Here is a 57,671-nt window from a genome sequence, read left to right as displayed (position 1 = left end):
AAGTCTCAGGACTTGCGCTCGCCTCCGGGGACCCACAGGACGTCGCCGCCGGAGGACAGGTTGGCGACGCGGCCGAGGATGAACAGCAGGTCGGAGAGACGGTTCAGGTACTGCAGGGCGAGCAGGTTGACCGACGGTCCGTGGGCTTGGACCGCGACCCAACCGGCGCGTTCGGCCCGGCGGACCACAGTGCGGGCGACGTTCAGGTACGCGGCGCCCGGCGTACCTCCGGGGAGGATGAACGAGCGGAGCTTGGTGAGGCGGTTGTTGTACTCGTCACACCAGCCTTCCAGGCGGTCGACGTACTCCTGGGTGATCCGCAGCGGCGGGTACTCCGGGTTCGGCGTGATCGGGTTGCACAGGTCGGCGCCGACGTCGAACAGGTCGTTCTGGACTCTGGTCAGCAACACGACCAGCGTGCTGTTCAGGTGACCGGCCGCGATGGCCACGCCGATGGCGGAGTTCGCCTCGTCCACCTCGCCGTACGCCGCCAGCCGCGGATCGGTCTTCGAGGTCGTCGAGTTGTCGCCCAGGCGGGTCTCACCGGCATCACCGGTCCGGGTGTAGATCCGCGTCAAGTTCACAGCCATGGAAGGACTCTACGCATGTCCGGGGACACCGGTTCGCTACAGTCGGCGGGTGGAACGGTTTCGGATCGCGGGTGAGGCACGGCTCGAGGGAGCCGTGCAGGTCGCTGGAGCGAAGAACAGTGTGCTCAAGCTGATGGCGGCCGCCCTGCTGGCAGAAGGTACGACGACGCTGCGGCAGGTACCGGGCATCCTGGACGTGGCCTTCATGGCCCAGTTGCTGGAGACGCTCGGCTGCGAGGTCACGGTCGACGCGGACGCGCAGCTGGCGACGATCGCCGTACCGCATGAGGTCCGGTACCAGTGCGACTACGAGCTGGTGCGCAAGCTGCGGGCGTCGATCTCGGTCCTCGGACCGCTGCTGGCCCGCTGCGGCAAGGCGGAGGTGGCGCTGCCGGGTGGCGACAACATCGGTTCGCGCGGACTGAACATGCACGTCGCCGGCCTGGAGGCGATGGGCGCGAAGGTGCACATCGAGCACGGTTTCGTGATCGCCGAAGCACCGCAGGGCCTGCACGGCACCGAGGTCTGGCTGGACTTCCCCAGCGTCGGCGCGACCGAGACGATCATGATGGCCGCGGTGCTGGCCAAGGGCACCACGGTGATCGAGAACGCGGCCCGCGAGCCGGAGATCCAGGACATCGCCGCGATGCTGGTCGCGATGGGGGCCCAGATCGACGGCGCCGGCACACCGCGGATCGAGGTGAGCGGCGTGGCCGGTCCGCTCAACCCGGTCGACCACACCGTCGTCGCGGACCGGATTGTGTCGGGGAGCTGGGCGTTCGCGGCCGCGATCACCAAGGGTGACGTGACGATCACCAATGGACACGCCCACCATCTCGAACTGCCGCTGGACAAGCTCCACAAGGCCGGCGCCGAGATCACAGTGCTGAACCCGGGCTTCCGGGTCCGGATGGACGACCGGCCGAAGCCGGTGGACGTGGTGACGCTGCCGTACCCGGGCTTCGCGACCGATCTGCAGGCCTTCGTGATCGCGCTCAACGCGCTGAGTGACGGCGCGGCGATGGTGACGGAGAACCTGTTCGAGGGCCGGTTCACCTTCGCGCAGGAGCTGACCCGCCTGGGTGCGCAGATCCAGACCGACGGGCACCACGCCGTGGTCCGCGGCGTACCGCGGCTGTCGGGGGCTCCCGTCGTGGCGAGCGACATCCGGGCCGGCGCCGCGCTCGTGCTGGCCGGGCTCGCGGCCGAGGGCGAGACGCTCGTCTCCGCCGCTCACCACGTTCACCGCGGCTACACGGACTTCGCCGGCAACCTCCGCCGCCTCGGCGCCGACGTCACAGTCGAGCCCGACGACGCGGAACTGTACTGGAACTGAACCGGACTTTCCTGCGCACTCTTGTGGCACTCTGCTCCGTCGACGCTCTGGGCCGGGTTAGGGTCCTGGCATGAGTGAGCGCGTGATCAAGCCCCTGGGCCGTGGATTCCTCTTCCTGGACTCGCATCCGGCCGGCTGTGCCCAGGTCGTCCGGGACCTGGCCGGCCAAGTCGAGCGCCGTGCACCAGAGCGCCGTACCGCGCTCGTCATCGGCTCCAGTTCCGGCTACGGTCTGGCCGCGACCATCGCGGGCCTCGCACGCTATGGGATCGACGGGATCGGTGTGTCCTTCGAGAAGGCACCGACGGCTCGGCGTACGGCGACCGCGGGTTGGTACCGCACAGCCGAGACGGCTGTGCTCGCGGCCGAGTTCGGTCGAGACTTCCGCTTCATCAACGCCGACGCGTTCGCGGACACCACCAAGGACGAGGTGCTCGGGCTGATCGCCGAGCGGTTCGGCGGGGTCGACCACCTGATCTACAGCGTCGCCGCGCCGCGGCGGGTCGATCCGCGGACCGAGGAGACGTTCCAGTCGGCGATCAAGGCGATCGGCGCACCGCACACCACCAAGAGCCTGGCCTACGAGGACGGGCAGCCGGTTCTGCAGGAGGTCGGGATCGAGGTCGCGACCGAGGACGAGATCGCCCAGACGGTGAAGGTGATGGGCGGCGAGGACTGGGCTCGCTGGATCTCGGCGCTCGACGAGCGTGGGCTGCTGAAGCCCGGCTTCACCACGGTCGCGCTCACCTACATCGGGTCCGAGCTGACCGGGCCGATCTACCGGCAGGGTTCGATCGGCGCCGCAAAGGCCGACCTGGAGCAGACCGCGGTCACACTCGCCAAGGACGGCGTGAAGGCGATGACGTCGGTGAACGGTGCCGCCGTGACCCAGGCGTCGTCGGCGATCCCGGGCATTGGTCTGTACGTCAGCCTGCTGCACAAGGTGCTTGGCAAGGAACTGCAGACTCCCGTGCAGCAGTCGGTCGCCCTGTGGGATCAGCTGACCGGCGAGACACCGCTCGATCTCGACGACGAGGGCCGCATTCGACTCGACCGCTGGGAGCTGGCCGACGACGTGCAGGCGGCCGTTCGCGCGCAGTGGGAGTCCGCGACGCAGGACAACATCGCGGACGTTGCCGACACCACCTGGTTCCTCGCGGAGGTACGGCGCCTGTACGGCTTCGACGTACCGGGGTCCGACTACGAGGCCCCCACCGAGGTCGACGTCACCTGGCCCTAGCCTGGCCTCTCGGGAAGGCTAAGCCTGAATCCGTGGACAACCGCAGTTCGTTGCCGAGGGCACCGGTAGCGCGATTCGTACCTGCTGCCGGATGACAGTGGCCGTTGTGCCGCCACCCCCGGGCGCGGCGGCAGGTGGCTGGGATTCTGACCGGGCCCACTCCCCTGGGGTGCCGTTCGGGGAGGGTACCTACCCCGATCCGGACCGTTCGGCTCCCCAGATGGAGATGTTGATGGATTGGGGAGGCTGCCGGGCGTGCTGGGGAGCCGTCGTCTGCTGATCCGGGAAGCCCGCGTCTGATGACCCACTGGCGGGTTATGTCATCGCTGGCGGCATACGAGTGCGCTACCGGCGACATAACCGGGCAGTGGGAGCGCATCACTGCCTGTTCGCTCGGCGTGTCGGCGGCTCCGTCCAGGTCACCGGGGAGCCCGCCGAGTGCCGCGCAGTAGGTGTCGGACTGGGAGACACGCCCTAATCCAGGACGACGACGTTGAGCGGTCCGCGGATCCGGGTCTCAGGAACGGGCGCGGTAGGTGCGCATCTTGTTGCGGGAGCCGCAGAGGGACATCGTGCACCAGCGGCTGCGACCGGCCGGGCTGCGGTCGTAGTACACCCAGCGGCAGGTGTCGGCGGCGCACGCCTTGAGCCGCGGCCAGTTGCCGACAGCAACCGAGGTGGCGATGTCCGCCGCGAGACGGGAGACCAGCGCCTGAACGCCGGTCAGGCCGTCTGCCGGACGGACCGTCGCGCCTCCGTCGGCTGACAGCGCCAGCGTCAGCGGTGCGTCGGCGAGCAGCCGATCGAGCACGGTGAGGGATTCCGCCGGTACGTCGATGCCGGCGTGCGCCTGGCAGACATCCCGCACCGCCTCACGCAGGATCAGCACTTCCGCGAGGTCAGCCCGATCGAACCGGAGACTGGGCAGGCCGTGGTCGGCGCAGAACGCGCTCAGGTCCGCGGGTTTCGTCAGCGCGTCCTGCTCCATCTCCAGGTCGACGGTGTTCACCAGGTCCTGCACAAGCGTCAGCGGCTCAGGGGCAGGGGTGCGCTCGCCGGGCTGAATCACAGTTGCCACGTTACCGGCCATGGGGCATGATCCGGTAACGAAGTTACTGGATGAGGCGGAGGTACTGGTAACGGTGGACGGCGACTTCAAGCGTTTCTGGGCGGGACAGACGGTCTCCGCGGTCGGCACCCACGTGACCGCGGTCGCGCTTCCGCTGACCGCTGCGCTGACCCTCGACGCGGGAGCGGCAGGCGTGAGCGCCATCGCGACGGCGACCTACCTGCCCAGCGCGGCGCTGCCACTGCTCACCGGGCACTGGCTCGAAGGGCGGCGCAAGCGCGGAGTGATGATCGCCGTCGACATCATCCGCGCCGCGGCGCTGATGGTGATCCCGCTCGCCTGGGCGATGGACCAGCTCAGCCTGCTGCTGCTGGTCGCGGTCGCCTTCCTGGTCGGGGCGGCGAGTGTGGTGTTCGACATCGCGTCGTTCGCCTATCTCCCGGACTTCGTCGCCGAGGCCGACCTACCGTCCGCCAACCGCGCACTCCAGGGCTCGTCCACCGCCGCACAGGTCGGCGGCCCGGGCCTGTCCGGAATCCTGGTCCAGGTGCTCGGACCAGCCGTCGCCCTCCTCGTCGACGCCGTCTCCTACCTGGCCAGCGCCGTGGGCGTCGGATCGGCGCGACGACCGGAGGCCACACCGCACGCCACTGACGATCGACCAGGTCTGTGGGAAGGCGTTCGACAGATCAAGGTCAGCCCGTTCCTGCGCTCGCTGACCGCCCACGCCGCGCTCTACAACGCGTCCGCGCAGATCCTGGTCGTCAACCTCGTCGTCCTCGCGGTCAAGGAGCGCGGCCTGTCCGCGGGCGGGTACGGCATCGCCCTCAGTGCCGGCGGGGCCGGCGCCTTCGTCGGCGCCATGCTCGGTCTCCGTCTGGCCAAACGCCTCGGCTACGGCCGAGCCTTCGGTGCCTCACTCGTCCTGTCGACCGGTCTGCCGCTCCTGCTGGCGTTCCTCCCGGGCCGAGGCATCCAGTACGGCGTCCTCCTCGGCGTACTGCAGTTCCTGTCCGGCATCGGCCTCGGCAGCGCCAACGTCCTGTCCGTGACGATCCGCCAACTGCTCATCCCCCGCACCGCACTGGCCCGCAGCAACGGCGCGTACCGCACCTTCACCTTCGGCGTCCTCCCGATCGGCGCTGCGCTCGGCGGCGTACTCGGCAGCACCTTCGGCACCACCGCGGCCGTCGCCGTCGGATCCATCGGCATCGCCCTGTCCGCCCTCCCGATGTTCGTCCGCGAAGTCCGAACCCTAGAGACCCCGGTGACTACAGCGGCTTGAACGACGCCATTTCCAGGACCAGGTCCTGGGCCTCGTCGGAGGCGGCGAGGTCGACGCTGGCGGTGATGCGCCAGTCGTGGTGGCCCTCGGGGTCGTCGATGATCTGCTGGACCTCCCAGTAGCCCGGGTGCTCCTCGATCATGAACAGCGCAGGACCACGGGCCGCCGGGCCGGTGCCCACCACCTCGTGCTCCGCGTAGTACGCCGTACCTGCTTCGGCCCAGCGGCCGGCGTCCCAGCCCGACTCGGAGTCGAGCTGGCCGAGCTCGGCCCAGCGGTGCAGGGCGACCAGCTCGACGCGGCGGAACATGGCGTTGCGGACCAGGACCCGGAAAGCCCTGGTGTTCAAGGTGATCCGGCGCGGTCCGGCGGGGACCACCTCCGTCACCTCCTCGGTGGTCGGGTTGGTCAGCTCCTCCCACTCGTCGAGCAGGCTGGAGTCGGTCTGCCGGACCACTTCGCCGAGCCACTCGATCAGGTCGGTGAGGTCCTCGTTCACCTTGTCCGGCGGCACCGTCTGCCGCAGCGCCTTGTACGCGTCGCTCAGATACCGCAGGACGACGCCCTCCGACCGCGCCAGCCCGTAGAACCCGATGAACTCGCCGAACGTCATCGCCCGCTCGAACATGTCCCGGACCACCGACTTCGGCGACAGGCCGGAGTCCGCGATCCACGGGTGCGTCTGCCGGTACATCTCGAACGTTGCCTCGAGCAACTCGTTGAGCGGCTTCGGCCAGGTCACGTCCTCGAGCAGTTCCATCCGCTCGTCGTAGTCGATGCCCTCGGCCTTCATCGCGTTCACGGCCTCGCCGCGGGCGTGGTGCTCCTGCGCCCAGAGCACCGCCCGCGGGTCCTCCAGCGTCGCCTCGACCACCGACACCACGTCCAGCGCGTACGACGGATCCTCCGGGTCGAGCAGATCCAGCGCGGCCAGTGCGAAGGTCGACAGCGGCTGGTTCAGGCTGAAGTCCTTCTGCAGGTCCACGGTCAGGCGCAGCGTGCGGCCGTTCTCGTCGGGTTCGTCCAGCCGCTCGACCACACCGGCGGTGAGCAGCGTGCGGTAGATCTGGATCGCGCGGCGGATCAGCCGGACCTGGATCTTCGAGTCCTCGTGGTTGTCGCGAAGCAGGTGCCGCATGCTCTCGAACGCGTTGCCGTCGCGGGCGATCACGTTCAGCAGCATCGCGTGGCTGACCCGCATCCGGGACTGCAGCGCCTCGGGCTCGGCCGCAACCAGGCGGTCGAAGGTGTCCTCTCCCCAGGTGACGAAACCCTCCGGCGGCTTCTTGCGCTGCACCTTGCGCTGCTTCTTCGGGTCGTCGCCGGCCTTGGCCAGCGCCTTCACGTTCTCCACCACGTGATCCGGCGCCTGGACGACGACTGTGCCCGACGTGTCGTAGCCGGCCCGGCCGGCGCGACCCGCGATCTGGTGGAACTCGCGCGCCTTCAGGATCCGCTGCCGGCGTCCGTCGTACTTGCTCAGGGCGGTGAGTACGACGGTCCGGATCGGGACGTTGATGCCGACGCCGAGGGTGTCGGTGCCGCAGATGACCTTGAGCAGACCGGCCTGGGCGAGCTGCTCGACCAGACGGCGGTACTTCGGCAGCATGCCGGCGTGGTGGACGCCGATGCCGTGCTTGACCAGACGCTGCAGAGTCCGGCCGAAGCCCTTGCTGAACCGGAAGTTCCCGATCAGCTCGTTGATCTTCTCCTTCTCCTCCTTCGAGGAGACGTTGATGCTCATCAGCGCCTGGGCGCGCTCCAGCGCGGCGGCCTGGGTGAAGTGGACGACGTACACCGGCGCCTGGTGGGTGGTGAGGAGTTCCTCGAGCGTCTCGTGCAACGCGGTGGTGACGTACTTGTAGATCAGCGGGACCGGACGCTCGGCCGAGGACACGATCGCGGTCGGGCGGCCGGTACGGCGGGACAGGTCGATCTTGAACCGCTCGACGTCGCCGAGGGTCGCCGACATCAGGATGAACTGGGCGTCGGGCAGTTCCAGCAGCGGCACCTGCCAGGCCCAGCCGCGGTCCGGCTCGGAGTAGAAGTGGAACTCGTCCATCACCACCTGGCCGACGTCCGCGGCCGAGCCCTCGCGCAGCGAGACGTTCGCCAGCACCTCGGCGGTACAGCAGATGATCGGCGCCCCGGCGTTCACCGACGCGTCGCCGGTCAGCATGCCGACCTTGTCGGCGCCGAACACGTCGCAGAGCGCGAAGAACTTCTCCGACACCAGAGCCTTGATCGGCGCCGTGTAGAAGGTCCGCCGACCGTCCGCCAGCGCCGCGAAGTGCGCGCCCGTGGCGACCAGGCTCTTGCCCGACCCGGTCGGCGTCGACAGGATCACGTTCGACCCCGTCATCACCTCGATCAACGCCTCTTCCTGCGCCGGGTACAACGAGATCCCCTGCTCCCCCACCCACCGCGCGAACGCGTCGTACAGGTCGTCAGGCTCGGTCGTCCCCGGCAGTTGCTCAGTCAGCGTCATCACCACCCATTGTCCCTGACGACCGGAACCGTTCGGCCGCCGGTTGCGACCGTCCGGCGCTCGTCGCCACGCAAACGATTGCACGGCATGTCTATTCAGGCTTGACTCGGGAGATGACTTCTCTTTCGTGGCGCCGGATGGGCGCGAGTTTGCTGGTGACGGCGGTGGGTGCGGCGGGTCTGGTGGCGGCCGCGATTCCTGACGATGGCCCGGGCCCGGTTGGGACGGAGGTGGTGACGACATGGGGTGCGAGTGACGACATCGCCGGTGGGACGCTGAACGACGTCACGGTGCGGAACATCGTGCGGACGAGCGTCGGCGGGAAGGATCTGCGGATCCGGGTGTCGAACGCGAACGGCGATCAGCCGTTGGTGACGGACTCGGTGTATGTCGGGCGGCAGGAGGCCGGGGCGAGCGTCGTACCGGGGTCGAGCCGGCGGTTGACGTTCGGCGGGAAGACATCGGTGACGATTCCGCCGGGGGCGATGGCGATCAGTGATCCGCTGGCGGGACCGGTGCCGGCGCGGACGAGTCTGACCGTCAGTCTGCATGTGGTCGGTACGACGGGTGTGATCACGGCGCACAACCGGGCCATGCAGCACAGCTACAAGTCGACCTCCGGTGATCACGCGGCGGACGAGTCGGCGACGACGTACCAGACCGAGTCGTCGGCGTGGTACTTCGTCAACGCGGCGATCGTGACGGCGCCGCAGCAGGTGGAGACGGTGGCGACGCTGGGCGATTCGATCACGTCGTCGGTCGGTACGACGATCGACACGAACCGCCGGTGGCCGGACGTGCTGGCGGATCGGTACGGGCAACTGCCGGAGCACCGGCGGCTGGGGATCTCCAACGAGGGCATCTCGGGGAACCGCGTGCTCGGTGGGATCGCGAAGGCGGGCAGTGCCGGGGCGAGTGCGTTGGCGCGGCTCGACAAGGACGTGCTGACGAAGCCCGGCGTACGCACGGTGTTGTTGCTGGAAGGGATCAACGACATCTATGCGGGTGCGACTGGTGACGAGTTGATCGATGGGTATCGGCAGCTGATCGCGCGGGTTCACGCCAGTGGGCGGTGCATCGTCGGTGGGACGCTCACGCCCGTTGGCGGTTCGTTCGTGTACTCGCCTGAGAAGGAGGCTGCGCGGCAGGCTGTGAACACCTTCATCCGTACGAGCGGCGAGTTCGACGGCGTGGTCGACTTCGACGCCGCCACCCGGGATCCCGCCGATCCCAGTCGCCTCCAAGCCGCGTACGACGGCGGCGACGGCCTCCACCCCAACGACGCCGGCAACCACGCGATGGGTCAGGCACCCGACCTGGACACCCTCCGCTGTCAGTGAGAGAGGGCCGCACGCACCGCCCCGTGGGCGGTGCGTGCGGCTGGTCGTTACTTTCGGCCCTGGATGGACATTGCTTGTTCGTACTCGTGGCGGATCGCGTCGCCGCTTGACTTGCGCCAGTTGGCGACGGCCTTGTCCCAGTCCGAGAGATCGGAGCGGCCGAGCTGGATCTCCTTGGTGAGCGCCTCGAAGTCCTTGTCGGCGACCTTGCCCTTGGTCGAGTCGGTCGGTGAGTAGAGCCCGTACGTCGGCTGCAGGATCGCGGTGGGCAGGATCGTTTTGAGGTGGCTGTAGGCAACATCGACCGCCTCGGGGTGGCCCGGGAAGTAGACCGGATATCCACCGTCGGCCAGGTACTGGATCGGGAACTCGCCCAGGCAGACCTCGCTGCCGCCGGCCTCGGTCAGAACCGGGTCGGTGCCCTTCAGCGTGTAGTGCCGCCCGGGCAGGCCGAACTTGCGGAACAGATACTCCTCGGTCCCGAACGGCGCGGCCATCCAGTTCAGCACCCGCAACAGCATCTTGGTCCGCTCCGGCGAGCTGGGCCGCATCGCCGCGATCGAGTTGTTCGGCGACCCCAGCAGGAACCGCCCGACCTTCCCGGCGCTGTCACGCACGACCGGCAGCGCGATGGCGAAGTTCTTCGCCACGGCGCGGCGGTAGAAGCTCTGGATGGACGAGTAGGTGTCCTGCGTCATCACCGCCGAGCCCTGACTGAACCAGACCTTCTGGTTGTTCTTCGCCACCCCGTCGGGATGGATCAGCCCGTCGGCCTGCATCTTCGTGGAGATCGCGAGCATTTCCTTCTGCTCCGGGAGCTCCCGGCTGTGCACCAGGCGGCCGTCGCGAACCTCCCAGCCGTTCGGCAGCCCCAGCATCGCGCTCAGCGCCGCCGCGGGTGGGACCGCGAACGCCCAGCGGTTCTTCTTCCCGTCCGTCACCGCCTTGGCGACCTTGTTCAACTCGTCCACGGTGGGCGAGCCGAGCTCGACACCGAACTGGTCGAGCAGGTCCTGGCGGGCCAGCAGCAGGTTGGACGACATCACGCCGCGCTGGATCGGGACCGCCCGGATGCCGCCCGAGAACACGCATCCACGCCACGAGTCGGCCGACAGGTTGGCCAGGAACGGGTACTCCAGGATCGCGTCACCGGACAGGTACTCGGTCAGGTCCTGGGCCCGAGCCTCGAGGAACTGTGGCAGGTAGGAGAACTTGCCGTCGACGTTGAACAGATCACCCAGCGTGTCTCCTGCCACGGAGGTCGCGAACTTGTTGGTGTAGTCGGAGCCGGTGGCCGAAGTGATGGTCAGGTCCAGCGGTGAACCGATCCTGCGGTTCAGCTCCTGCCAGTACGGATTGCGATCGGCGGTCGGCGGAATCGGGTTCGACGTCGGGACGCTTCCGGAGATGCCTTCGCCGTCCGCGGGCGCGCCCTCGGTGACCCGGGTCGGATCGGCCGGGAACTGGTAGAAGCAGTCCGGCATCAACGGATGGCTCCGCGGCAGGTCCGGCTTCGGTCCGTCGAACGGCTTGTACGTCGGCAACGCGACCGGCCTGTTCAAGGCCGCGATGTCGGTCGATCGCGTCACCGTGGCACAACCGCTCAGGCCTCCGGCAGTGGCCGCCGCGGCCAGCGATCCACCGAGCAGCGTTCGTCTGCTGATCCGTTTGCTGCTCATGGTCATCCCTTCACCGCCCCGGTCAGCATGCCCTTGGTGAAGTGCCGCTGGAGGAACGGATAGACGATCAGGATCGGAACCAGGGAGACCACCAGGATCGCCATCTGGATCGACTCCTGTGGCGGAAGCTGGTCGGCCGACGCTCCACCGAGATCGCCACTGCTGAGCTCGGTGTTGTTGATGACGTAGGTCCGCAGTACCAGCTGCAGCGGCCACTTGGCCGTGTCGTTGATGTAGAGCATCGCGTTGAAGAACGCGTTCCAGTACCCGACCGCGTAGAACAGGCCGATCACCGCGAGGACTGCCCGCGACAGCGGGAGGACGATCGACCAGAAGATCCGGAAGTCGCCGGCACCGTCGACCCGGGCCGAGTCGATCACCGACGCCGGGATACTCATGAAGAACGAGCGGAGCACGATCACGTTGAAGCCGTTGATCGCGGTCGGCAGGACCAGCGCCAGCAGCGAGTCGAGCAGGCCGAACTCCTTCACCACCAGGTAGTTGGGGATCATCCCCGGGCTGAACAGGATGCTGAACAGCACGATCATCAGGATCGGCCGCTGCCCGAACGAGCCGGGCCGGCTCAGCGCGTACGCCAGCATGGTGGATCCGGCCAGACTGACCAGGGTGCCGCCGAGGGTGATCACGAAGCTGACCAGCAGTGCCCGTTGCACCACACCGCCGTTGAAGATCGCCCGGTAGGAGCCCCAGTTGATGCCGTCCGGCCAGAGCACGAAGCCGCCGGAGTTGGTGACATGCGCCTGGCTGGCGATGCTGGTCGAGATCACTCCGATGAAGGGGATGATCACCACCGCGCAGCACAGCACCAGCACGATGCCTTTGAGTGCCCGAGTCGGGATCGTCGGCACCTCGTCGATCGTCGACCGCCGGGTACCGGGCGGCCGGATGAGATTCGTCTGGGTACTCATGCTTTCTGGTACACCCCCGCCTCGCCGAAGATGTGTGCGACCTTGTTGGCGCCGATCACCAGGGCGACGCCGAACAGACCCTTGACCAGACCCACCGCGGCCGAGACTCCCCATTGGCCGGCCAGTACGCCGTTGTTGTAGACGTAGGTGTCCAGGACTTCGCTGGCCGGTCTGCCGACCAGGTTCTGCTGCAGGATGATCTGCTCGAAACCGACGGTGAGCGAGTCACCGAGCCGCAGGATCAGCAGCAGGATGATCAACCCGCGGATCCCGGGCACGGTGATGTGCCACAACTGCCGCAAGCGCGACGCTCCGTCGACCCGGGCCGCCTCGTACAGCCCCTGATCGATCTGCGTCAGCGCGGCCAGGAACAAGATCGTCCCCCACCCCGAGTCCTTCCAGATCACCTGGCTGGTGAGCAGCGCGATGAAGCTGTCGGGATTGCCGAGGAAGTCGATCGTGTCGATGCCTCGGGCCCGCAACGTGTTGTTGATCAGGCCGCTGCCGCCGAGGATCTGCTGGAAGATCGCGATCACGATCACCCAGGACAGGAAGTGCGGCAGGTACAGCACCGACTGCACGACGCGCTTGATCCGCTCCGACAGCAGGCTGTTCAGCAACAGGGCCAGCGCGATCGGCGCCGGAAAGACGAAGATCACCTGGACCAGCGTGATCAGCAGCGTGTTCTTCAAGGCGTTCAGGAACTCTGCGTCACCGTTGAAGATCACCGCGAAGTTGTCCAGCCCGACCCAGGCGCTGCGTCCGAACGGAACGAACGGCAGGTACTCCTGGAACGCGATCAGGTTGCCGAGCAACGGCAGATAGTGGAAGGCGAGCATCAAGGCCAGACCGGGGATCGCCATCAGCAGCAGGACCTTGTCCCGGCGAGCTCGCGCCCACCAGGACAGCTGCTGGCCGCCGGCGGGCGGTGCGGATCTCCCGGCAGTCGAGGTGCCCGGGGGTCCCGAGTCGGTCGGCCGCGCTTGATCGATCACCATGGTTTGTTTCGTTTCGGGGCTGAGGATTTCGTCGGCTCGAGCCACGCGACACTCCCTGCGTCGTCGGTGAACATCGCTCTCCCAGTGGGAGAGCGCTTTCCGTTCCCCCCTGTTCGATGCTGTCGTGTTTTGGGGAGTGGCGCAGCTCCAGCCGGAGAGTCATCCGCGAATCGGTTCGACCCGATGCGAATCGGCAGCGCGTCAGCGGCTCAGAAATGAGCGGCGGTTCAGGGCCGGTGGTGCCAGCGGGGTTCGACGTCGCCCTGCCGGGCCAGGTGTTCCAGGTGTGCGCGGGCCATCCGGACCGTCTGGAGGTTGATGCCTCCGTAATTGCCCAGGTCGGTGCCGATGACCGTGGCCAGTTCACGGACCGTGAGCGAACCCTTCGTCCGCAGGAGTTTCACCGTCAGCGCTTCGACCTCAGCCACCCACTCCAGGCTCTCGGTGATGCGTTTGCGACCGGCAACCGAGTCCAGCACGTCGCCATGCGACGGAACGAGGGCGTCGAAGTCCAACTCCAGCAGGCGATTCAGTCCGCCGACGTACCGATCGACGTCGGTGTAGAGCGGAGCCAACCAGGTGGAGCTGTCCAGGTAAGGCTGACCGCGGCCTTGCACATCGTCGAAGGTGAACAGGGTTCGGGACGACTCGTCCAGTACGGCGATATGGCCAGGACTGTGGCCGCTCGTCGTCATGACGCGGAGTGAGCGATCGAGCGGAAGGTAATCGCCGTCGCGGAGCAGTACGTCGACCCGAACGCGCTCGTCGAGCATCTCGAGCAGCTCCGAGCGTTCGGCCGACGACAGGTCCATGGCGGCCGGATCCGAGCCCCACAGCTCGGTCAGCAACAGCTCGTTGTCCTCCAGCCAGCCCACCTCCGCCGCCGGAGCGGCTACCCGCGCACCACTCGCCCTCTTCAGTACGGCGTTCCCACCCATGTGATCCGGATGCGCATGACTGTTGACGACGAGCGTCAGGTCGGCCAGCCCGAGGCCCAGCCCAGCCAACTCGGGTGCCGTCGCAACCTCCGGGGTGGAGGCGATCCCCGCGTCGAGGAGCACAAGTTCGGAGCCCGCGTCGATCACGTGCAGCCACAACGGCAGCCCGCACACATGCGGGTAGTCCGTTGCCAACCGATGGATTCCCGGTGCGATCTCAACGGGCACAGCTCACCGTCCTTCGAAGTCGCCAGTACGACGCTCCGCGAAGGCCGCTCGGCCTTCGGCTGCGTCGCGGGTACCGAGAGCAACTGCCTGCAGCTCACGCTCGTACTGGATGGCCTGTTCGAGTCCCATCGACCATGCGGCCCGCAGGTTCGCCTTGGCCGCCTGCGCGGCGATCGGTGGCCGGACAGCGATCCGGTGCGCCAACTCGGTTGCAGCAGGCAACACCTCGGAAGGCGGCAGCACCTGGCTGACCAGCCCGATCCGCAAGGCTTCCGCCGCGTCGATCGGATCACCGGTCAGCAGCATCATCGCCGCATCGCTGGCCGGCACCGACGCCGCGAGCAGTGCGGTCACACCGCCACCACCGATCCACCCGAGCTTGATCTCGGCCGCGGCGAAACTCGCCGACGACGAGGCCAGCCGGATGTCGCAGGACAGCGCCAGCTCGAGCCCACCGCCGTACGCATAGCCGTTGATCGCCGCGATCACCGGCGTACGCAGGGCGCGTAAGGCGTCGCAGTAGTCGCGGCGGTTCCGGAAGTGCCAGGGGCCGTCGTACCGGTCAAGTTCGCCGATGTCGCTGCCGACGGAGAAGGCCCGGTCGCCCGCACCGGTCACGACGACTGCCCGAATCGAAGGGTCCTCGTCGATCTTCGGGATCAGCTCGAGCAGTTCCGCGCTCATCGAACGGGTCGCCGCGTTCAGCTTGGCCGGCCGGTCGAGCGTGAGCAGCCCGACGTACCCGTCCTGCTCGAAGGCGATCCGGCCGTCATCCATGACTCACGCTCCGGTAGTCGTCCTCGATCCGGTCGACCGCGGCCCCCGGATCACTGGCGTCGTCCAGCAGCTCCCGCACCCGCTCCGACAGTTCGTCCTGGAACGCGATCCACCCGTCGAACCGTGGCCGGATGTACGACGTCGTGAGCGTGCCGAGCGTGGCCGAGTAGTGCCCGTTCCACGCTTTGTCCACCACGTCGGACGCCCACACGGCCGCGGTCGCCGACTGCCCGCCGACCGTCGACACGACATCCAACTGAGTGCTGACGTCCAGCAACCCGCGCACGTACTTCGTCACCGCCAGGACGTGTCGGTAGGCCCGCGGAGTCACAGCCAGTCCAGTCCCACCCAGCGTGCTGTTGGCCAGCCGGTCCGCCGGCCGCAACCGCGGCGCTGCCGACCAGGCCAGCGGCTGCCGGTCCTCCCCCACGGCACCGTAGTACGCATAGCTGTACACCAGCGGACAGCACACCAGCTCGTTGCTCTCAGCAAGCAGCTCGTGGATCCCGATCGGATCGAGCTCCGCCAGACTCCGATCACTCCGCTGCCACACAGCTCGTAGTACCCGGATCGCCTCGACCGCTCGATCCCGATCGAGCAATCGAGCCCCAGTCCGGTCGCCGGCGAGTCCGAGCAACATCAACCCGGCATGCGGCCCAGCGACACACAGTACGACGCCCGGCGTCTCCAGTACGTCGGACCAGGTTGCCGGCGGCGTGGTCAGCCGGTCCGGCCGATACAGACACGTCTGCGTCGCCGCATCGATCGGCAGCGCCCATCCGTACCCGTGCAACCGATAGCTGTCCCACGTTGGCTCGATCGCCCGCGACCGCCACACCTTGAGATCCCGCGCCGCGAACACGTCCTCCACCGGCAGGATCGCGCCCGCCTCGACGGCCGCCCCGAGCCCGGGATGATCGACCACGAGCAGGTCGTACTTCTCGGCCAGCTCCGCCAACGGCGTGGACTCGAACCCGGACAACGGCTGCCGATCCCACACCACCTGTACGCCGGACTCGTTGAACGCCTCCAACGGCCGGTAGCCACGGGGGTGATCCCAGGTCAGCCCGCGCAGTTGCACGGTCACGGCGAAACCACCGCGCCTTGCTGGAGCAACGCCTGCCGCTGCTCCGACGACAGTCCCAGCTCGGCGAGCAGTTCATCGGTGTGCTCGCCGACGAGCGGTGCTGGACGCCGTACCTCCGCAGGCGTCCGGCTGAACCGATACGGGAACCCCGGCGTCGTCACTGCACCCTCGGTCGGGTGCTCGTACGTGACGAACGAGCCGTTGTGCAGCACCTGCGGATCCGTGCGTACGTCGGCGTACGACAGCACCGGCCCACACCAGACACCGCGCTCGCGCAGCTTGTGCAACCAGTGGTCGGTCGACTCCCGCCGCAACGCGTTCGACACCGCCGCGGCGATCTCATCGCGCCGGGTGAAGCCGTCCCGTTCCGCATCCAGCCCTGCCAGCTGAGGTGCGTCCAGCACCTCGGCCAGCACCGGCAGGTTGGCGAACGCCAGCGAGAGATAGCCGTCGGCGGTCGTGAAGATGCCGTACGGCGCACGGATGTAACTGTGCGCGTGCACCTCCTCGGACCTCGTCTGTGGAATGCCACCGACCGTGTGCACGGACAACTCCTGCATCTGCAGCGCGATCACCGCGTCCAGCATGTTGACCTGCACGAGCTGCCCCTCGCCAGTGCGTTCGCGATGCAGCAACGCGGCCAGCACCCCTTCGAAGGCGCTGTACGCCGTGACCGCGTCGGCAAGGAAGTACGGCGCGGCGACCGGCGGCTCGTCCGGACGACCGGCGCTGAACAACGCACCGCTCATCGCCTGGACCAGCAGGTCCTGTCCCGGCCAGTCGGCGTACGGACCGGTCTCGCCGTACCCGGAGATCGACACATAGATCAGGTCGGGCTTCAGTGCGCGCAAGGTGTCGTAGTCCAGGCCGAGCCGGGCGGCGACGCCGGGCCGGTAGTTCTGCAGGAACACGTCGGCCGACTTCACCAGCTCATGGACCACCTCGCGACCCTCGGCAGACTTCAGGTCGACTGCGAGGCTGCGTTTGTTCCGGTTCAGGGACAGGAACGACGCGTTCACCTCGTTCCCAGTGGCGCCACCGGCAGCCGTGTGCCGTTGCCATTCGCCGGTCACCGGCTCGACCTTGACCACGTCGGCGCCCAGGTCGCCGAGCCGCATCGCTGCCAGCGGTCCGGCCATCGCCACCGACACGTCGAGGACGCGGTAGCCGTCGAGAATGCTCATTGAGCGGTCCATCCCGCGTCCACCGGCAGGACGGTCCCGGTGATGAACGACGCGTCGTCGCTGGCGAGGAACGCGATCGCGGCCGCGACCTCCGACGGCTGTCCGATCCGGCCGAGCGCGTGATGCCGGTCGACCATCGCTTGCATCGCGCCAGGATCATCCGCGCCTCCGACCTTGCCGTCGCGGATCAGCGGGGTGTCGATCAGCCCGGGCGCGACGCAGTTTGCACGGACGCCGGCCCGGCCGTGATCGAGCGCCATCGCGCGGGTCAGGTTCTCCACGCCGGCCTTCGCCGCGCAGTACGCCGACCGGTTGCGCTCCCCCACCGTGCCGATCGCCGAGGAGATCGTCACGATCGCCCCGCCGCCCTGCTCGACGAACCGAGGCAGTATGGCGCGGCAGGAGTTGTAGACGCCGGTCAGATCGACATCGAGGATCGTCTGCCACTCGTCGGGCGAGGTATTCGGCACGGTGTCGCACACGTCGACCCCGGCTGCACTGACCAGGACGTCAACGGCGTCAAGCGATGCGACGAGCTGAGCAGTCCCAGCGAGGTCCGTCACGTCCAGTTCGTACCCCCGCCCGCCGACCTCCGAGGCGACCTTCGCCGCCGAATCGCCGTTTCTGTCACACACGATCACGGTGCCGCCCTCGGCGGCGATCCGGCGGGCGGTGGCCGCGCCGATCCCGGAGGCACCTCCGGTGATCAGCGCGACCTTGCCTACATACCGTTCCTTGTCCATAAGTGATCCGCGTACCTCAGGGCTTCTCGTAAGGGAAGGACGGCAGTACGCCGATCTGGTCGTACTGCATCCGGGAGTCGTCGAACCCGGGCTCCCAGCTGACGTTGGCGAATGTGTCGCACGGTCCCGCCGACGGCCCGTGGTACGGGTCGCTCTCGGTGTTGGTCACCTTGATGTCGGAGAACGCGAAGGCACAGCCGCCGAAGTCCATGTGCACGCCGTACGGCTTGCTGTCCGGCATCGACGGATCCGCGTTCGCGTCGTCGATGATCAGCTGGGACACGGCCGCCTCCGGGGTGTACGGCGGCTGGTTGCGTACGCCGTACGCGTAGAACGGACCGGTGTCACCGCTGTCCTGGGCCAGGTGCGACAGCCGCACGTGGTGGACGGTGTTGCCACTGGCGTAGTTGTCCGCGTTCGGGATCTCCGGCCGGGACTCGATGCTGATGCCGTACCGGGCGCCGTGCTCGACGACGGTGTGACTGATCTCGTTGCCGCCGCTGTTCATGATCTCCACGCCGGCGGAGTCGCCCGGGACCAGTTCGCCGATGTGATGGATGTAGTTGTTGGTGAACGTGTTGCCGTGGGCAACATCGCCCTCACCCGGCCAACCGCCCTCGACCTTGATGCCGTCGTTGCCGAGGTGCTCGAGCAGACTGTCCGACACCGTGGTCTTCTCGTTCGCGAAGAGCAGTTCGATCGCGGTGAACCCGGTCTGCTGCAGGTGCATTCGGGTCAGTTTGACGCCCCGGGTGTTGGTGAGCGTGATCGCGCCCCACCGGTTCCGCGGCAGTTCGATCTGGGTGTCGTACTTCGGGTACTTGCGCTTGAACCCCGAGTCACCGGTCTGGTTCCAGCCGTACCGGTACCACTCCATGAAGTCGGTGTGCTGGATCGTCAGCCCGTCGAGGGTCAGGTTCTCCACCCGCCGGTTCGCGGATGCGCCGGCGATCGAGAACACCTGTGTCTGCGTCGGGCGCATCACGTGTACGCCGTCCATCGTGCCGCCGGCCGGCTTGTAGTACAGCGTCTTCGCGGGGTAGTCCAGGTAGTACTCGCCGGCCTGGTCGAGCAGGCTCAACGAGTTCTGCACGAAGTACCGCGAGCCGCCGCCGGAGTTGATGAAGCCGTAGCGCGCCGGGTAGACCAGCGTCGTCCGTTTCTTGGTGAAGTTGATGTCGAGCATCGGGATCGTGTCGGTGAACCACGACCACGACCCGCCCGACCACACCGTCACCTGCGCCGGCCACGACGTACCCAGACGCAGGTCCCACGACGGGTCGATGTCATCAGCGTTGAATCCGAGCTGGTCGCGCACCGCCTCCTTGGTCGAGTCGAACAGGATCGACCGCAGGTACGGCGCCCACTTGTCGTCGGACTGCCGGTTCGGGTACCGCGCTGTGGTCGCACGCTCCCCGTCGACGTACAGGCTGTAGAACGGCTGGTCGATGTCGACCGGCGCCTTGAAGATCCCGTCCTGGTACGGCGTCCACCCGGTGACCTCCCGCGCCGCCTCGAACACCGCCTTCCCCGGCCCGTCCACACTCCGGTACGTCACCCCGGAGTCGCGATCGTCGAAGCTGATCGTCTTGTCGACCTGATACGTCCCGGCCTTCAGGTTCACGACCGGCGCACACGCAGGCTTCGTGAACCGCAGAGTGTCGCGAGCATGCTCGACCGTCTTCCAGGGCTTGCGCTGCGTCCCCGGACCGGCATCGTTCCCGGCCGGCGACACCCAGAACGACTCACACTCGGCAGCGTCCTTCAGGCCCGCACCAAGCGCCGAACCTGCGCCGACGACAGCGAGCGCAACACCTATGACCACACCGCCAATCAGTCGCATCTCGCTCACCGCCCCGCCACGTCGTACGGGAAGCCGGGGAGGACGCCGATCTTGTCGTACTCCATCTTCGAGGCGTCGAAACCCTCCGCCCAGTTCGCGTTGGCGACCTGGTTGCACTGGTACGACTGGTACTTGTCGTCGGTCACCTGGCCGACCTCGATGTCGCTGAAGCTGAAGCCGCAACCACCGGCGTCCATGTGCACGCCCCGGGTTCCGCTGTCCGGCATCGACGCATCCGGGATCACGTCGGTGATGACCATCTGCTTGACCGTGTTCTGCACTGGATGCGGCTCCTGGTTGTCGACGCCGTAGGTGTAGAACGCGCCCATGTCACCGCTGTCCAGACCGGTCTCCTCCAGCCGGATGTAGGAGAAGTTGTTGCCGGACGCGTACTGCTCGCCGTCGGTCACCTCCGGACGCGACTCCAGGCTGATGCCGTACCGGGCGCTGTGCTTCACGACAACGTGCGAAACCTCGTTGTTGCCGGTGTCCATCAGCTCGATCCCTGCCGCGTCGCCCGGGACCAGCTCGCCGACGTGGTCGATGTAGAGGTTGGTGAACGTGTTGTGGTTCGCGACGTCGCCCTCGCCCGGGTACGGGCCTTCGACCTTGATGCCGTCACCACCAATGTTCTCCAGCAGATTGTCGGCGATCCTCACGTGGTCGTTGGCCGACAGCAGGTAGACACCGTGGAAGCCGGTGTCGTGCACGTGCAGCCCGGTCAGGTCAACGTTGCGGGTGTTGGTCAGCGTGACCGCGCCGTACCGGTTGCGGGTCATCTCGATCTGGCGGTCGTACTCCGGGTACTTGTGCTGCTGACCGGAGTCCCCGGCGCTGATCCAGCCCGAGCGGTACCACTGCATGAAGTCGGTGGCCGCGATCCCGAGTCCGTCGAACGCGATGTCGTGCAGCCGGCGCGCGGGCGAGACCCCGGCCAGCGAGAGCACCTGGGTCTGCGTCGGGCGGAGGACCCGCTTGCCGTCCATCGTGCCGCCGCGAGGCTTGTAGTACAGCTCCTTGTTCGCCCAGTCCAGGTAGTACTCGTCCTCGGCGTCGAGGAGGTCGAGGGAGTTCTGGACGAAGTACCGGGAACCGGACCGGGAGTTCATCATCGCGTACCGGGTCCAGTAGTCCAGGATGACCTTGTTGTCCTTCCAGTCCGCGTTCTTGATCGGCACCGTGTCGGTGAACCAGCTCCACGACCCGCCCGACCAGATCATCAGCTGGGCCGGCCAGTCGGTGTAGCTGTTCAGGTTCCAGGTCTCGTTCCAGTCGCCCTCGGTGTAGCCGACCTGGTCGCGCAGGGCCTCCTTCTCCGGCTCGATCAGGACCGACTTCAGGTACGGCGCCCATTCGTCGTCCGACTGCCGGTTCGGGTACCGGGCCGTGGTGGCCCGCTCGCCGTCGACGTACAGCGTGTAGAACGGCTGGTCGATGTCGACCTCGGCCTTGAAGATTCCGTCCCGGTACGGCGTCCAGCCGGTGACCTCCTGCGCCGCCTCGAGCTCCGCCTTCCCCGGACCGTCCACGCTCCGGTACACGACCTTGTGCCCGTTCGACCCGGAGTCACGGTCGTCGAAGCCGATCGTCTTGGCCACCGGGTAGGTGCCGGCCTTCAGGTTGACCACCAGGTCACAGGACATCCGCTGGTTCAGCCCGCGGGCGCGGATGGTGTCGCGAGCGTGCTCGATCGTCCGCCACGGCTTGCGTTCGGTTCCCGGAGCCGCGTCGTCGCCGGTCGGCGAAACCCAGAACGCGTCGCACTTGTCCTGCCCGGCCGCCGGGGCGGCGGCTCGCGCCGCCACCCCGCCGCCGAGGACGAGCGCCGGGAGGGCGAGCCCGGCGATCACTCCACCGATGAATCCACGCATCTCAGCTCACCGGCCCGACACGTCGTACGGGAAGGTGGGCAGGACGCCGATCTTGTCGTACTCCATCTTCGTGGCGTCGAACCCGTCGACCCAGTCGGCGTTGGTCACCTCGTTGCACTGGTAGGACTGGTATTTCTGGTCGGTCACCTTCCCGACCTGGACGTTGCTGAACGCGAACCCGCAACCACCGGCGTCCATGTGGACGCCGCGAGTGCCACCCGCGTCCGGCATCGACGGATCCGGGATCACATCCCCGATGACCAACTGGTCGACGGTGTTCGTGACCGGATGCGGTTCCTGGTTGTCCACGCCGTACGTGTAGAACGAGCCCATGTCGCCGCTGTCCAGGCCGGTCTCCTCCAGCCGGATGTACTTGAAGCTGTTGCCAGAGGCGTACTGGTCGCCGTCGGTGACCTCCGGCCGGGACTCCAGGCTGATGCCGTAGCGGGCGCTGTGCTTCACCTCGATGTTCGAGATGGTGTTGTTGCCGGTGTCCATCAACTCGATGCCGGCCGCGTCGCCCGGGACCAACTCGCCGATGTGGTCGATGAACGTGTTGGAGATCGTGTGGTGGTTGCTCAGGTCACCTTCTCCCGGCCAGCCGCCCTCGACCTTGATGCCGTCGGCACCGATGTTCTCCAGCAGGCTGTCGGTGATCTTGGTGTGATCGTTGGCGAACAACAGGTAGACGCCCGTGAAGCCCGTGTCGGACAGCTGCAGCCGGGACAGGTCGATGTTGCTCGTGTTGGTCAGCGTGATCGCGCCGAACCGGTTCCGCGGCATCTCGATCTGCCGGTCGTACTCCGGGTACTTGTGCTCGACCCCGGCGTCGCCACCGGCCACCCAGCCGTTGCGGTACCAGCTGACGAAGTCGGAGTACTGCACCCCGAGTCCGTCGAAGCTCACGTCGTGCAGCCGGTCCTGCGGCGACGATCCCGCGAGGTTCAGGACCGTCTTCACGGTCGGCCGGAGCACCTTGATGCCGTCCATCGTTCCGCCGCGCGGCTTGTAGTAGACCTCACCGGCCTTGGCGTCGAGGTAGTACTCCCCCGGCTGGTCCAGGAAGCTCAGCGAGTTCTGGAAGAAGTACCGCGATCCGCCGTTGCTGTTGACCATCGCGTAGCGGGTCCAGTACTTCAGCGTCGTCTGGGTCTTCTTGAAGTTCGTGTCGAGCAGCGGGATCGTGTCGGTGAACCACGACCACGAGCCGCCCGACCAGATCGTCACCGACGCCTGGCTCATGTCCCAGGTCGGGTCCCAGTCGCCCGGCGTGCCCCACAGCCAGTTGTGCACGTCCATCTTGTCCTCTTCGTAGAGGATCGATCGCAGGTACGGCGACCACTGCTCGTCGCTGCCGCGGTTCGGATAGCGCGCGTTGGTCGCCCGCTTCCCGTCCTCGAAGAGCGTGTAGAACGGCTTGGACGCATCCACCTTCGCCTTGTAGATGCCGTCCTTGTACGGCTCCCAGCCCGTGATCTCCTCGGCACCTTGCAGCGTCGCCTTGCCCGGACCGTCGGCACTGCGGTAGATCACCCGGTGCCCGTTCTTGCCGGAGTCGCGCTGGTCGAAGCCGATCGTGGACGCGACCGGGTACTCGCCGGCCTTCAGGTTGACGGTGATGTCACAGTTCATCCGGTCGTTGAGGTGCTCGTCCCGGATCTCGTCGCGAGCCCGGGTGATCGTCTTCCACGGGTTCTTCTCGGTGCCCTTGGCGGCGTCGTTGCCGTTGGGTGCGACGTAGAAGCTGTCGCACCTGGCCGCACCGGCGGGCTGGGCGTTGAGTTGGACGGCCGCGACGGTCACCAGGGCAGCCGCGACCACCCCGGCGCCGACGCTGAGCGCCGTACGCCTGGTTCTCTTGGACATGTTGGGCGGGGTCCTCTCTCGGAGGGTCAGTCGCCGGCGTTGCCGTTCTGGCTCCGCCAGCGCTCGTACTCGAGGCGGGTCTTCTCGGTCAGGGGGTAGTAGTCGCGCAGCGGGGCGCCCTCGTCGATCCGGGCCCGGCTGAACTTCTCCCACGCGTCGTGCTCGGCGGCTGCCTCGACGACCGCCTCCGCGCGGCGCCGGGGTACGACGACCGCACCGTCGTCGTCGGCGAGCACCAGGTCACCGGGCAGCGTGAGGACGCCGCCGACCGCGACCGGGACGTTGTAGGCCCACGGGAACAGCTCGGCCTGGGAGGCGTAGTGCGGGGTGGCTCCGGTGGACCAGATCGGTACGTCGAGCTGCGACACCCGGGGAACGTCGCGGATCCTGCCGTCGATCACGATGCCGGCGCCACCACGGAGCTTGAAGTAGCGGACCAGCATGTCGCCGAAGCAGCCGGTGGTGTGGCTGCCGTAGGCCTGGACCACCAGCACGTCGCCGGGCTGTACCTCGTCGAGCACGGCCCACAGCGCCGTACTGCGCTCGATGTACTCCTGGGTCTGGCCGTCTGCGATGTCCTCCCGCTGCGGCATGAACTGCAGCGTCAGCGCCCGGCCGACCACCTTCTTGCCGGGGAACATGCTGGTCGGTCCGTCGACGAAGGTCCGGCGGATGCCCTGGCCGTGCAACCGGGCACAGGCGGTCGCCGACCCGATCTCGGCCAGCCGCGACACCAGCCCGGGATCCGATGGCGGCGGGGTGTCGCCGCGCACCGGCAGGTCCCAGACCGGTACCACCGGGGCTTGTTCCGTGCTGCTCATATGTCTCCTCAGGAAAGCGCCAGGTGTGCGGCGCGGTAGGTGTTTCTGGTCAGCCGGAGCTCGAGCCTGATGGTCCGGCCCGGCGGCATCGTCACTTCGAGTCTGTTGCTGCCGACAACGACCGTGCGGGTGCCCGGAGTCGGTGGCGGGGAGGTGTACGCCGGGGACGGTCCGGGGTACTCCCCCGTCGCGGTGGACACGGTGGCCTCGTCGATCCGGTCGGTGCCGAAGCTGCCGGCCTGGACGATCACGCGGCGGGTCTGGGTCGCGGACAGGTTGACCAACTGCAGGCAGGTCCGGTCTGGCTCGACCGTGTCGACCAGTGCGGCGACGTCGGCCGGTAGACCGGGACGCCCGCGATCGGGGTCGAGGTACAGGACCCGGAGCGGCAGCAGACCACCGTTGTACAGGAGTTGCGGTGTGCCGGTGGTCAACTGCAACAGGGCTTCGGTCGCGACCGGGTTGTGCCGCTGCCAGTGATGGATGTTCAGGTCGGCCGGATCGGTAGTGTCGACGGCCATCAGATCCATCCGGCGCTGTACCTGCGACAGCGCGACGCCCAGCATCGCCTCCGGGTACCCGGGGTTGTCCCCGTCGAGGTAGGCCAGCCAGGGTGCTTCGTGCCCCGCGTCCTCCTTGTTCCGGAAGTCGCGGACGGTTCGCCAGTCGTAGCCGCTGCGCTCCCTGAGCTGCCGCAGCCGATCGCGGTCCGAGGACTCGAACGCTGCCTGCCACAACCAGATCGGCAACCCCAGCTGCGGCGGCTGGTAGTCGAACCAGCCGTCGTCTGCGTGCCGATTCGGGATCAGCAGGGTCGGCTTGGCACAGTCGTCGCCCAGCTCGGCCTGCCAGCGGTCCCGGATACTCAGCTCGGTCTCGTCGACCGCGCCGGTGACCCCTCGCTCGTACAGGTGGTCGAGCAGGTTCCTGGCGATGTCGAGCCGCTTGGAGTCACCGGTCAGCACCGCGCCGTTCAGTGCTGCGATGCAGGCGGCCGAGCCGACGCTGTAGACACCGTGCGGCCAGTTCCAGCCGTAGTTGCCGCCGTACCAGCGGCCGTCGTGCAACTCGCCGACGATCCCGCTAGGCCCGACGTTGTCCGGGACGAGTCCGTCGTTGGCTGCAGCCCTTTCCTGCCAGGCGTCGAGGTACTCCAGTGTCCACGCGGCGAACCGGTCGTTGTGGTCGTAGAGCCACGCGTTCGCGGTCAGGGTTGTGGCGGCCAGGTTGACCGCTGTGTCGCCCGCACCTTGGCGGCGGATCATCTCCGCACCCATCAGGTCCGCGTTCGCCGGATCCTTCAGGTCGTCCCAACTGGAGATCCCCGGTACGCCGGACAGCGGCAGCCCGAAGATGCGCATGTTCGTCAGGTCGGCGCCGTACGAACGCCACTCGTCGTTGATGCCCCAGCGCGGACCACCACCGCCGTTGTGCGGTGCGCGGATCGTGCGCGTCGCCGGGTCGTAGTTGCCCGCCGGTGAGCCGGGGAGGTAGAGCTCCGCGAACCGGTACGCCCGCTCGCGGAACACCTCGTCGCCCGGATCGGCCGCACACAAGGCGTAGAAGAAGATCATCGACTCGCCGATGTGGAACCAGTCGTAACCGCGCTCGAACTCGTCGACCAGGAAGCCCAGGTCGGTGAGCTGGCGGGTGACGCCTTCCCAGTGCCACTTGGCCACGTCGATCAGGTCGTCCGCGCCGCCGAGCTGGTAGAGCACGGGCCAGTTCACGAACGCCTCGTAAAAGTCGTCCGCACCGTCGCGGCTCTGCACCGGTCCGGCGTAGCGCAGGCTGCCGTCGGGCAGGCAGTACCGCTCGCGGAACAGCCACCAGCCCTCGTCCATCACGTCGAACAGGCGGCGCTGCATGATCGCCCACGCGGGCGGGGTGCCGATGGGGGTCTCGGCAACAATCGGTTCGGTCATCCCTTGGTCGCCCCCGCAGTCAGGCCGCTGATCACGTGCCGCTGCAGCAGCACGAAGACCACCAGCAACGGAGCTACCGCGAGCAGCAGCGTCGGGAACACGACCGTGTAGTCGGTCGAGTACTGGCTCACCGCGGCGTACACACCGGTGGTGACGGTGTAGAGACCGCTGCCGGGGCCGAGGATGATCTGCGGGTTCACGAAGTCGTTCCACACCGAGAAGGTGTTCAGGATGACCATCGTCACGACCGCCGGCTTCATCAGCGGGAACACGATCGACCAGAAGATCCGGTGCTTGCCGGCCCCGTCCACCGCAGCCGCTTCATCCAGGCTGGCGGGGATCGTCATGATGTAGCCGGCGTACAGGAAGATCGAGAACGGCAGGGTCAGCGTCGTCTCGAACAGCACGAACCCCGGGATGGTCCCCATCAGCCCGAGGAACTTCAGCGTGTAGACGACCGGGATGACCAGCACCTGGCTCGGGATGAACGTGCCGGCCACGAACAGCAGCAGGAGCATGCGGTAGCGGCGTTCACTGCGGCGCGCGATGACGTACGAGACCGGGCCGGCCAGCGCGACGGACAGGACGTTCACCGAGACCACGAACAGCGCGGTGACGGCGTACCCCTTGAGGATGTTGAAGTCCGGGTTCGTCCACGCCTTCCGCAGGTACTGCGTCGTCAGTTGGTCGGGCGACAACGAGAAGGGGTGGGCCAGGATGTCCTGCTGCGACTTGAACGCGCTGACCACGAGCAGGTACATCGGCACCAGCATCAGCACGCTGGTCACGACCAGGAACGCGATCCGGCCGGCGCCCTTGGTGCGCATCGGCTTGAACTGCAGCGTCGCCACCCGAGGCATGCGAATGGCGCTCATCCCTTCACCCCTTGATCGGCCCTGGATCGCAGCCGCGCGACCGTCAGGGCAAGACCGGCGGTGACGATCATCAGAACGACGCTCTGCGCCGACCCGAACCCGAGCGCGTTGTTGTGGAACGAATCCCACAGGATCAGGTACGCCGCCGTTTGCGTCGAACCGGCCGGACCACCACCGGTCAGCGACACGACCAGGTCGTACGTCTTCAGCAGCGTGACCAGCGACAGCACGAGGTTCACGGTGACCACCGGCGCGAGCGCCGGCAGCGTGACGTTGCGGAACGTCTGCCGCGCCGACGCACCATCGATCCGGGCGGACTCGAGCAGATCCTTCGACACCGTCTGCAGTCCCGCGAGGTAGAGCACGACGTTCACTCCGAACCCAGCCCACACCAGTACGCCGATGAGACTCGCGAGCGCCCAGTTCGGGTTGGACAGGAACGGCAGCACCTCAGCGCCCTTGGTGGTGAGCCAGCCGTTCACGACACCCGACGTACCGAGGACCGCGCTCCACAAGAACCCGACGACCAAAGCACTGAGCACGTGGGGATAGAAGAGGATCACGCGGAAGAACGAGTTGAGCCGGGACGCGCCGTTCACCAGCAGGGCGAACCCGAGACCGAGCACGCTCAGGAGGACGGTGCCGACCGCGGCGATCACCAGCGTGACCCAACCGGCCCGGAGCGCCTCCTCGCTCTGCGCGAGGTCGAGGTAGTTGCGCAGGCCGACCACCACCGGGTTCGCGCTGTACCCGTTCCAGTCGGTCAGGCTCAGGTAGACCGAGAGACAGACCGGGACGACGAGCATGACGACGAACAGCACCAGGGCAGGACCCACCATACTCATCGTGGTCAGTCGTGCTCTCACGACTTCGACCCCATCCAGCTGTCGATGCGGGTGGCCACGTCCTTGGCGCTCTTGCCGGTGTAGAGGCTCTGGACCGCCTTGTTCCATTCGCCGTTGAAGCCTGACGGCAGGGTGTTGGCGCCGTACCCCTCGCCCTGCGCGACGCCCTTCGGCGCCTGGTCGAGGATGTCCTGGACCTGCTGGCCGAGCGGCGTCAGCTTGTCGGTGAAGCCCTTCCGGAAGTTGCCGTCCTGCGCCAACTGACTCTGTACGGCGGCCTGATCGGTGACCAGGAACTGGACCAGCTTCACCGCGAGGTCACGCTGCTTGGTCGACTTCAGCACCATGTACGGCGCGGCCATCGTCACGCCCTGCGGACCCGGGTACGGCTGGCCGGCTTCGGTCGGAGCGGCGAACACGCCCAGGTCGAAGGTGGGCTTCTGGCTCTCGGCGGTACGGACGAACCAGCTGCCCATGATGTACATCGCGGACTTGCCGGTGAGGAAGTTGGTCTGCGCGTTCACGTCGTCGAGGCCGAGCGCGTTCTTGTCGACGTACCCGCTCTTGATCCAGGACTCGTAGCGCTGCAGCAGTGGGAGCATGCTCTGGCCGACGCCGAGCTGCTTGGAGCCGACCTGCTGGTACCAGTCCGGGTGCTTGGTGGCGATCGACGGGTCGCTGAGCTGCAGCAGCTGCAATCCGGTCACGTAGTCGCCGGCCGTCTGCAGCGGCAGGTAGCCCGCGGCCTTCAGCTTGCCCATCGCGGCGGTCAGCTCGTCGAGGTCCTTGGGCGGCGAGGCGATGCCGGCCTTGGTGAACGCGTCCTTGTTGTAGAAGACCAGCGACTGCGCCTGCTGGCCGACGCCGACGGTGTAGACCTTGCCGTCCAGCGCTGCCTGCTGCGCCAGCGGTGTGTCCTTGGTCCAGGCCTGGTCGGTCAGCTCGAGCATCTGCGGCGCGAGCACCTTGTCGGCCATCAGCGTCTCGACCACGTCCGGAGCGTTTCCGGCCGCGAGCAGCTGCGGCAGCGAATCCTTCACGCCCGAGCCGGTCGGCGCCTCGATCTTCACGTCGACGCCGGGGTTGGCGTCCTCGAACGGCTTGACCAGTCCCTCCCAGTACCCCTTGGTCAGGTTGGGGGTGATGTTCACCAGCATCCGCACCTCACCGGTGGCGGCACCGGCCGAACCCTCGTCATCGAACCCGCCACCACCGCAGCCTGCCGCGCCCACCAGGATCACGACAGACGTCAGCAAACCGAGCTTCCGCCGAACCGAACGAGCCATTTCCGGGTCCTCCTCAGATCAACCCGGCATCGGGGGCGGCCGGGGCGTCGTTATCGAGTGACGATGCAGAGGACCGCGCTCAAGTGTCAACGTATAAACGGCAAACTGGACGTTCTGAGTCAGAAGTCCATGCCATATGGGGTCGACAGAACGACGTGAGCGGGGTCACCATGCAGCCATGCCCGATGCCGGAAGACCCAAGTCGCCGCTGACCCTGTCGTCGGCCGAGCGGGCCGCGCTGACCCATCTTGCCTCCGGTCCCCGGACCAGCGCAGCGATGCGCCTGCGCAGCCGGATCGTGCTCGCCTGCGCGGAGGGCGAGTCGAACAAGGACGTCGCGGACCTGCTCGCGGTCACTCCGGGCACGGTCGGCAAGTGGCGGCGGCGGTTCCTGCGGATGGGGATGGCCGGTCTCGACGACGGCATGCGCAGCGGCCGGCCCCGGATGGTCGACCGGATCCAGCTCGGTGCGGTGGCGACAACATCGATGGCCGATTCCGGACACCTGCCGTCGACGCGCGAAATCGCGGCGACGTACGGCGTCTCGCAGTCGACGGTCTCGCGCCGTCGCCGCGAGGAGTTGCACCGGCATCGCACCGGCGGCGGCGGACTGGCGTTGCACGCGACGCAACCCGCTCCCCCGCCGTCGAGTGAGAACGAACTGCTGTCCGATCGTGTCTACGAGGCGATCCGCGGCTGGATCCTGTCCGGCGAACTGGCCCCTGGCATGCGCGTGGTCGAGTCCGAGATCGCCCGAGTCCTCGGAACCAGCCAGACACCCGCCCGGGAGGCCGTACGGCGCCTCGCCCACGAGGGACTGGTGACGTATCGGCCGCGGCTGGGGAACTTCGTCACCGAGATCTCGCAGGTCGAGGCCCGCGAGGCGCGCGAGGTCCGGGTGCTGCTGGAGAGTGCGGCGGCCCGGCGTGCGACCGGGAACGTCCCGCACGCGGAGCTGGACCTGCTGCGGATCGAGGTGCAGCGGATGACCGACGCCGCCGACCACCACGACATCGGCGCGTTCCGGGAGGCCGACCTGCGCTTCCACCGGCAGGTCCTGGCGACCAGCGGCAACTCGATGCTGCTCCGCGTCTGGCGCACCCTCGAGCCCGCCCTGTGGAACCTGCAGGTGGTCTCCAACGCCATGTACGCCGGCGACTGGGGCCTGATGGCGCGGCGGCACCTCGACCTGATCGAGGTGCTGTCCGGCACCGACCCCGAGGACTCCGCCCGCCTCTTCTCCGCCCACGCCCGCGGCGAGAGCTCCATCACCAGACCCGCGGGCCGCCATGATTGATGCCCACGTGCACGTGTGGGACACCGCACGGCGGGCCCTCCCGTGGCTGCCCGCTGGTCATCCCCTCCGTCGCGACTTCACTCTCGCCGACCTGTCCGACGGCCGGGTTCCCGGCTTGGTACTCGTCCAGGCCGACGCCGACCCGGCCGAGGTCCACGACCTGCTCGATCTCGCGGCCACCACACCTTCGGTCGCCGGCGTCGTCGGGTGGTTCGACCTCCGCAACCTGCCGGCCGATCTGCCGGGCGACCCCCGGCTGGTCGGCATCCGGAGCCCACCGGCCGACCAGACTGATCCCGACGCCCTGACCGATCCCGCGCACGTCCGCGGGGTGCGAGCCGCCACCGACGCCGGTCTCGTCATCGACCTCCTCCTCCGCCCACCCGCCCTGATCGGCGCCGTCCGACTCGCTTCCGTCGTACCCGAGGCACGCCTGGTGCTCGACCACCTCGGCAACCCCACGACCGCCGACGCCACCTGGCGCACCGGCCTCCAGGCTCTCGCCGAGTGCCCGAACGTGACCGTGAAGCTCTCCGGCACCGCCCACCTGCCGCCCGACGACCTCGCCGAGCTCGTCGACGTGGCCCTCGACCTCTTCGGCAGCGACCGGTTGATGTTCGGTTCGGACTGGCCCGTGTGCACACTGTCGGCCGGCCGTTCCGAGGTTGTCCGCCGTACCGCTGACTTGCTCCCCTCCGCCACACACAACGACGTGTTCCGCGGCACCGCCCAGCGCACCTACCGCCCCAGGGAGACCGCCCCATGACCGAATACACCCGACGCCAGGTCCTGCGGACCGCCGGCGCCGCGGCCGGCACCGCTGTCGTCGCCGGCGCACTCACCGATCCGCTCACCGCCGCTGCCGCCTCGCCGACTCCTGGCAGCGACACCAATCCACTGAAGCTCTGGTACACCCAGCCCGCCATCGAATGGCTCCAAGCACTTGCCGTCGGCAACGGCCGGCTCGGGGCCATGGTGTATGGCGGGACCGCGACCGAGCAACTGCAACTCAACGAGGACTCGATCTGGGCCGGCGGCCCGCACCAGTACGACGACCCGGCCGGGCGCGAGGTACTACCGGAGATCCGACGGTTGATCGCCGAGGAGAAGTACCTCGACGCGCAGAACCTCGCGGACGAGCACTTCATGGGCCGCCCGACCGAGCAGATGCAGTACCAGCCGGTCGGCAACCTCACGCTGACCTTCCCCGGCATCACCGACACCGGTGTCTCCTCCTATTCACGCGACCTTGACCTGACCACCGCGATCACCTCCGTCACCTACGTCCACGCCGGCGTCCGCTACACGCGCGAGGTCTTCGTCAGTCATCCGGCGCAACTCCTGGTGATGCGTTTGACGGCGGACACGCGCGCCACGCTCACCTTCGACGCAACCTTCAGCACCGAACAGGCCGCAACCGCGGACCGCTTCGACGACCGCACGCTGGCACTCAACGGCATCAGCGGCGACGCCGAGGGCCTCGCCGGCTCGGTCAAGTTCTGCGCGCTTCTCCGCGCCTTCGCCGAGGGCGGTTCGACTACTGTTGCCGACGGCAAACTCTCGGTCGTCGGCGCGGACGCGGTCACACTGGTCTTCTCGGTCGGCACCAGCTACCGCAACTACCAGGACGTCAGCGCCGACCAGGTGGCGCGTGCCGCAGCGCCGTTGCCCGACGAGCGTCCGGCGTACGGGCGGCTGCGGCACGACCACGTCGAGGACTACCGCCGGCTGTTCGGGCGCCTGGACATCGATCTCGGTACGTCGGACGCGGTCGCGCTGCCGACCGACCAACGGGTGCAGGCGTTCCGCGACGGCGGTGACCCGCAACTGGCCGCGTTGTACTACCAGTTCGGCCGATATCTGCTGATCTCCAGCTCACGCAGCCCCGGGCAACCGGCCAACCTGCAAGGCATCTGGAGCTACAAGATGCTGCCGGAGTGGCAGTCGAAGTTCACGCTGAACATCAACTGCGAGATGAACTACTGGCCGGCCGGTCCGGCCAACCTCGCGGAATGCTGGGATCCGCTGTTCCAGATGATCTCCGAGCTCGCCGAGTCCGGGGCCCGGACGGCCGCGACGATGTACGACGCTCCCGGGTGGGTCGCGCACCACAACACCGATGGGTGGCGAGGCACGGCCCCGGTCGACTTCGCGTTCTACGGTGTCTGGCCGACCGGTGGCGCGTGGTTGTCGCTGCTCTTCTGGGAGCGCTACGAGTACACCGGCGACCTGGAGATGCTGCGGCAGTACTACCCGGTGCTGCGTGGGTCGGTCGAGTTCTTCCTGGACCAGTTGCAGACCGACGCCAAGACGGGCTGGCTGGTGACCAGTCCGTCGCACTCACCCGAACTGAAACACCACGACTACGACAACGTCGGGGTGAGCATGTGTGCGGGCCCGACGATGGACACCGAGATCCTGCACGACCTGTTCAAGGTGTTCGGCCAGGCCGCCGCACTGCTCGGCAAGGACTCGGCGATGGCCGCGCAGGTGGCCGAGGCACGGTCCCGGCTGGCACCGATCCAGATCGGCTACCTCGGCCAGATCCAGGAGTGGCTGATCGACTGGGAGGAGGCCGCCATGGAGACGAGTCGACATGTCTCACACCTGTGGGCCGTGTTCCCGAGCGACCAGGTCACCCCACGCCGTACGCCGGAACTCGCCGACGCGGCCCGGAAGTCGCTGGAACTGCGCGGTCCTGCGGTCACGGCCGGCTGGTCGCTGGCCTGGAAGCTGAACCTGCGCGCCCGGTTGCTCGAAGCGGACAACGCGTACAAGCACCTCACGCAGCTCCTCGCTCCCGGACGCACCGCTCCGAACCTGTTCGACCTGCACCCGCCGTTCCAGATCGACGGCAACTTCGGCGGCATCTCCGGTATCACCGAGATGCTCATGCAAAGCCACTCTGGCGAGGTCGCCCTCCTGCCCTGCCTGCCCGCCGCCTTTGCGGATGGACGGATCCGGGGTCTGCGAGCCCGCGGCGGCTTCGACCTGGATCTGTCCTGGTCCCAGGGCAAGCTCACCCAGGCTCGCATTCATTCGCTGCTGGGCAACGGGCTGCGGCTGCGCACCGGCGTGCAGGTCGACGTGAAGTCCAGCGCCGGTCCGGTCGCCTTCGCGCGACCCGAGGACGGCGTCGTCGAGTTCCGCACCCGGCGGGGCGTCGACTACTTCGTCGAGCCGCGCCCCTGACCTGTCGCAACCGCCCCGAAAGGTTCCAGCATGCCTGTTGGTCGATGGACCCTGCCCATACTCGTCACGCTGCTTGCCACCAGCGCCGGTTCGCTCGCCGCGGCCGGCCCGATCCCCCAGACCGAACCCCGCCCGACCACCGCCTGGCACGACGGTGCCCTGCGCACCGATCCGGCCGGCCTCGTCGCACGATCCGATCTCGTCCAGGAAGGACCGCCCTGGCGTGCGTACCAGGCCATGCCACTCGGCAACGGCGTCCTCGGCGCCGCGGTCTGGGCCGAGAAGGGCTTCAGCGCCCAGCTCAACCGGGTCGACACCTTCCCCGATCTGAAGTCCGCCGGCCGGCTCGTCGTACCCGGTCTCGATCCGCTGATGCGCGCGTCCGACTACAAGGGCCGATTGGCGTTGTACGACGGCCAACTCGTCCAGAGTGGTGGCGGAATGTCGGCCCGCTCGTACGTGCGCGCCGACGCCGACCAGTTCGTGCTCGAGGTCACCGGCGCCGACCCCGGCAAGACTCAGACCGCTGATCTCAAGCTCTGGCCGGGTCGCACGCCGATCACCAGCGCGGCCGGTGCGGTCGCAGCGCTGGCAGAGACCTTCAAAGACGATGCATCCGGAGGTGTCACCGGTGCGGTCGCCGCACTGACTGCGCAGGCCCGGGACGTGTCCGCGACCGTGGTCGGCCCGCTGACGGTCCGGCTCACCTTCCGGCCCAATCGTGACGGCAGCTTCCGGCTCGTCGTTGGCGTACCGTCGTACAAAGGAGGCGATGTGAAGGCGGCCGCCCGCCACGCGGTGGTCGAGTCGCACAGCAACCATCTCGCCTGGTGGCATGACTACTGGGCGAAGGCGGCGCCGATGCGGATCACGTCCGCCGACGGCACCGGCGAGTACGTCGAGAACCTCCGTACGCTGCAGCTCTACACGATGGCCGCGTCGATGCGTGGCCCGGTTCCGAGTACCCATGGCGCCGTGGTCCGGATGTTCTCGTCGTCCCAGGACCAGGCCGACTGGGATCAGGATGCGTACTGGCACTTCAACCTGCGCATGCTCGTCTCGGCGAATCTCGGTGCGGGCGTCGGCGATCTCAATGCGCCGTACTTCGACTTCTATCTCGACCAGGCCGCGGCGATGAAGGAGTGGACCCGTACGCACTGGACCGGTGCGCGCGGGATCTGCGTGCCCGAGTTCCTGCGGTACGACGGGACCGCGGACGGCTGTGACAACACGTCCGAGCCGAACTACACGACCCGGATCCTCAGCAGCGGGGCCGAACTGGTGAACAACATCTGGCAGCAGTACCGCTACACCGGTGACCGGGCACTGCTCAACCGCAGCTACCCGTTGATGCGGGAGGTCGCGGACTTCTACCTCTCGGCGCTCACACCTGGTGAGGACGGTTACCTGCATCTCGAGCACGTCAACGCACTCGAGATGCAATGGGACACCAACGACCCCACACCTGACCTCGCCGGGATGCGGGTGATCTTCCCGATCGTCGCCGACCTCGCCTCGGCGCGAGGTGATGACGCGTTCGCCGGTCAGCTGCGTGACGCGGTCGGGAAGCTGCCGCCGTTCCGGACCGTGCAGCGTGGTGGCGAGGAGGTCCTCGCGTGGTCCGGCACCGATGAAGAAGCGCACAACACGCAGAACCCGGAGATGGAGGCACTGTGGCCGTGGGGTCTGTGCGACGAGACCTCTGGTCTGATGCAGGCGACGTACCGGCAACGCGTCTACCCGCAGGACAAGGACTGGGGGATGGATGCCACGTGGGCCGCGCGTCTGGGGCGATCGGATGAGGTGAAACGCCTTCTGCTGAAGGGGATTGCGGACTTCCAGATCTACCCGAACGGCTTCACCGTCCACCGCCCGGGCCAGGAGGCGGTCCGGAACCACAGCTTCTACAACGAGTGGGGCGGGGTCGTGACCACCGGTCTGCAGGAGGCGCTCGTCCAGTCGTACGACGGTGTCGTCGACGTCGTACCGGCGTGGCCAAGCGACTGGGACGTGTCCGGGTCGGTGCAGATCGAGGGCGGTCACCGGATCAGCACCGAGGTGCACGGCGGCGTACCGAACCTGGTCGGGATCGAAGCCGGAGGCAAGGACACACTTCGGGTGCGCAACCCTTGGCCGGGTCAGCAGGTGCGTGTGATCGATGATCACGGCCGGGCTGTCGTGGCGCCGACGACTGCTGACGTCTTGACGGTCCCGGTGGCTGCACATGCGTCGTACGTCGTGGAGCGGGTGGCGGTGCCGTTGTCGTCGTACCGGTTCGTGCCGTTGACCGGTGCGCCGGCCGACGCGGTGAAGACGGTTGGCAACCGGATACTCGGTGTGCCTGCTAGTGAGCCGCCGCTGCTCAGCGATCTGGTCAGTGTGCGGACGCCGGAGAAGCTGTCGAACCTCGTGAAGGCTCAGACGGGCGCGCCGATCTATGTGGATCGCAGCTACACGATCACCGATCTGCCGGCGCAGCTAACCGGGCAGGCGTTGGTGCCGGGCGCCAATGATGACTCGAAGGCGACCGGTCCCACGGACTACGTCACGCTGGATCTGAGCCGGCCGGCCACTGTGTACGTCGCCTTCGACCCACGGGGCGAGGGCAACTGGTGGCCGGGATGGCTCAGCTCCTTCGCTCGGACCGGCGAGACCGTTGGCACGACCGATCAACGGCTCATCCTGTTCAAGCGCGACGTACCGGCCGGGCAGCTGGCGCTCGGGCCCAACTCCGGCATCGTTGACAAGGGCAACTCGACCTACATCACCTTCGTCACCGCGCGTTAGCCACCACGATCCGGGGATGCTGCCCGGCGACAGCGACGTCGTACACGTCACTGACCCGCCAGGCAGCATCCCCGACCATCCTGGCCGCCTGCTGGTGGTTCAGGATCGCGACCACGAGCCCGTGCGGCGCGAGGATCTCACGCCATTGCGCCAGGTACGGCGTCAAGCTTCCGATCCCCAGCCGGACGTCCCAGGGTGGATTCGTGAGGATGCGATCCACCGGACCGTCGAGTCGTACCGCGTCGCCGGTGCGCCAGAGGATGGACGAGTCGCGCGGCGAGTTCATCCGCGCGGCCGCGACGGCGATCACCTCCCGATCGATCCCGCGGTACGTCGCTCCTGGCTCGATGGCCTGTGCTTCGAGAAGCAGCGTCCCCGCACCGCAGAACGGATCAAGGACCCTGTGCCCCGGGATGATGCGTGCCAGCCGGGCCATCGCGGCGGCCACCGGCGGATGCAGGCTGCCGGTGACCGTCTGCCGGCGCCAGACGCGGCGGTGCAACGGGACGTCGTACGGCCGGACGCCGATCCACAGCGTCTTGCCGTCGAGGATGACCCGCCACTCCGTCCGCTCGACCGGCGGAGCCTCGCCGGTACGGCGCGAGTGGTACCTGGCGCCCGACAGGTCCTGGATGAGGCCACCGGCCAGGTCCTCGATGTCGAACCGGCTGTAGCTGCGCCGGCCCAGCGACGATGCGGTCACCGCGAAGTCCCCGGTATCGTGAGTCAGCTGTGCGCAGGCTTCGGTGACGGCCGCTGCCAGATCCTGCTTGGTGCGCCCCGGGTCGGGAACGGCGGCCTGCACGACGAACAGGTCGTCGGCCAGGCGTGGTGGGCTGGTGATGATCGTCGCCGCGATGGGCTCGACGATGAGTTGTCGTTTGGACAGGTCGATCACCCGGTGGCTCGCCGCGGCCAGCTCCTCGGCCGCCAGTTGCTCCAAGCCCGTGACGGTTCGCACGAGTACCACCGGCTGCGAACCGGTGCGGAGGGCTTGGGTGATCGATTCTGCCGCGACTCTGCGCGCAGATCGCATGAAAGGTCTCCCGTGCAGCGGTCGGGAGCGGCCAGGTGGTCCGCTCCCGCATCGCCGGCCTCGGGCGGGTCGTGTCGAACACGACCGCTACAGCCTCGGACTGGCCAGCGGGAAGCTAGCTCAGTCGGAAGAAGTTCATGATCATGCGTCCGATCGTCCCACAGCGTGTTCGGGGCTGCGACCGAATTGATGGAACGTGAGGGTGAAGGTGTACGGGCCTGGCTCGAGGGTGTGCTGCGGGGTCGCGGGTGGGCCGCAGGACGCAGAGCCCAGGCCGTTCTGGGCCAGGTCGAGGTTGAGGTAGACGTGGTCGCGCGGGGTCAGGTCGGAGCGGTGGCGGGCGCGTTCGAGATCCTCGGTGGTCCACCGGCGGGCGGTGAGCTGGAAGTGCGGCGCCCCCTCAACACGCAGGCCGTTGCCCTGGGCATCGGTCAGTTCTGCCCAGCGCACGTCGATCCGCGATCCGTTCTCCTGCGGTACGACGTACGGCGTCTGCAAGTCGTCGACCGTGCTTGTGTACCGCCCGACCCGGGCAGCCTCGCGACTGTCGGCGTACGCCTCTCCCGGCCCGCCTCCGAACCATCGGACTGTGTCCAGATTGCTCGGGACCACCATCCGTACTCCGACCCGCGGCCAACTCCCGCACCGCGGCGTCACCGCCATACCGCTCCACTCGCCCTCAGGCTCCACGTCGACCGTCAACCGCAACGCATCGTGGAGAGTCCACCGGTACGTCGCCCGCACACCCGCTCCAAGCCCATCAGGCGCCACCCGCGTCTGGACGAGGAGCTCCCTCTCGCCCACCTCCACCCGATCGACCCGATGCAGCAACCGATCCAACCCCGCCGCCCGCCACTCCCCCACAACGCCGTTCCGCCCGCCCTGCCCGCAGTCGTTGTCCGTCGGCGCCCGCCACAAGTCCAGCTCTGGCCCGTCGACCTCGATCCCGCCGAGCCGAACCAGCCGACCGGTACTCCGCTCGAACTCCCCCACCCCGAGGACGATCCGCTCCCCACCCCCGCCCGACACGATCCGCTCCCCACCCCCGCCTGGCACGACCTGCTCCTGCACCACGCTCGCCACAGCCCGCTCCGGCTGCACCCCGCCCGGCACGACCCGCTCCGGCTGGGCCGGGCTCGGCGCACCGCGCCGGTCCTCCGCACTTCCGCCGTCGAGGCGGAACTGGGCCCAAGCGACCTCGTGTCCGGCGGCGGCCCACGCCTCGTCCTTCGCCAGCACCGCCCGCACTGTCAACCACCGCTCGCCATCCGGGGCCACGTCCACACGGCGCCGAACCGGGGCATGCATCTCGACCGGTGACCGTAGGTCGGCGGTGGATCCTGCCTGGACCTCGGGGACCTCCAGACGGCCGGCGTCTACCTCCTCACCGTCCACCTCCTCCGACCACACGAACTCCAGGTCGTCGAGGGACGCGAAGGTGCGGAGGTTGTGGATCGTGAGCGGATCGGGGCCGGTGATCCGAACTGGCTCGATGACCTTCTTGTATTCGGCGAGCCCGGGTGACGGAGTGCGGTCGGGGAACAGGAGACCGTCGATGCAGAAGTTGGCGCCGTGGACCCGCTCGCCGAAGTCTCCGCCGTACACGTGGTCGGTTGCTCCGGGCAACAGCAGACCGTGGTCGATCCACTCCCAGACGAACCCGCCCTGGAGCCGCGGGTACCGCTCGAGGATGCGCTGGTAGTCGGCCAGCCCACCAGGACCGTTGCCCATGGCATGGGCGTACTCCGCGAGCAGGAACGGCAACCCTCGGCGGCGGGTCTCCAGCTCGGGGTCGTCCTCGGTCTCCGGCGGCACGTCCTCGGTCCGGGTGCCGATCGCTTCGAGATCCTCGAGCGGCGTGTACATCAGGCTGTAGAAGTCGGAGAACTCATAGCTGCGGTCCCGCTCGTAGAACACCGCGCGCCCGGGATCGCGCTCGCGCGTCCACTCGGCGAGCATGCCGAAGTTCCGTCCGCGGTGGCTCTCGTTGGCCAGCGACCAGACGATCACGCTCGGGTGGTTCTTGTCGCGCTCCACCATCCGGCGCATCCGGTCCAGCATCATCGGCGCCCAGTCCGGATCGTCGGCCGGGTTACCGCGCCAGTCGGTGTAGATGAAGCCGTGGGTCTCGATGTCGCACTCGTCGATGACCCACAGCCCAAGTTCGTCGCACAGGTCGAGGAAGGCGGGATGCGGCGGATAGTGCGCCGTACGGACGGCGTTGAGGTTGTGCTGCTTCATCAGCACCAGGTCCTGCCGCATCGCCTCGACCGTGATCGCCCGGCCGCGGCGTTCGTCGTGCTCGTGACGGTTCACTCCGCGGAAGAACAGCGGCTGCCCGTTGACTGTGAGCAGGCCGTCGGTCATCGCGACGGTCCGGAAGCCGATCCGCAGTTCCACGGTCTCGCCGTCGACTGCGACCTGGGCGTCGTACAGACGCGGTACTTCGGCCGTCCATGGCTCAACGCGTGGGATCGTGACGGTCTCGGCTGATCGCAGTTCGAGCCCGAGCTCCGGGATCGTGATCTGCGCGGACGACGGTTCGACGTCGACTCGCACCGTCCCGGCGCCGGTCAGGTGGTCGTAGTCGGCGTGGACGAAGACGTCGCCGATGAGCGGCCGGCTGAGCAGCGTCACGTCGCGGAAGATTCCCGGCAGCCACCACATGTCCTGGTCCTCGAGGTAGCTGCCCGACGACCACTGATGCACTCTCACCACCAGCAGATTCCGCCCAGGCTCCAGCAGGTCGCCGACGTCGAACTCACTCGGCAGCCGGCTGCCCTTCGCCGCTCCGACCTCGGTCCCGTTGAGCCAGACCTTGAAGCAGGAGTCGACGCCTTCGAAGCGGAGTACGGCACCATCTCGCGGCCAGTCGTCCGGGAGGTCGAACCAGCGGCGGTGATCGCCGGTCGGGTTCGCGTCCGGCGTCCGCGGCGGGTCGATCGGAAACGGGAACGCGGTGTTCGTGTACCGAGGCCGATCGTGCCCTTGCAGCACCCAATGCCCCGGGACTTCCAACTTGTCCCAGTCCACGTCCACGTCGCGCCGCATCACATCCGCCGGCGCCTCAGCCGGACCACTCCACAACTTGAACTCCCACCGCCCGTTGAGACTCACCCGCGGCCGCGAAGACCTCAACCAAGCCCGTGGCTCCCGGCATCCACTCCCCGGCGCCAAATCCTCGTAGTACGGAGTCATGCCGGCCCCTCCCGCAACACCCGAACATCCCAGGCCCCCAACTCGACCCGCCCCACCAAGCCCCCACCCAACACATCAACCATCTCCCCCGGTGCCTCGACAACCACCGCGTCCCCCGACCAGTTGTGCAGAAACCACAACCGCTCCCCCACCCGATTGACCGCAGACAAAGCAGTCACAGCCTCCGGCACCCCACTCCACGGCGAGCCCTCACCCGCGGCGCGCTCGGTGGAGGTAGCGGGCACAGGGGAGGCATCGCCCTCGGCGGGACGGGAGCGGGCGGGCAGGGCCGCGATCGCTCTGGCAAGTGCCGGGTCTGGGACGGTGCCGACGTAGGTCACGCGACCCTCTCCCCAGCGTTTGGTGGTGACGATCGGTCGTTGGGCTCCGGCGGGATGGGTGAACCACGCGACCGGATCGGCGTTGTCGACGAGCAACGTCTCCGCCCAGCGCGTGGCGTGTCCTTCGAGGCCGCTTACCGGTAGGTCTTCGGCGAGGTTTTCGTATTCCTGGTAACGGAGGCCCGCCGGCTCGGACAAGCGGGGTGGGGCGGGCTCGGGGCGGGGGCAAGCCTCCGGATCTGCGTAGCCTGTGCGTGGGCCGATAATCAGGTGGCCGCCGGCTCGGGCGTACTCGCGCAAGAACTCCAGTTGTTGATCGGACGCGATGTAGAGGGCGGCGACCACCAGGGTCGGGTACTGCGCGACCAGGGCCGCGGGATCGTCGCCAAGGTGCTCGATGGGTAGGACGCCCGGGCGTGGGCCGGCGTCCAGGATGCCGGTGTAGAACGCGCTGACGATCGTCCGGTACGACGACCTGTCCGGCGCGCCACCCGGATGCGCGAGCGGCGGCTGGAACTGGAGCGCCCAATCGCTCTCGACCGACCACACGACAGCCACATCCACGTCGGGCCGCAGCCCGACGACCGACGATCCGGCTCGCGCCAACTCGTCCCCGATCACCGCGATCTCGTCGTACACCCGGCCCGGTTGCAGATCGTGGCCGAGGATTCCGCCCCAGAACGCCTCCGCACCGTGATGGATCGAGTGCCAATGCCAGTACTCGACCATTCGCGCGCCACGCGACACGAACGCCCAGGCGAGCTGCCGCAGCTGACCGTCGTACGGCGGCCGGTTCTGATGCGAACCACCGATCGACGTCGCATTCGTCTCGGTGACCAGGAACGGCTCGCCACGCGACCCCCGCACACGATCCGCCGCCAGAAACAGCTCCGCGACACTCCGCCCGATCCACCCGACCTCGAGTGGCGACGGTCCAGCCGGCCGCTCCAGACCATCCTGCACGTCGACATAGATGTTGCCCGCCGCAACGTCCAGCCGCGACGTCAGCGGTACGTCGGCCACCGCCGGCCGATCGTAGGCCAGGCAAGTGGTCACGAACTGCTCCGGCCGCCGCAGTTCCCGAACCAACTCCGCCTGCCACCCGATGAACTCGGTCGTCCGCTCCGCCTGGAACCGTCGCCACGCCAGGTCGTACGACGGCGTACTGTTCCCGTCCGGCCGCCACAGCTCGGACCAGTCGCTCAGCCGATGCGACCAGTACGTCAGTCCCCAGGCCGAGTTCAACGCCTCGACCTCGCCATAGGTGGCCCGCAAGCGAGCAACGAACGTGGAGAACGCCGCCGAGTTGTGCGCGAGCAACACCCCGGGCTCGTTGTCGACCTGGTAGCCGATCACGGCCGGATGGTCGCGATACCGCCCGACGATCCGCCGGATCACCCGCTCCGCGTGGAACCGGAACGCCGGCTGCCCGAAGTCCACCTCCTGACGGATACCCCACGGCACCCGCTCCCCGGTACGGCGCTCAGCCGCGATCTCCGGATGGGCACGCTGCAGCCACGGCGGTACGGCGTACGTCGGAGTCCCGAGTACGACATCGATCCCGCGCTCACCGGCCGCGTCGAGCACCGGCAGGATCCACTCGAGGTCGAACACACCATCGCGCGGTTCCCAGGTCGACCAGACCGACTCACCGACCCGGATGGCGGTGATACCGGCCGCTGCCATCAGATCCAGATCGGCGCCGATCCGGTCGCCGACTTCCCGCGGCAGGTATTCGGGGTAATAGGCCGTCCCGAGCGCAACACGTGGCGGCAGCATGAGTAGACGCTAACTCATGCCGTGATCCATGTGCAATCGTTTGCACACGAGGAATCCCAAACACAGGGAATCTCACACACGGAATCCCAGGCAGGGAGTTCAGCTGGTCCGGATCCGGGCCCGGCGACGTGCCGGACCCGTGCTGGCCCGGACCACCAGCTCCGGGTTCAGCAGGTCCGGCCGCGGCCAGTCGTTCCCGGCGAGGCGCGTGGCGAGTTGCTCCCAGGCCAGCTCCCCCAGCCGGGCCCGCTCATTCCGCAACGACGTGAGCGGCGGCCGTGCGTACGCGGCGATCGGGATGTCGTCGTACGACGCGACCGACAACTCGGCCGGAACGTCGACGTCGTTGTCGTGCATCCAGCTGAGCAGCCCGACGCCGACCAGGTCGTTGAACGTGATCACCGCGGTCGCGCGACTGCTCAGCACGGTCGGCCCGGCGTCGTACCCGTGGTTGCCGGCCCAGCCGCCGTCGATCTCGTCCAACGTGACATCGAGGGATCGCGCAGTACGACGCAATGTCCGGCGGCGTTCACCGTCGGACCACGAGGACGCCGGACCGCCGACGTACAGGACTCTGCGGTGGCCTAGACCGGTGAGGTGTTCGAGCAGCAGCCGGCTCGCCGCCCGGTAGTCGATCGCGACCGCGCCCGCGTTCTTCACGGTCCGGTTGATGCACACCACCGGCACCGGCAGGGCCAGCGCCTTCTCCAGGCCGGCGCGGGTCAGGCGCGAACTGCAGAGCACGAGCGCACCGGAGTGGTCGACGAGTTCCTCGACGAGCCGCAGCTCCTCGGCCGGATCCTCACCGCTCTCCCCGATCAGCAACCGGTAGCCGCCGGCCCGCGCCGACGCCGCCAGGCCCTTGAGCACCTCGGAGAAGAACGGGTTCGTCAGGTCCGGCACGGTCACGCCGACCGTCAACGGCCGACCCAGCTTGAACTCCTGCGCCCGCTTGTCCGCGCGATAGCCCAGTTCCCCGGCCACCGCACGCACGTGCGCGACCACCTCGGGAGAGATCAGGTCGGAACCGTTCAGCGCCCGCGACACCGTCGACACCGACGTGCCCGCCTCGCGCGCCACGTCGATCAGCCGAACCCGCTCCGCCACCACTCACCTCTCACGTCTGCGGGGCGGGGTTTCGTCACCCTACCCTCGTGCCCGCGATCCAGACGTTCCGGATCGTCACATCGTCGGCGTACTGTACGACAGCTTCCGCAGCGACCTGGTCGAACGTGCTGTTCGTGACCGCCACCGAACGAATCCGCTGCGTCTCTGCTCCTACCATGCGATACGCCCGTTCGGCCCGGGCCACCCGGACCCGGTCGAACCGGATGTCGCGGACGTCGGGGAACAGCGACTGGTCGCCACCACCCTGGTAGCTGAAGGTGATCTCGAGGGGACGATACATCCACGCGCGGGAGTCGACGTCGGACAAGTCCACGTTGCGTACGTACCCGCCGCGCGTCGAGGTCGACTTCACGCACAGCACCCACTGGACGTACGCCTCCTCCGCGGCGGGGTCCGCCGGCATGTGCAGGCGGCGTACCCAGACGTCCTCGACCCCGCCGCTCATCTCGCTGCCGATCGCGACCGCGGCACCGCCGCTGACGACGGTGCAGTCCTCGATCAGGATTCCGCGCGAGGGCAGACCGAGCCGCCGGCCGTCCGCGTCCCGGCCGGACTTGATCGCGATGCAGTCGTCGTGCGTCTCGAACGTGCAGTCGCGGATGAGGACGTCGGTGCACGACTCCGGATCACAGCCGTCGCCGTTCGGGCCGAGGTTGCGCACTGTCACGCCCTGCACGGTGACGTTGTGGCACTCCAGTGGATGGATCGTCCACATCGGCGAGTTGAGCACGGTCACGCCCTCGATCAGCACGTTCGTGCACCGGAAGGGCTGGATGAAGCTCGGCCGGAGGTAGTGGCCGGCACCGAAGACGCGCTGCTCGACCGGGACCTGCTCGTTGTTCATCCGCTCCAGCTCGCCCCAGTCCGCGCGCTGGTTCGGCAGGCCGGTGTGCCAGCCGTACTGACCACTGCCGATCAGGTACCACCAGTGTTCGTTGTCGCCGGCGCCGTCGAGGACACCCGCACCGGTGATGCCGATGTCGGTCTGGCCCTCCGCCCGGATCAGCGACGAGTAGTTGTAGACCTCCACGCTCTGCCACCGGGTCCGGACGACGGGGAGATAGGCGGCCGGGTCGGTGCTGAACCGGAGCGTCGAACCGCGCTGCAGATGCAGGTCCACCCGGCTCAGCAGCTGGATCGCTCCGGTGTGCCAGACCCCCGGAGGTACGACGACATGGCCGCCGCCGGACTCGTGACAGGCCCGGATCGCCGCGTTGATCCCGGCGGTCGCATCCGCCGGCGTCGCGCCGTACGACGTGATCGGGAACCACGCGTCGCGGAACTGCGGCGGCCGGATCCGCGCCCGAACGGCCTGCTCATGGCCAGCATCAGAGGCGAGGGCGGGAACTCCGATGCCTGCAGCAACTACTCCGCCGAGGCCGGCGCCGAGGATCTGACGGCGAGTGGGATGCATGGGCGGCACCTTCCGATCGAGCTAGGCGGGCAAACCTTTGCCCGCAAGTATCCAAGAGATTCCGGGCCGGTCAAGAGTTCGTCCGCGCCAGCCGTTGACACCACGGGCCGGCGACGGCACGATCGGTTGCAATCGTTTGCACTCTGCATTGCCTTTCGAGGCATTGCCTTTCGAGGAGGCCGAGCATGTCCGCCCCAGTTCGTCGCCGTACTCTCCTGTTGGCCGGCGGAGCCCTAGCGATTGTCGGCGGAGGCACCGCCCCGGCCGCCGCCGGCCGTCCGTCCCCGGATCCCCAGGTCGACGCGATCCTGCGCCGGATCCGTCCACCGCGCTTTCGTGATCGGTGGTACGACGTAACCGACTTCGGCGCGGTCGGCGACGATTCGACCGACTGTACGGCGGCGATCCGGGCCGCCATCGAGACGTGTCACCGGCACGGCGGCGGCCACGTCGTCGTACCGGCCGGCAACTTCCGGACCGGCGCTGTCCACCTGCTCAGTCGGGTCGACCTGCACCTGGCTGCCGGGTCGCGGTTGGCGTTCAGTCAGGACCCGGCGGCGTACCTGCCTGTGGTGGCGACGCGCTACGAAGGGACGGAGTGCTACAACTACTCCCCCTTCGTCTACGCGTACGGACAGCGCGACATCGCGGTCACCGGCAGCGGTGTCCTCGATGGCCGGGCAGACGACACGCACTGGTGGGATTGGACCGGTGGGCCGCCGCCGAACGAGTCGCCGGACAAGACGCTGCTCATCCAGCTGGCGGCGGCCGGCGTACCCATGAAGGAGCGGGTGTTCGGCGCCGGGCACTATCTCCGGCCGAACCTGCTCCAGTTCAACCGCTGCGAGAACGTGTTGCTCGACGGCATCACCGTCAAGGACTCGCCGATGTGGAACATCCACCCGGTGCTCTGCCGCAACGTGACGATCCGGGACGTGATCGTCGACAGCCCGAACGGGCCGAACAACGACGGCATCGATCCCGAGTCGTGCACCGACGTCCTGATCGAGGGCTGCACGATCTCCACCGGCGACGACTGCGTCGCCTTCAAGTCCGGCAAGGACGCTGACGGCCGGCGGGTGAATGTGCCGGCGCGGTACGCCGTCGTCCGCGAGTGCGAGATGGCCGACGGGAACGGCGGCGTGACGGCGGGCAGCGAGACCAGCGGCGGCATCATGGACATCTTCGTCCGCGACTGCACGATGAGCAGCCCGCGGCTGGAACGCGCGATCCGGATCAAGAGCAACCCCGATCGCGGCGGCACGATCGCGAACATCGACGTACGCCGGGTGACGGTCGGGCAGGCCGCGGACTCGGTGATCGAGATCGTGCTCAACTACGCCAACGTCACCACGGGCGACTACCCGCCGGACGTGCACGGCATCAGCATCAGCCAACTCACCGCCGCCGCGGCGCCGCGGGCGCTGAACCTGCTCGGCCTGCCCGACGACCCGCTCCGCGACATCCGGCTGCACGACTGCCGCTTCGACGCGATGAGCGAGGAGAACGTGATCCAGGACGTCGAAGGGCTGCGACTCGACCAGGTCTGGATCAACGGCACTCGCGTGGACAACTGAAGGAGCCCCGCATGCACGACAAGTTCAGCCGGAAGAACTTCCTCCGCCTAGGCACCGGTGCCGCCCTCGCCACCGCGCTGGGCTCTGCCTCGACAGCCTGGGCCGGGGCCGGGACTCCTGGGCCGGACACCGGGCCCGGCTGGGGTCACGTGGGTGACATCCTGCGCAACACCCGCCCTCCGCGCTTCCGCCCCCGCGACTTCCTGATCACGGCCTTCGGCGCGATCGCAGACGGCACGACCGATGCGACCGATGCCATCGCGAAGGCCATCGACGCGTGTCACCGCTCGGGTGGCGGACGGGTCGTCGTTCCGCCTGGAACCTTCAGTACCGGCGCGATCCACCTGCAGTCCAACGTCAACCTGCACGTGTCGGACGGCGCGACGCTCCTGTTCAGCACCGATCCGGCGCAGTACCTGCCAGTCGTGCTGACCCGCTTCGAGGGCGCGGAGTGCATGAACTACTCACCGCTCATCTACGCCCGCGACTGCGAGAACATCGCCGTCACCGGCACCGGCACGCTCGACGGCGGCGCGACCTGGGACGACTGGTGGTCCTGGGTCGGTCCGTCGAGCCCCGACGCGCAGGCGCTGCAGCAGATGGCCGAGGACGGCGTACCGGTGAAGGATCGTGTGTTCGGCGCCGGCCACTTCCTGCGCGCGGCGTTCATCGAGACGCAGTCCTGCCGGAACGTGCTGATCGAGGACGTGACGATCCTGCGGTCGCCGTTCTGGGGGATCCACCCGGTGCTGTCGCGCAACATCACAGTGCGCGGCGTCCATATCGACAGCCGTGGCCCTAACAACGACGGCATCGACCCGGAGTCCTCGCAGTACGTCGTGATCCGTGACTGCGTCCTGGACTGCGGTGACGACTGCATCGCGATCAAGTCCGGCCGCGGCGCCGACGGACTGCGGGTGAACGTGCCGTCGGAGAACATCCTGATCGAGAACTGCACGCTGAACATCCGGTACGGCGCGATCACCATCGGCAGCGAGATGACCGGTGGAGTGCGCAACGTGTTCGTCCGCAACTGCACGGTCGGCAGCCCGAACCTGTACTTCGGTCTGTACATCAAGACCAACTCGGTCCGCGGCGGTTACGCCGAGAACATCTACCTCGACAACCTGCAGATCTCCAACCTCACCAAAGAGGTGGTCTCCTGCAACTTCTACCGCAGCGAGGGCGACACCGGTCCGCTGACGCCACGGGTACGCAACGTCGAACTGCGCAACATCACCGTCGGCCACGCCCGGAACGCGTTCTCGATGTTCGGCTACCCGCGCTCGCCGATCCAGGACTTCCGGTTGATCGACTGCACGTTCACCAGCATCGACGACGTCAGCGAAATCCAGGACGTCGACATGTCGTTCCGCAACTTCACCGTCAACGGCCAGAAGATCACCGACCCGGCACAGCTCCTCTGATGGGCCGAACCCCCGGGTGGGCGGATGTCGACCGCATTCTGGCCGGCGTCCGCCCACCTACCTTCTCCGACCGTGACTTCCCGATCACCGCCTACGGCGCGACCGAAACCGATGCCACCGACGGGATCGCCCGGGCGATCCGCGCGTGTCACGAGTCTGGCGGCGGCCGGGTCGTCGTACCTCCCGGGGCGTGGCACACCGGTGCGATCCGGCTGGAATCGGCCGTGAACCTGCACGTGTCCGAGGGTGCGACGTTGCTCTTCAGCACCGACCCGGCGCAGTACCTCCCGGTTGTGAAGACCCGGTACGAGGGCCTGGAGGTGTACAACTACTCGCCGCTGATCTACGCGAATGGGTGCACCGACATCGCGGTCACCGGCACCGGCACGCTCGACGGACAGGCCGGCTGGGACAACTGGTGGGGCTGGTTCCACCTCTGCGACGAGGACTTCGGGAAGCTCCGGCAACAGGCGGCCTTCGGCATCCCCGTGGCCGAGCGCGTGTACGGCGCCGGGCACCATCTGCGGTCGAGCTTCATCCAGCCCTACGAGTGCACGAACGTGCTGATCGAAGGCGTGACGATCGTCCGGTCGCCGTTCTGGGAGGTGCACCCGGTGCTGTGCCGGAACGTGACCGTCCAGGACGTCGTCATCGACACGCAGGGCCCGAACAACGACGGCGTCGACATCGAGTCGTGCCGATCCGTGGTGATCCGCGGCTGCACGTTCGACGCCGGCGACGACTGCATCGCGCTCAAGTCCGGCCGCGAGGCCGACGGGCTGCTGGTCGGCGTACCGACCGAGGACGTCGTCATCGAGCAGTGCGTGATGCGGGTGAAGTACGGCGCGATCACCCTCGGGTCGGACCTGACCGGCGGGATCCGCAACGTGTTCGTCCGCGACTGCACAATCGGCGGCCCGAGCCTGTACTTCGGTCTCTACATCAAGACCAACGCGACCCGGGGCGGCTTCGCGGAGAACATCTATCTGAAGGACGTCACCATCTCGAACCTGCTGAAGGAAGTTGTCCAGTGCAACTTCTTCCGCGGGGAAGGTGACTCCGGGCCGCTCACGCCGTACGTCCGGAACGTCGAATTGCGCGGTGTCACCGTCCAGCACGCGCGCAACGCGCTGATGCTGCGCGGCTACCGCCGTTCCCCAATCGAGGACTTCCGGCTGATCGATTGCAGCTTCACCGTGGACTCCCCCAGCACGGTCCAGCACGCCGTCCTGACCTTCGACAACGTGACCGTCAACGGCCGGCCGATCAGCGACGTGCACCAGCTTCGCTGACCCGCACCGAAGAACGGGTAGTAGTCATCCCCGGCCGGCGTCCGCCCGCTCGACGCCCGGCGCACGGCTCGGCTCTGTGGGACCACTACCCGTTCTTCGGTACATCGCTCACGGGAGGTGGGCGCAGTGGACGTCCAGGTCCCAGAGGATGACGGACAGGGCGTACGGGCTGATCGTGTGATCGCCGTGGGTGGCGTCCTCGAGCAGCTCCCAGTGGCCGTTCGACTCGTTGCTGACGGCATCGGTGCCGATGACGGCGATCCGCTGGCGGACGGCTGCCTCGTAGGAGCGGTGACCGACCCCGTTGAAGCAGCACTCGTCGAAGCGATTGAGGATCTGGATCTGCCGGCGGTGCCTCCCGACCGCCGCGAGCGCGTAGAGATCCGGGAAGTCGGCCAGTCCGTAGAACCCCGGCTGCACGTCCTGCCGCTGCTCCCAGTCCCCGCGCGTCGGGCTGGGCTTCGGTGAGCCCGGCCGGACGAAGAACGGCAACGATCCGGCTGTCGGGTAGGACCGGGTGATCCGCGGATCGAGCGCAGGGTAGATGGTCGTCGCCCAGCCACCGCCGGACAGTCCGACCATCTGCACCGACGACGGCCGGTAGGTCTTCTGGACGTAGTTCGCCGACACCGCGAGCGGCTCGAGGAACAGCGCGAGCGGTGAGTACGACGCGGATTCCCACTGCGGGAGATCGTTGTGTGACGGCTGCAGCTGCACCGACGGGTCGGCCGGGTCCTGGATGGTCTTCGGGTTCCAGTGGTAGAAGGGCATCGCGAACAGCAGCACCGTGTAGCCGTGGTCGAGCAGCCCCTGCGCCACCCGCTGCATCGTGTCGAGCGGCTCACCGTGCCCGTTGTGGTAGAACGCGACCCGGCGATGCTGGCTCCGCGTCGGCGCCAGGACGAAGACGGTTGCGACGTACCCGAACGGCATCGCCACTTCGAGCCGGTCGTAGCGACGTACGCCGGTGAACGCGGGTAACTCGGCCGGCACACCGACGTCCCGTCGTACCGTCGGAAGACCGGTCGGCATGACACCGGTGTCCTTCCAGACCTGGGCGACCAGCTGCGGACGAAGCGCGTCGGCGTCCGCGGCGGTGTGGATCTTCATCAGGTCCTCGACGTCGACCCCGACGACCACCTCAGGCAGAGTCTTGTACACCGCAGCGTGGGCGGCGGCGATCTCGGCGTTCACCGGTGCGACGGGGCGCGGTGCCGATCCGCCCGCCGGTGTGGTGGGTGTGTCAGCGGACGCCACGGCCGGCCAGCCGGTTGCGGTGGTGGCGGTCACGGCGAGAGCTCCTCCGAGCACGGATCTGCGATTGACGATGCTCATTCTGGTTCACCTTTCGGGGCGGGGAACGACCGGGTGCCAGCCGCCGAAGACGTACGACGGGTCGCGCAGCTGCGCCGCCTCGTCGTCGCCGAGCTGCCGGGAGCACGCCAGTCGTGCACTGGTGTCGAGTGGGCGGCCGGCGAGGTCGGTGCTGTGGTACTCCCAGAACCGGACCTGGCCGGCGGCCGCGCAGTCGTTGGGGCTGGTGATCTGGAAGCCGGTCGTCTTCACGTGGCTGTCCATCGCGGAGTCGATGAAGACGACCTGGCTGGTCGGGAACCGGCTGAGCTCGGCCCGCGCGAGGAACACGCTGTCGTCGAGAACGTCGGGACCACGGGTCAGCCGGACCCGGACGAAGATGTTGCCGGGACCGTTGTCGGTGTTGCGGACCTGGTTGTAGTAGCCCTCGTGCAGCGCCTTCAGCTCCGAGTCCTGCATGAAGACACCGCCGGTGCCCCAGACGAAGTCCACATCGCCCTCGACGTAGCTGTCGGTCACGAAGGCCTGTCCCTGCAGCCGCAGGCTGTCCTGGTACCCGAGGATCCGGACCCGGGCGAGCACCATCCGGCTGCCGTTGCCGAAGAACGCCTCGGCCTGGGACCCGCGGTACGGCGTGAGGTTCTGCACGGTCACGTCCGTCATCGTGAAGTCGTCGGCGAACACGCCCATCGCAGCGCGCCAGCAGTTGAAACGATCCGACTGCGGGATGACGCGGCGCTGACAGTACGCCTGCTCGATCGGCACGTTCGCCATCGCGGAGTCGCCGTTCAGCAGGTTGTTGTTCGGGTAGCCGATCACCGTCCGGCCGGCGCCCGCGCCCACGATGGTGATCCCGGGTTTGGTCGGCGGAACCCAGACCAGCTCACGGTAGAGGCCCGGCGCCACGTTGATCGTCGCTTTGTCGCCCTCGGCCACGAAGTCGATCGCAGCCTGGACTGTGCAGAAGTCCGCGTGACCGTTGCCGTTGACACTCAACCGGCTGTCGGTCCGCGGGTCCTGCCGGCTCCGGAACGTCCAATCACTGGGCTTCGTGATCCCGGGGTGGCCGACGACGAACCCTGGATCAAGCGTCACGTAGTACACCTGCCCGGGCGCGAGCCGATGATGCGGACGGATCGAGACGGTGCGGCCGTCGACGACCACCGGCTGGTACGTCCACGTGTGCAGCTCACCGAAGTCGGTCCGCGCGTCACCGACCGAGCGCTGGTACGAGGTGAGATCCGCGAGGTCGATGGTGTCGACGACCTCGCCGCCGGCCTTGTGGATCTGGAGTCGGCCGCGGACACCGAGTCGGACCGGTCCGCGGAAGGTCATCGTCAGCGGGGTGTCAGAGCAGGTGGCATTCGCCGTACCTCTTGGTGACAGCCTGGCGGTGTCACCGGAGTGGCTCGGCTGCCAGCCGGTGAGGCGTTCGAGCACCGTGGTCAGCTTGGCGGCCGCGACCTGGTGGCCCTGGATGTTGGGGTGGGTACTGCCGTTGTAGTCGTCCGGTCCGAGCCAGCCGGTCGTGTCGACGTACACGATCCTTCGGTCCTTCGCGGCGCGGACCGCGGCGGCGATGCCGGCCGCGTGCGTGCCGTTGAAGGGGCGCAGAGCAACGATCAGGGTGTGCGGATCGGCGGCGCGGATCTTGCGGAGATAAGCGAGGTACGCCGGGGTGAACTCGGCGCTGTCGTAGGCGCCGTCATTCGTGCCGAAGTTGACGACGACCACGCCGGGATCGGTCGGCTCGGCCGGGAAGCCGGCCAGGTTCCAGCCGAACGAGTCTGCCGCGGTGCCCACATTGCCGTGACCAGGCTGGAGGATGCCCTGCTTGCCGAAGCCGACCTGGTTCGTGTCCGCGCCGAACGCTTCACCGACCAGATGCGGGTAGCTCTTGGTCCCATCGGCACAGTCACTGCCGAGCTCCGCACACAAGGCCATCACGCCCTGGGTGATCGAGTCGCCGTAGAACTCGATGCGATGCTCGGCCGTCGTCGGCAGCGGGACCAGGTGTGCCAAGGGGGCCAGTTCGATCTTCTCCAGTACGACGCCGGACTGCAGTGGCACCGTCCAGCGGTTCGCGTACTCGTCCACGTCCTTGACCACGATCTCGGCCGTGTGCGCGAAGGCCGGATCGAGTCCCTCGGCGAAGACCTTGTGGTCCTCGTCGACCTTCACCAGCACCGGATCGCCGCCGTCGATCGCGACGTACAGCTGGGCCGGGTTCGTGATCGCCTCGGTGTCGAACCAGGCGCCGAGCCGGTCACCGGTGAAGCGGAACCTCAGCGACGAGCCGGAGTTCACCGTGATCGCCACGTCGTCGTCGCGGCCCCAGTGACCGTCCAGCTCGATCCGCGGATCGAACGGTCCGAACGTCGCGGGGTTGTCGGCGGCGAGCGCCGTACCGGCTGGCACGGTCAGGGTCGCGAGGCCCAGCAGGACGGCCAGGCACAGGCTGAACAGGCGGTTTCTCACGGTGGTCTCCTCGCGCGGACCGCCGTGGCAGATGCCCGGGGCGGTGGGCGGGTAATCCTTTTCCTCGGCTACCGTCGCAGCGCTGCGGGGCTGCGTCAAGACCTCGGAAGGCGGAATCGGCTGGAAACGGGAAAAGGTTTACATCGCTGTGGTGGCAGCGATCGTGGCGCGGACATGGTCCAATGATCCGGTGAGAAAGCCGACCAGCGACCGTACCTCCGCCGGCCGGGCCACGATCCACGACGTGGCCCGGCTCGCGGAGGTGTCGACGGCGACCGTGTCCCGGGTGCTCAGCGGCGGCAAGCCGGTCTCGCCGCAGGTGGCCGACCGGGTGCGCGCCGCCGCGCAGGAGGTCGGGTACCGGCCCAACCCCGCGGCGCAGACGCTGTTGCGCGGCAGCAGCCAGACCATCGGCGTGGTGGTGCCCGACCTGGGCAACCCGTACTTCGCCGAGATCCTCAAGGGCATCGCGGCCGAAGCCGCCGGCGACGGGCATCACACGCTGGTCGCCGGGACCGAGGAGGATCCGGAGCAGGAGTACCGGTCTGCGATCGAGCTGGCCCGCTGGGTCGACGGCCTGTTGCTGTGTGCGCCGCGGATGAGCGCTCCACAGCTCAAGGAGGTCGCCGAGGCCAGCCGCCGGCTGGTGCTGATCAACCGGGTCCTGCGCCATCCGTCAGTCGGAGCCGTGGTCGTCGACTATCACCACGGAGTCCGGGAGCTGTGTGCCCACCTGGCGTCGCTCGGGCACGAGCGGATCGTGTACCTGGAAGGACCGGCGACTGCCTGGTCCGATCAGCAACGGCAGCGTGGCTTCCGCGCGGCCGGTCTGCCTGTGACCCGGGTGGCGTGCGGCTCGTCCCTCCGCGACGGGTATGCCGCTGTCGACGAGGCGCTGACCCACGAACCGACCGCACTGATCGCCTTCAACGATCACGTTGCCGTGGGCGTGCTGAGCCGGCTGCGAGAGCTGGGTGTCACGGTCCCGGACGACCTGTCCGTGGTCGGTGTCGACGACGCTCCGATGAGCGCCCACACCGACCCCGGACTCACGACGTACGCCGTCTCGACGGTGGAGCTGGGCCGCCAGGCGTGGCAGCACTTCAGTCCTACCGCCTCGACGGCGACCACTCACCTGTCGGGTGAGCTGGTGGTTCGGGGGTCGACGGCCCGGCCGCGACGGCGTCGTACGGTCAAGCCGTCGCGGTGAAGCTGTAGGTCCCCGAGCTGAACGTGCAAACCTGCTGACCCAGTGGTCGTCCGGACTCGCGGACCGAGTCGGGGTCCGGGCTCGGGACGTGGACCGTCGCGGTCGCTCCTGGTGGCACGACGACGTCCAGACGGAGTACGCCGCCGGTGATCTCCCAGCGAGTGGAGACTCTGCCCACCGGTGTGTCGTAGGAGCCCTGCGCCCAGGTCAGGCGGCCGCCCGGGCGCGGCCTGATCACCAGGTCCCGGAAGCCCACCGACTCCGGTGCCTGGCTGATCCCGGCGACGTCGGCGTACAGCCATTCGCCGACCGAGCCGAGTGAGTAGTGGTTGAAGGAGTTCATCGCGACCGGGCCGAAGCCGTCCTCCTCGGTCCAGCCGTCCCAGCGCTCCCAGATCGTCGTCGCGCCGTGCTTGATCGAGTAACCCCAGGACGGATACCGGTCGTCGTGCAGCAGGTCGTACGCGAGGTCGGAATGCCCGTACTTCGTCAGGATCGGGCACAGCAGCGCGACTCCGGCGAACCCGGTCGTCAGCGAACGGTCCCTCCGCTCCAGATCAGCGACGAGGTGCTTGACCGCCGCATCCTCTTCGGGAAGCAGTCCGAACGCCAGTGGCAGCAGATAGCCGGTCTGGGTGTCACCACGGACCTTGCCCTCGGCATCCACGAACTCCTTCCGGAATGCTTGCCCGATCTGCTCCCACAGCTCGCCGTACGCGGAGGCTTCCTCCTCGAGACCGAGCACCCGAGCGGCCGCGGCGGTGAACTCGACACTGCGGGCGAAGTAGGCGGTCGCGAGGACGTCCCGGTCAGTGCGGACGCCGACCTGCAGCCAGTCGCCGTAGTGCCCGCTGGTGCGATTGCGCCAGATCAGGTCCGGGTTGGCGCGGTGAACGTAGTCGACCCAGAGCCGCATCGACGGCCAGGCCTTCCGCAGTACGCGGTCGTCGCCGTACATGCGGTAGAGCGTCCACGGCACGATGGTCACCGCGTCGGCCCAGGCCGGTGTGCCGTGCCGTCCGAGGATGACATGCGGGATCACGTCGGGGATTGCGCCTTCATCGGTCTGCGCCGTGGCGAGGTCGGCGAGCCAGTTGTCGAAGAAGGTGAGGACATCGGCCTGGTACGCCGCCGTGGGCAGGAAGATCTGCGCATCCGCGGTCCAGCCGAGCCGCTCGTCGCGCTGCGGGCAGTCGGTCGGGACGCTGACGAAGTTGCCGCGCTGGCCCCAGCGGATGTTGCTCAGCAGTTGGTTGACGCCCGGATCGGAGCACTCGAAGCGGCCGGCGACCGGAGTATCGGAGTGGAGCGCCCGACCGGTCACGTCATCCGTGGTGAGCTCGCCCGGGTAGCCGTCGATCTCGACGTACCGGAAGCCGTGGACGGTGAAGATCGGTTCGAAGTACTCCTCTGCGGCGCCGGCGCTGACGAAGTAGTCGGTGGCGTCGGCGGTGCGGAGGTTGGCGGTGTAGAGCTCCCCGTCGGACTCGAGCATCTCGCCATGTCTCAGGCGGATGCGGTCGCCGGCTTGTGCGCCGCGGATGCGCAGGCGGACGCGACCGGCGATGTTCTGACCGAGGTCGACGATGAAGCGGCCGGGGCCACGCGCTGTGACCTCGGTGGCCGGCAGGTCCTCAGTGACGCGCACTGGTTCGGTGGTGGCGGCGATCAGCGTGGACGGGTCGGCGCCCAGGTCGCCCACGGGCGCCCAGCCGGTGGCGTCGTACCCGGGGCTCGACCAGTCGCCGAGCTCGAGTCGGGCGTCGTACGACTCGCCCATGAGTAGGTCGGCGAAACGGATCGGACCGGGGCGCTCGACCCAGCTCGCGTCCGTCGCGACGACAGTGCGGGAGCCGTCCGGGTGGTCGATCACCAGTTGCGCCAGCAGTTGCGGCTTCTTGCCGTAGTGGTGCGCGTGACTGCGGGTGTCCCAGCCGACGTACCCGGACCACCAGCCCTCACCGAGCACCGCACCGATGACGTTCTCGCCCTCACGCAGGAGGTGCGTGACGTCGTACGTCTGGTACGCGAGGCGCTCGCGGTAGTCCGTCCAGCCCGGTGTCAGCTCGTCGGCACCAACGCGCTCGCCGTTGGCGCTGAGCTGGTAGAGGCCGTGCGCTGTGGCGTATACGCGGGCCCTCGCGACCGGCTGCTTCAACTCGAAGGAGCGGCGGTAGTAGCGCGGCGGTGCAATGGTGGCCTGGCGCACCGACCGTGGCTCGGCACGGTCGACCGGGGGTTCGAACTTCGGATCGGTGTCGTAGTCGTGTTCGAGCCAGTGCGCCTCCCACTCCTCCTTGTTGAGGAGACCGGTGGCAAACGTTGCCGATGCCTCGGCCTGGTCGCTGGCGGCGTCCCGGACCTCGAGCGTCCAAACGTAGTCGGTCTGCGACGTGAGCGGTGCGCCACCGTGGTCGACGTACGTCCGGTCGTCGGTCCGCCAACCGGAGTCCCAGACCTGTACGCCGTCACGCAGCAGACGGACCCGGAACGCGTCCTGGCGGTCGCCGCGCACCGGTGACGCCAACCGCCAGCTCAGCCGGGGACGGTTGGACCCGATGCCCAGCGGCGCGGTCCGGTGCTCGCAGCGCAGGTCGTACGGCGTCAGTGCTTCGACTGTCGGTGGATCGGTCAGCAGCCAGCGAGTTGTCACCAGGACCACTCCGTCTCGGGTCGGTGGAGTTCGTAGTCGCGCAGACCGCCGGCGTGTTCCGGCCGATCGCCGTACATGGGCCGGGACCGGCCGGGCGGATCGATCGCGACCACGTCGTCGCCACGCCAGGTGGTCCGGAATTCGTTGCCGGCGGCAAACTCGGTCGTGGTCTGCTCGACCATCGGGAAGGTCACCGTGATCCGCTCCCCTCGCCGCGGATGCGGGATCGCGAGGTAGCCGTCCGGCGCCCAGATGCGCTCGGCGCCGGTGCGTGTCTCGTCGCCCCGGTTGAGCGTCAGCCGCGC

41 protein-coding genes (2 of these 41 running past the window's edge) are annotated in these 57,671 nt (G+C 68.0%); 13 read left to right on the top strand and 28 right to left on the bottom strand.

The genetic code is table 11. The annotated features are described in order from the left end of the window. Window positions 1–2: a 2-nt sliver of a signal peptide peptidase SppA gene (gene sppA / locus OG817_RS05340; protein ID WP_396393842.1), read on the top strand. Its footprint begins 1,651 nt before the window's first position; a 2-nt sliver of its 1,653-nt coding sequence is all that appears in the window; the start codon falls outside the window, past its left edge; its stop codon straddles the left edge of the window (only 2 of its three bases are visible, at window positions 1–2). 3 nt (window positions 3–5) lie between these two features. On the opposite strand, the gene OG817_RS05335 is transcribed toward sppA, so the two are convergent. After that, complete coding sequence (locus OG817_RS05335) at window positions 6–590, bottom strand: cob(I)yrinic acid a,c-diamide adenosyltransferase (protein WP_396393841.1); 585 nt, start codon at window positions 588–590, stop codon at window positions 6–8. Window positions 591–639: 49 nt separating this feature from the next. Between OG817_RS05335 and murA the strand changes: the two genes are divergently transcribed. Both murA and fabV read left to right on the top strand, forming a co-directional pair. Next, window positions 640–1,926: a UDP-N-acetylglucosamine 1-carboxyvinyltransferase gene (murA, locus tag OG817_RS05330; RefSeq protein WP_396393840.1), complete on the top strand. Its 1,287-nt coding sequence runs from the start codon at window positions 640–642 to the stop codon at window positions 1,924–1,926. A 70-nt stretch (window positions 1,927–1,996) separates the two neighbouring features. Continuing rightward, window positions 1,997–3,166 carry an enoyl-[acyl-carrier-protein] reductase FabV gene (gene fabV, locus OG817_RS05325; RefSeq protein ID WP_406052531.1) on the top strand — a complete coding sequence of 390 codons (1,170 nt, stop codon included), beginning with the start codon at window positions 1,997–1,999 and terminating at the stop codon, window positions 3,164–3,166. Between the two features lie 517 nt (window positions 3,167–3,683). Here the strand turns inward: fabV and OG817_RS05320 are convergent. Next, window positions 3,684–4,244, bottom strand: coding sequence for a CGNR zinc finger domain-containing protein (locus tag OG817_RS05320; protein ID WP_406052530.1), 561 nt, complete (start codon window positions 4,242–4,244; stop codon window positions 3,684–3,686). Between the two features lie 10 nt (window positions 4,245–4,254). Here OG817_RS05320 and OG817_RS05315 point away from each other — a divergent pair, with 10 nt between their 5' ends. Then, on the top strand, window positions 4,255–5,520 hold the full coding sequence (locus OG817_RS05315) for an MFS transporter (RefSeq protein ID WP_406052528.1): 1,266 nt from the start codon (window positions 4,255–4,257) through the stop codon (window positions 5,518–5,520). Here the strand turns inward: OG817_RS05315 and OG817_RS05310 are convergent. Then, entirely contained in the window at window positions 5,507–8,008 is a 2,502-nt protein-coding gene (locus OG817_RS05310) for a DEAD/DEAH box helicase (protein WP_406052526.1), read from the bottom strand. The two genes, OG817_RS05315 and OG817_RS05310, sit on opposite strands and share 14 nt — an antisense overlap. 113 nt (window positions 8,009–8,121) lie before the next feature. On the opposite strand from OG817_RS05310, the gene OG817_RS05305 reads away from it, so the two are divergent. After that, window positions 8,122–9,348 carry an SGNH/GDSL hydrolase family protein gene (locus tag OG817_RS05305; RefSeq protein WP_406052524.1) on the top strand — a complete coding sequence of 409 codons (1,227 nt, stop codon included), beginning with the start codon at window positions 8,122–8,124 and terminating at the stop codon, window positions 9,346–9,348. Window positions 9,349–9,395: 47 nt separating this feature from the next. On the opposite strand, the gene OG817_RS05300 is transcribed toward OG817_RS05305, so the two are convergent. The 16 genes from OG817_RS05300 to OG817_RS05225 all read right to left on the bottom strand — a co-directional run bounded on the left by OG817_RS05300 (window position 9,396) and on the right by OG817_RS05225 (window position 29,243). Further along, entirely contained in the window at window positions 9,396–11,027 is a 1,632-nt protein-coding gene (locus OG817_RS05300; RefSeq protein ID WP_396393834.1) for an extracellular solute-binding protein, read from the bottom strand. Window positions 11,028–11,029: 2 nt separating this feature from the next. Further along, window positions 11,030–11,956: a carbohydrate ABC transporter permease gene (locus tag OG817_RS05295; RefSeq protein ID WP_360440236.1), complete on the bottom strand. Its 927-nt coding sequence runs from the start codon at window positions 11,954–11,956 to the stop codon at window positions 11,030–11,032. Next, window positions 11,953–12,954 (bottom strand): ABC transporter permease subunit, encoded by a 1,002-nt coding sequence (locus OG817_RS05290; protein WP_360440233.1) that lies wholly within the window; start codon window positions 12,952–12,954, stop codon window positions 11,953–11,955. The genes OG817_RS05295 and OG817_RS05290 overlap by 4 nt, the downstream gene beginning before the upstream one ends. Window positions 12,955–13,181: 227 nt before the next feature. Then, complete coding sequence (locus tag OG817_RS05285; RefSeq protein WP_406052523.1) at window positions 13,182–14,120, bottom strand: MBL fold metallo-hydrolase; 939 nt, start codon at window positions 14,118–14,120, stop codon at window positions 13,182–13,184. Between the two features lie 3 nt (window positions 14,121–14,123). Beyond that, window positions 14,124–14,897: an enoyl-CoA hydratase/isomerase family protein gene (locus tag OG817_RS05280; RefSeq protein ID WP_393395707.1), complete on the bottom strand. Its 774-nt coding sequence runs from the start codon at window positions 14,895–14,897 to the stop codon at window positions 14,124–14,126. Then, window positions 14,890–15,984, bottom strand: a complete 1,095-nt coding sequence (locus tag OG817_RS05275; protein WP_406052521.1) for a hypothetical protein — start codon at window positions 15,982–15,984, stop codon at window positions 14,890–14,892. Before OG817_RS05275 ends, OG817_RS05280 begins: the two co-directional genes overlap by 8 nt. After that, window positions 15,981–17,168, bottom strand: a complete 1,188-nt coding sequence (locus OG817_RS05270; RefSeq protein WP_406052519.1) for a CaiB/BaiF CoA transferase family protein — start codon at window positions 17,166–17,168, stop codon at window positions 15,981–15,983. The genes OG817_RS05275 and OG817_RS05270 overlap by 4 nt, the downstream gene beginning before the upstream one ends. Next, window positions 17,165–17,911, bottom strand: coding sequence for an SDR family NAD(P)-dependent oxidoreductase (locus OG817_RS05265; RefSeq protein ID WP_406052517.1), 747 nt, complete (start codon window positions 17,909–17,911; stop codon window positions 17,165–17,167). Before OG817_RS05265 ends, OG817_RS05270 begins: the two co-directional genes overlap by 4 nt. Window positions 17,912–17,927: 16 nt before the next feature. Continuing rightward, window positions 17,928–19,754, bottom strand: coding sequence for a right-handed parallel beta-helix repeat-containing protein (locus OG817_RS05260; RefSeq protein WP_406052515.1), 1,827 nt, complete (start codon window positions 19,752–19,754; stop codon window positions 17,928–17,930). Window positions 19,755–19,759: 5 nt separating this feature from the next. Continuing rightward, entirely contained in the window at window positions 19,760–21,625 is a 1,866-nt protein-coding gene (locus OG817_RS05255) for a right-handed parallel beta-helix repeat-containing protein (protein ID WP_406052513.1), read from the bottom strand. Window positions 21,626–21,631: 6 nt separating this feature from the next. Beyond that, window positions 21,632–23,491, bottom strand: coding sequence for a right-handed parallel beta-helix repeat-containing protein (locus OG817_RS05250; protein WP_406052512.1), 1,860 nt, complete (start codon window positions 23,489–23,491; stop codon window positions 21,632–21,634). A gap of 26 nt (window positions 23,492–23,517) precedes the next feature. Beyond that, window positions 23,518–24,312, bottom strand: coding sequence for a hypothetical protein (locus OG817_RS05245; protein WP_360440206.1), 795 nt, complete (start codon window positions 24,310–24,312; stop codon window positions 23,518–23,520). 8 nt (window positions 24,313–24,320) lie between these two features. Then, window positions 24,321–26,237 carry a hypothetical protein gene (locus OG817_RS05240; RefSeq protein ID WP_406052510.1) on the bottom strand — a complete coding sequence of 639 codons (1,917 nt, stop codon included), beginning with the start codon at window positions 26,235–26,237 and terminating at the stop codon, window positions 24,321–24,323. Next, window positions 26,234–27,112 (bottom strand): carbohydrate ABC transporter permease, encoded by an 879-nt coding sequence (locus OG817_RS05235; RefSeq protein WP_406052508.1) that lies wholly within the window; start codon window positions 27,110–27,112, stop codon window positions 26,234–26,236. The genes OG817_RS05240 and OG817_RS05235 overlap by 4 nt, the downstream gene beginning before the upstream one ends. Then, entirely contained in the window at window positions 27,109–27,978 is an 870-nt protein-coding gene (locus OG817_RS05230; RefSeq protein WP_406052507.1) for a carbohydrate ABC transporter permease, read from the bottom strand. The genes OG817_RS05235 and OG817_RS05230 overlap by 4 nt, the downstream gene beginning before the upstream one ends. Continuing rightward, window positions 27,975–29,243 (bottom strand): ABC transporter substrate-binding protein, encoded by a 1,269-nt coding sequence (locus tag OG817_RS05225; RefSeq protein ID WP_406052506.1) that lies wholly within the window; start codon window positions 29,241–29,243, stop codon window positions 27,975–27,977. Before OG817_RS05225 ends, OG817_RS05230 begins: the two co-directional genes overlap by 4 nt. Before the next feature lie 178 nt (window positions 29,244–29,421). Here OG817_RS05225 and OG817_RS05220 point away from each other — a divergent pair, with 178 nt between their 5' ends. Genes OG817_RS05220 through OG817_RS05205 form a run of 4 tightly spaced genes read left to right on the top strand, consistent with a single transcriptional unit; the run spans window position 29,422 to window position 36,519 of the window. Beyond that, the gene (locus OG817_RS05220) at window positions 29,422–30,540 is read left to right on the top strand and encodes a GntR family transcriptional regulator (protein WP_406052504.1); all 1,119 of its coding nucleotides are present in this window, start codon (window positions 29,422–29,424) and stop codon (window positions 30,538–30,540) included. A 7-nt stretch (window positions 30,541–30,547) separates the two neighbouring features. Further along, on the top strand, window positions 30,548–31,306 hold the full coding sequence (locus tag OG817_RS05215) for an amidohydrolase family protein (RefSeq protein ID WP_406052502.1): 759 nt from the start codon (window positions 30,548–30,550) through the stop codon (window positions 31,304–31,306). Further along, the gene (locus tag OG817_RS05210) at window positions 31,303–33,732 is read left to right on the top strand and encodes a glycosyl hydrolase family 95 catalytic domain-containing protein (RefSeq protein WP_406052501.1); all 2,430 of its coding nucleotides are present in this window, start codon (window positions 31,303–31,305) and stop codon (window positions 33,730–33,732) included. The genes OG817_RS05215 and OG817_RS05210 overlap by 4 nt, the downstream gene beginning before the upstream one ends. Before the next feature lie 30 nt (window positions 33,733–33,762). After that, a complete protein-coding gene (locus tag OG817_RS05205; RefSeq protein WP_406052500.1) occupies window positions 33,763–36,519 on the top strand; it encodes a glycosyl hydrolase family 95 catalytic domain-containing protein in 2,757 nt (918 codons plus the stop codon). Here OG817_RS05205 and OG817_RS05200 read toward each other — a convergent pair. The 5 genes from OG817_RS05200 to OG817_RS05180 form a co-directional block, all read right to left on the bottom strand. Further along, window positions 36,506–37,555 (bottom strand): TRM11 family SAM-dependent methyltransferase, encoded by a 1,050-nt coding sequence (locus OG817_RS05200; RefSeq protein ID WP_406052498.1) that lies wholly within the window; start codon window positions 37,553–37,555, stop codon window positions 36,506–36,508. The genes OG817_RS05205 and OG817_RS05200 overlap by 14 nt on opposite strands. Window positions 37,556–37,696: 141 nt before the next feature. Continuing rightward, the gene (locus OG817_RS05195; RefSeq protein WP_406052496.1) at window positions 37,697–40,672 is read right to left on the bottom strand and encodes a glycoside hydrolase family 2 TIM barrel-domain containing protein; all 2,976 of its coding nucleotides are present in this window, start codon (window positions 40,670–40,672) and stop codon (window positions 37,697–37,699) included. A gap of 77 nt (window positions 40,673–40,749) precedes the next feature. Continuing rightward, window positions 40,750–42,873, bottom strand: a complete 2,124-nt coding sequence (locus OG817_RS05190) for a beta-galactosidase (RefSeq protein ID WP_406052494.1) — start codon at window positions 42,871–42,873, stop codon at window positions 40,750–40,752. Window positions 42,874–42,972: 99 nt separating this feature from the next. Then, the gene (locus OG817_RS05185; RefSeq protein ID WP_406052492.1) at window positions 42,973–43,980 is read right to left on the bottom strand and encodes a LacI family DNA-binding transcriptional regulator; all 1,008 of its coding nucleotides are present in this window, start codon (window positions 43,978–43,980) and stop codon (window positions 42,973–42,975) included. Between the two features lie 34 nt (window positions 43,981–44,014). After that, the gene (locus OG817_RS05180; RefSeq protein ID WP_406052490.1) at window positions 44,015–45,415 is read right to left on the bottom strand and encodes a glycoside hydrolase family 28 protein; all 1,401 of its coding nucleotides are present in this window, start codon (window positions 45,413–45,415) and stop codon (window positions 44,015–44,017) included. A gap of 185 nt (window positions 45,416–45,600) precedes the next feature. On the opposite strand from OG817_RS05180, the gene OG817_RS05175 reads away from it, so the two are divergent. From OG817_RS05175 to OG817_RS05165, 3 genes are read left to right on the top strand one after another with little or no spacing between them, the layout of a single operon-like run. After that, the gene (locus OG817_RS05175) at window positions 45,601–46,992 is read left to right on the top strand and encodes a glycoside hydrolase family 28 protein (protein WP_406052488.1); all 1,392 of its coding nucleotides are present in this window, start codon (window positions 45,601–45,603) and stop codon (window positions 46,990–46,992) included. Between the two features lie 11 nt (window positions 46,993–47,003). Further along, window positions 47,004–48,419 (top strand): glycoside hydrolase family 28 protein, encoded by a 1,416-nt coding sequence (locus OG817_RS05170; RefSeq protein ID WP_406052486.1) that lies wholly within the window; start codon window positions 47,004–47,006, stop codon window positions 48,417–48,419. Then, on the top strand, window positions 48,419–49,711 hold the full coding sequence (locus tag OG817_RS05165) for a glycoside hydrolase family 28 protein (RefSeq protein ID WP_406052484.1): 1,293 nt from the start codon (window positions 48,419–48,421) through the stop codon (window positions 49,709–49,711). The genes OG817_RS05170 and OG817_RS05165 overlap by 1 nt, the downstream gene beginning before the upstream one ends. Before the next feature lie 108 nt (window positions 49,712–49,819). On the opposite strand, the gene OG817_RS05160 is transcribed toward OG817_RS05165, so the two are convergent. Further along, a complete protein-coding gene (locus OG817_RS05160) occupies window positions 49,820–51,046 on the bottom strand; it encodes a hypothetical protein (protein WP_406052482.1) in 1,227 nt (408 codons plus the stop codon). Between the two features lie 6 nt (window positions 51,047–51,052). Further along, window positions 51,053–53,503: a pectinesterase family protein gene (locus OG817_RS05155; protein WP_406052480.1), complete on the bottom strand. Its 2,451-nt coding sequence runs from the start codon at window positions 53,501–53,503 to the stop codon at window positions 51,053–51,055. 190 nt (window positions 53,504–53,693) lie between these two features. Here OG817_RS05155 and OG817_RS05150 point away from each other — a divergent pair, with 190 nt between their 5' ends. Continuing rightward, complete coding sequence (locus tag OG817_RS05150; protein ID WP_406052479.1) at window positions 53,694–54,713, top strand: LacI family DNA-binding transcriptional regulator; 1,020 nt, start codon at window positions 53,694–53,696, stop codon at window positions 54,711–54,713. Here the strand turns inward: OG817_RS05150 and OG817_RS05145 are convergent. Together OG817_RS05145 and OG817_RS05140 are read right to left on the bottom strand one after the other, a co-directional pair. Beyond that, window positions 54,697–57,366: a glycoside hydrolase family 78 protein gene (locus OG817_RS05145; protein WP_406052478.1), complete on the bottom strand. Its 2,670-nt coding sequence runs from the start codon at window positions 57,364–57,366 to the stop codon at window positions 54,697–54,699. The two genes, OG817_RS05150 and OG817_RS05145, sit on opposite strands and share 17 nt — an antisense overlap. Further along, window positions 57,363–57,671, bottom strand: the 3' end of a protein-coding gene (locus OG817_RS05140) for a hypothetical protein (RefSeq protein ID WP_406052477.1). Its footprint extends 1,419 nt past the window's final position; 309 of the gene's 1,728 nt are visible here — the last part of the coding sequence; its start codon lies off the right edge, out of view; its stop codon occupies window positions 57,363–57,365. The genes OG817_RS05145 and OG817_RS05140 overlap by 4 nt, the downstream gene beginning before the upstream one ends.

The sequence above is a fragment of the Kribbella sp. NBC_00889 genome, assembly GCF_045207705.1.
Classification (GTDB): Bacteria; Actinomycetota; Actinomycetes; order Propionibacteriales; family Kribbellaceae; genus Kribbella.
This window is presented reverse-complemented; position numbering and strand designations above follow the sequence as displayed.

Excerpts from the sequence above, each read along its gene's own strand:
- OG817_RS05260 (WP_406052515.1), bottom strand. The coding sequence starts at position 19,754 with ATGCGACTGATTGGCGGTGTGGTCATAGGTGTTGCGCTCGCTGTCGTC.
- OG817_RS05315 (WP_406052528.1), top strand. The coding sequence starts at position 4,255 with ATGGGGCATGATCCGGTAACGAAGTTACTGGATGAGGCGGAGGTACTG.
- OG817_RS05245 (WP_360440206.1), bottom strand. The coding sequence starts at position 24,312 with ATGAGCAGCACGGAACAAGCCCCGGTGGTACCGGTCTGGGACCTGCCG.
- OG817_RS05225 (WP_406052506.1), bottom strand. The coding sequence starts at position 29,243 with ATGGCTCGTTCGGTTCGGCGGAAGCTCGGTTTGCTGACGTCTGTCGTG.
- OG817_RS05190 (WP_406052494.1), bottom strand. The coding sequence starts at position 42,873 with ATGCTGCCGCCACGTGTTGCGCTCGGGACGGCCTATTACCCCGAATAC.
- OG817_RS05165 (WP_406052484.1), top strand. The coding sequence starts at position 48,419 with ATGGGCCGAACCCCCGGGTGGGCGGATGTCGACCGCATTCTGGCCGGC.
- OG817_RS05265 (WP_406052517.1), bottom strand. The coding sequence starts at position 17,911 with ATGGACAAGGAACGGTATGTAGGCAAGGTCGCGCTGATCACCGGAGGT.
- OG817_RS05160 (WP_406052482.1), bottom strand. The coding sequence starts at position 51,046 with ATGAGCATCGTCAATCGCAGATCCGTGCTCGGAGGAGCTCTCGCCGTG.
- OG817_RS05250 (WP_406052512.1), bottom strand. The coding sequence starts at position 23,491 with ATGTCCAAGAGAACCAGGCGTACGGCGCTCAGCGTCGGCGCCGGGGTG.
- OG817_RS05290 (WP_360440233.1), bottom strand. The coding sequence starts at position 12,954 with ATGGTGATCGATCAAGCGCGGCCGACCGACTCGGGACCCCCGGGCACC.
- OG817_RS05170 (WP_406052486.1), top strand. The coding sequence starts at position 47,004 with ATGCACGACAAGTTCAGCCGGAAGAACTTCCTCCGCCTAGGCACCGGT.
- OG817_RS05335 (WP_396393841.1), bottom strand. The coding sequence starts at position 590 with ATGGCTGTGAACTTGACGCGGATCTACACCCGGACCGGTGATGCCGGT.
- OG817_RS05180 (WP_406052490.1), bottom strand. The coding sequence starts at position 45,415 with ATGCATCCCACTCGCCGTCAGATCCTCGGCGCCGGCCTCGGCGGAGTA.
- OG817_RS05300 (WP_396393834.1), bottom strand. The coding sequence starts at position 11,027 with ATGAGCAGCAAACGGATCAGCAGACGAACGCTGCTCGGTGGATCGCTG.
- OG817_RS05255 (WP_406052513.1), bottom strand. The coding sequence starts at position 21,625 with ATGCGTGGATTCATCGGTGGAGTGATCGCCGGGCTCGCCCTCCCGGCG.
- OG817_RS05280 (WP_393395707.1), bottom strand. The coding sequence starts at position 14,897 with ATGGATGACGGCCGGATCGCCTTCGAGCAGGACGGGTACGTCGGGCTG.
- OG817_RS05295 (WP_360440236.1), bottom strand. The coding sequence starts at position 11,956 with ATGAGTACCCAGACGAATCTCATCCGGCCGCCCGGTACCCGGCGGTCG.
- OG817_RS05205 (WP_406052500.1), top strand. The coding sequence starts at position 33,763 with ATGCCTGTTGGTCGATGGACCCTGCCCATACTCGTCACGCTGCTTGCC.
- OG817_RS05305 (WP_406052524.1), top strand. The coding sequence starts at position 8,122 with ATGACTTCTCTTTCGTGGCGCCGGATGGGCGCGAGTTTGCTGGTGACG.
- OG817_RS05240 (WP_406052510.1), bottom strand. The coding sequence starts at position 26,237 with ATGACCGAACCGATTGTTGCCGAGACCCCCATCGGCACCCCGCCCGCG.
- OG817_RS05210 (WP_406052501.1), top strand. The coding sequence starts at position 31,303 with ATGACCGAATACACCCGACGCCAGGTCCTGCGGACCGCCGGCGCCGCG.
- OG817_RS05175 (WP_406052488.1), top strand. The coding sequence starts at position 45,601 with ATGTCCGCCCCAGTTCGTCGCCGTACTCTCCTGTTGGCCGGCGGAGCC.
- OG817_RS05310 (WP_406052526.1), bottom strand. The coding sequence starts at position 8,008 with ATGACGCTGACTGAGCAACTGCCGGGGACGACCGAGCCTGACGACCTG.
- OG817_RS05200 (WP_406052498.1), bottom strand. The coding sequence starts at position 37,555 with ATGCGATCTGCGCGCAGAGTCGCGGCAGAATCGATCACCCAAGCCCTC.
- OG817_RS05235 (WP_406052508.1), bottom strand. The coding sequence starts at position 27,112 with ATGAGCGCCATTCGCATGCCTCGGGTGGCGACGCTGCAGTTCAAGCCG.
- OG817_RS05270 (WP_406052519.1), bottom strand. The coding sequence starts at position 17,168 with ATGAGCATTCTCGACGGCTACCGCGTCCTCGACGTGTCGGTGGCGATG.
- fabV (WP_406052531.1), top strand. The coding sequence starts at position 1,997 with ATGAGTGAGCGCGTGATCAAGCCCCTGGGCCGTGGATTCCTCTTCCTG.
- OG817_RS05220 (WP_406052504.1), top strand. The coding sequence starts at position 29,422 with ATGCCCGATGCCGGAAGACCCAAGTCGCCGCTGACCCTGTCGTCGGCC.